The sequence below is a fragment of the Butyrivibrio sp. MC2021 genome (assembly GCF_000621605.1).
Taxonomy (GTDB): domain Bacteria; phylum Bacillota; class Clostridia; order Lachnospirales; family Lachnospiraceae; genus Butyrivibrio.
Window position 1 is genome coordinate 1,268,771 of sequence record NZ_JHXX01000001.1, and the last position, 55,965, is coordinate 1,324,735.

General features: G+C 42.8%; 70 protein-coding genes (2 of these 70 only partly in view). 3 read left to right on the forward strand and 67 right to left on the reverse strand.

Annotated elements, in window-relative coordinates; genetic code table 11:
- Positions 1–737, forward strand: the 3' portion of a protein-coding gene (locus tag T359_RS0105235) for a LacI family DNA-binding transcriptional regulator (protein ID WP_026516563.1). 313 nt of this gene lie to the left of the window's left edge; the window shows 737 of its 1,050 coding nt (coding positions 314–1,050); the start codon falls outside the window, past its left edge; its stop codon occupies positions 735–737.
- 88 nt (positions 738–825) lie between these two features.
- Here T359_RS0105235 and T359_RS0105240 read toward each other — a convergent pair whose 3' ends face one another.
- The 13 genes from T359_RS0105240 to T359_RS21330 form a co-directional block, all read right to left on the reverse strand.
- On the reverse strand, positions 826–2,601 hold the full coding sequence (locus T359_RS0105240) for a methyl-accepting chemotaxis protein (RefSeq protein WP_026516564.1): 1,776 nt from the start codon (positions 2,599–2,601) through the stop codon (positions 826–828).
- Positions 2,602–2,803: 202 nt separating this feature from the next.
- Positions 2,804–3,610, reverse strand: coding sequence for a Cof-type HAD-IIB family hydrolase (locus T359_RS0105245; RefSeq protein ID WP_026516565.1), 807 nt, complete (start codon positions 3,608–3,610; stop codon positions 2,804–2,806).
- An 87-nt stretch (positions 3,611–3,697) separates the two neighbouring features.
- On the reverse strand, positions 3,698–3,940 hold the full coding sequence (locus T359_RS23420) for a winged helix-turn-helix domain-containing protein (protein ID WP_051544961.1): 243 nt from the start codon (positions 3,938–3,940) through the stop codon (positions 3,698–3,700).
- 55 nt (positions 3,941–3,995) lie between these two features.
- Positions 3,996–4,832: a CPBP family intramembrane glutamic endopeptidase gene (locus T359_RS0105255; protein ID WP_026516566.1), complete on the reverse strand. Its 837-nt coding sequence runs from the start codon at positions 4,830–4,832 to the stop codon at positions 3,996–3,998.
- Positions 4,825–5,634 carry a PrsW family glutamic-type intramembrane protease gene (locus T359_RS0105260; RefSeq protein ID WP_026516567.1) on the reverse strand — a complete coding sequence of 270 codons (810 nt, stop codon included), beginning with the start codon at positions 5,632–5,634 and terminating at the stop codon, positions 4,825–4,827. Before T359_RS0105260 ends, T359_RS0105255 begins: the two co-directional genes overlap by 8 nt.
- A gap of 9 nt (positions 5,635–5,643) precedes the next feature.
- Positions 5,644–6,462, reverse strand: a complete 819-nt coding sequence (locus T359_RS0105265) for a CPBP family intramembrane glutamic endopeptidase (protein WP_026516568.1) — start codon at positions 6,460–6,462, stop codon at positions 5,644–5,646.
- A 324-nt stretch (positions 6,463–6,786) separates the two neighbouring features.
- A complete protein-coding gene (gene rpsI, locus T359_RS0105270; RefSeq protein ID WP_026516569.1) occupies positions 6,787–7,185 on the reverse strand; it encodes a 30S ribosomal protein S9 in 399 nt (132 codons plus the stop codon).
- A 24-nt stretch (positions 7,186–7,209) separates the two neighbouring features.
- Positions 7,210–7,638, reverse strand: a complete 429-nt coding sequence (gene rplM / locus T359_RS0105275) for a 50S ribosomal protein L13 (RefSeq protein WP_026516570.1) — start codon at positions 7,636–7,638, stop codon at positions 7,210–7,212.
- Between the two features lie 267 nt (positions 7,639–7,905).
- Entirely contained in the window at positions 7,906–8,673 is a 768-nt protein-coding gene (gene truA, locus T359_RS0105280; protein ID WP_035783568.1) for a tRNA pseudouridine(38-40) synthase TruA, read from the reverse strand.
- A gap of 32 nt (positions 8,674–8,705) precedes the next feature.
- Complete coding sequence (locus T359_RS0105285) at positions 8,706–9,527, reverse strand: energy-coupling factor transporter transmembrane component T family protein (RefSeq protein WP_026516572.1); 822 nt, start codon at positions 9,525–9,527, stop codon at positions 8,706–8,708.
- On the reverse strand, positions 9,521–10,372 hold the full coding sequence (locus T359_RS0105290) for an energy-coupling factor transporter ATPase (RefSeq protein ID WP_026516573.1): 852 nt from the start codon (positions 10,370–10,372) through the stop codon (positions 9,521–9,523). Before T359_RS0105290 ends, T359_RS0105285 begins: the two co-directional genes overlap by 7 nt.
- Positions 10,373–10,397: 25 nt before the next feature.
- The gene (locus tag T359_RS0105295; protein WP_026516574.1) at positions 10,398–11,246 is read right to left on the reverse strand and encodes an energy-coupling factor transporter ATPase; all 849 of its coding nucleotides are present in this window, start codon (positions 11,244–11,246) and stop codon (positions 10,398–10,400) included.
- Positions 11,247–11,365: 119 nt separating this feature from the next.
- Positions 11,366–14,842 (reverse strand): EAL domain-containing protein, encoded by a 3,477-nt coding sequence (locus T359_RS21330; RefSeq protein WP_026516575.1) that lies wholly within the window; start codon positions 14,840–14,842, stop codon positions 11,366–11,368.
- A 173-nt stretch (positions 14,843–15,015) separates the two neighbouring features.
- Here T359_RS21330 and T359_RS22075 point away from each other — a divergent pair, with 173 nt between their 5' ends.
- On the forward strand, positions 15,016–15,933 hold the full coding sequence (locus tag T359_RS22075) for a M15 family metallopeptidase (RefSeq protein ID WP_026516576.1): 918 nt from the start codon (positions 15,016–15,018) through the stop codon (positions 15,931–15,933).
- Between the two features lie 98 nt (positions 15,934–16,031).
- Here the strand turns inward: T359_RS22075 and T359_RS0105310 are convergent, their stop codons facing one another.
- The 33 genes from T359_RS0105310 to rpsJ form a co-directional block, all read right to left on the reverse strand.
- On the reverse strand, positions 16,032–16,568 hold the full coding sequence (locus tag T359_RS0105310; protein WP_026516577.1) for a bL17 family ribosomal protein: 537 nt from the start codon (positions 16,566–16,568) through the stop codon (positions 16,032–16,034).
- Positions 16,569–16,741: 173 nt separating this feature from the next.
- Positions 16,742–17,701, reverse strand: coding sequence for a DNA-directed RNA polymerase subunit alpha (locus T359_RS0105315; protein ID WP_026516578.1), 960 nt, complete (start codon positions 17,699–17,701; stop codon positions 16,742–16,744).
- Between the two features lie 72 nt (positions 17,702–17,773).
- The gene (gene rpsD, locus T359_RS0105320) at positions 17,774–18,367 is read right to left on the reverse strand and encodes a 30S ribosomal protein S4 (protein WP_026516579.1); all 594 of its coding nucleotides are present in this window, start codon (positions 18,365–18,367) and stop codon (positions 17,774–17,776) included.
- A gap of 151 nt (positions 18,368–18,518) precedes the next feature.
- Positions 18,519–18,926 carry a 30S ribosomal protein S11 gene (rpsK, locus tag T359_RS0105325; protein ID WP_026490013.1) on the reverse strand — a complete coding sequence of 136 codons (408 nt, stop codon included), beginning with the start codon at positions 18,924–18,926 and terminating at the stop codon, positions 18,519–18,521.
- Between the two features lie 99 nt (positions 18,927–19,025).
- Positions 19,026–19,394 (reverse strand): 30S ribosomal protein S13, encoded by a 369-nt coding sequence (gene rpsM, locus T359_RS0105330; protein WP_026516580.1) that lies wholly within the window; start codon positions 19,392–19,394, stop codon positions 19,026–19,028.
- 217 nt (positions 19,395–19,611) lie between these two features.
- Positions 19,612–19,725 (reverse strand): 50S ribosomal protein L36, encoded by a 114-nt coding sequence (rpmJ, locus tag T359_RS0105335; protein ID WP_013280022.1) that lies wholly within the window; start codon positions 19,723–19,725, stop codon positions 19,612–19,614.
- A gap of 141 nt (positions 19,726–19,866) precedes the next feature.
- The gene (locus T359_RS0105340; RefSeq protein ID WP_026516581.1) at positions 19,867–21,243 is read right to left on the reverse strand and encodes a uracil-xanthine permease family protein; all 1,377 of its coding nucleotides are present in this window, start codon (positions 21,241–21,243) and stop codon (positions 19,867–19,869) included.
- Positions 21,244–21,316: 73 nt separating this feature from the next.
- Positions 21,317–22,306 (reverse strand): L-glyceraldehyde 3-phosphate reductase, encoded by a 990-nt coding sequence (gene mgrA / locus T359_RS0105345; RefSeq protein ID WP_026516582.1) that lies wholly within the window; start codon positions 22,304–22,306, stop codon positions 21,317–21,319.
- A gap of 66 nt (positions 22,307–22,372) precedes the next feature.
- On the reverse strand, positions 22,373–22,591 hold the full coding sequence (gene infA / locus T359_RS0105350) for a translation initiation factor IF-1 (protein WP_013280019.1): 219 nt from the start codon (positions 22,589–22,591) through the stop codon (positions 22,373–22,375).
- 50 nt (positions 22,592–22,641) lie between these two features.
- Positions 22,642–23,394: a type I methionyl aminopeptidase gene (gene map, locus T359_RS0105355; RefSeq protein WP_026516583.1), complete on the reverse strand. Its 753-nt coding sequence runs from the start codon at positions 23,392–23,394 to the stop codon at positions 22,642–22,644.
- 15 nt (positions 23,395–23,409) lie between these two features.
- Positions 23,410–24,054 (reverse strand): adenylate kinase, encoded by a 645-nt coding sequence (locus tag T359_RS0105360; protein WP_026516584.1) that lies wholly within the window; start codon positions 24,052–24,054, stop codon positions 23,410–23,412.
- Positions 24,055–24,216: 162 nt separating this feature from the next.
- A complete protein-coding gene (gene secY / locus T359_RS0105365; RefSeq protein WP_026516585.1) occupies positions 24,217–25,536 on the reverse strand; it encodes a preprotein translocase subunit SecY in 1,320 nt (439 codons plus the stop codon).
- A 2-nt stretch (positions 25,537–25,538) separates the two neighbouring features.
- Positions 25,539–25,979: a 50S ribosomal protein L15 gene (gene rplO, locus T359_RS0105370; RefSeq protein ID WP_026516586.1), complete on the reverse strand. Its 441-nt coding sequence runs from the start codon at positions 25,977–25,979 to the stop codon at positions 25,539–25,541.
- A 148-nt stretch (positions 25,980–26,127) separates the two neighbouring features.
- Positions 26,128–26,316 carry a 50S ribosomal protein L30 gene (gene rpmD, locus T359_RS0105375; RefSeq protein ID WP_022778101.1) on the reverse strand — a complete coding sequence of 63 codons (189 nt, stop codon included), beginning with the start codon at positions 26,314–26,316 and terminating at the stop codon, positions 26,128–26,130.
- 16 nt (positions 26,317–26,332) lie between these two features.
- Entirely contained in the window at positions 26,333–26,842 is a 510-nt protein-coding gene (gene rpsE / locus T359_RS0105380; RefSeq protein WP_022764367.1) for a 30S ribosomal protein S5, read from the reverse strand.
- Positions 26,843–26,860: 18 nt separating this feature from the next.
- Positions 26,861–27,229, reverse strand: coding sequence for a 50S ribosomal protein L18 (rplR, locus tag T359_RS0105385; protein ID WP_026516587.1), 369 nt, complete (start codon positions 27,227–27,229; stop codon positions 26,861–26,863).
- Positions 27,230–27,250: 21 nt separating this feature from the next.
- Complete coding sequence (gene rplF / locus T359_RS0105390) at positions 27,251–27,790, reverse strand: 50S ribosomal protein L6 (protein WP_026516588.1); 540 nt, start codon at positions 27,788–27,790, stop codon at positions 27,251–27,253.
- 15 nt (positions 27,791–27,805) lie between these two features.
- Entirely contained in the window at positions 27,806–28,207 is a 402-nt protein-coding gene (gene rpsH / locus T359_RS0105395) for a 30S ribosomal protein S8 (protein WP_026516589.1), read from the reverse strand.
- A 222-nt stretch (positions 28,208–28,429) separates the two neighbouring features.
- Complete coding sequence (locus tag T359_RS0105400; protein ID WP_022764364.1) at positions 28,430–28,615, reverse strand: type Z 30S ribosomal protein S14; 186 nt, start codon at positions 28,613–28,615, stop codon at positions 28,430–28,432.
- Between the two features lie 21 nt (positions 28,616–28,636).
- A complete protein-coding gene (gene rplE, locus T359_RS0105405; protein ID WP_022778097.1) occupies positions 28,637–29,176 on the reverse strand; it encodes a 50S ribosomal protein L5 in 540 nt (179 codons plus the stop codon).
- 23 nt (positions 29,177–29,199) lie between these two features.
- Complete coding sequence (gene rplX / locus T359_RS0105410) at positions 29,200–29,529, reverse strand: 50S ribosomal protein L24 (protein WP_026516590.1); 330 nt, start codon at positions 29,527–29,529, stop codon at positions 29,200–29,202.
- A gap of 12 nt (positions 29,530–29,541) precedes the next feature.
- Complete coding sequence (gene rplN / locus T359_RS0105415; RefSeq protein WP_013280006.1) at positions 29,542–29,910, reverse strand: 50S ribosomal protein L14; 369 nt, start codon at positions 29,908–29,910, stop codon at positions 29,542–29,544.
- Between the two features lie 20 nt (positions 29,911–29,930).
- Positions 29,931–30,185 carry a 30S ribosomal protein S17 gene (gene rpsQ / locus T359_RS0105420; protein WP_013280005.1) on the reverse strand — a complete coding sequence of 85 codons (255 nt, stop codon included), beginning with the start codon at positions 30,183–30,185 and terminating at the stop codon, positions 29,931–29,933.
- A 34-nt stretch (positions 30,186–30,219) separates the two neighbouring features.
- Positions 30,220–30,423, reverse strand: coding sequence for a 50S ribosomal protein L29 (rpmC, locus tag T359_RS0105425; RefSeq protein ID WP_026516591.1), 204 nt, complete (start codon positions 30,421–30,423; stop codon positions 30,220–30,222).
- Complete coding sequence (gene rplP / locus T359_RS0105430) at positions 30,413–30,850, reverse strand: 50S ribosomal protein L16 (RefSeq protein WP_026516592.1); 438 nt, start codon at positions 30,848–30,850, stop codon at positions 30,413–30,415. Before rplP ends, rpmC begins: the two co-directional genes overlap by 11 nt.
- The gene (gene rpsC / locus T359_RS0105435) at positions 30,850–31,521 is read right to left on the reverse strand and encodes a 30S ribosomal protein S3 (protein WP_022778093.1); all 672 of its coding nucleotides are present in this window, start codon (positions 31,519–31,521) and stop codon (positions 30,850–30,852) included. Before rpsC ends, rplP begins: the two co-directional genes overlap by 1 nt.
- A 19-nt stretch (positions 31,522–31,540) precedes the next feature.
- The gene (gene rplV, locus T359_RS19430; protein WP_022778092.1) at positions 31,541–31,936 is read right to left on the reverse strand and encodes a 50S ribosomal protein L22; all 396 of its coding nucleotides are present in this window, start codon (positions 31,934–31,936) and stop codon (positions 31,541–31,543) included.
- Between the two features lie 28 nt (positions 31,937–31,964).
- Entirely contained in the window at positions 31,965–32,255 is a 291-nt protein-coding gene (gene rpsS, locus T359_RS0105445) for a 30S ribosomal protein S19 (protein WP_013280000.1), read from the reverse strand.
- A gap of 11 nt (positions 32,256–32,266) precedes the next feature.
- Positions 32,267–33,109 carry a 50S ribosomal protein L2 gene (rplB, locus tag T359_RS0105450; protein WP_022778091.1) on the reverse strand — a complete coding sequence of 281 codons (843 nt, stop codon included), beginning with the start codon at positions 33,107–33,109 and terminating at the stop codon, positions 32,267–32,269.
- Between the two features lie 101 nt (positions 33,110–33,210).
- Positions 33,211–33,510: a 50S ribosomal protein L23 gene (gene rplW / locus T359_RS0105455; protein WP_026516594.1), complete on the reverse strand. Its 300-nt coding sequence runs from the start codon at positions 33,508–33,510 to the stop codon at positions 33,211–33,213.
- Positions 33,510–34,133: a 50S ribosomal protein L4 gene (rplD, locus tag T359_RS0105460; protein WP_026516595.1), complete on the reverse strand. Its 624-nt coding sequence runs from the start codon at positions 34,131–34,133 to the stop codon at positions 33,510–33,512. The genes rplW and rplD overlap by 1 nt, the downstream gene beginning before the upstream one ends.
- A 27-nt stretch (positions 34,134–34,160) precedes the next feature.
- Entirely contained in the window at positions 34,161–34,844 is a 684-nt protein-coding gene (rplC, locus tag T359_RS0105465; protein WP_026516596.1) for a 50S ribosomal protein L3, read from the reverse strand.
- 135 nt (positions 34,845–34,979) lie between these two features.
- Positions 34,980–35,291: a 30S ribosomal protein S10 gene (gene rpsJ, locus T359_RS0105470; RefSeq protein WP_013279995.1), complete on the reverse strand. Its 312-nt coding sequence runs from the start codon at positions 35,289–35,291 to the stop codon at positions 34,980–34,982.
- A gap of 573 nt (positions 35,292–35,864) precedes the next feature.
- Here rpsJ and T359_RS0105475 point away from each other — a divergent pair.
- Positions 35,865–36,734, forward strand: a complete 870-nt coding sequence (locus T359_RS0105475) for a class I SAM-dependent methyltransferase (RefSeq protein ID WP_026516597.1) — start codon at positions 35,865–35,867, stop codon at positions 36,732–36,734.
- 67 nt (positions 36,735–36,801) lie between these two features.
- Here T359_RS0105475 and T359_RS0105480 read toward each other — a convergent pair whose 3' ends face one another.
- The 21 genes from T359_RS0105480 to T359_RS0105575 form a co-directional block, all read right to left on the reverse strand.
- Entirely contained in the window at positions 36,802–37,536 is a 735-nt protein-coding gene (locus tag T359_RS0105480; RefSeq protein WP_081795381.1) for a GTP pyrophosphokinase, read from the reverse strand.
- A gap of 180 nt (positions 37,537–37,716) precedes the next feature.
- Positions 37,717–38,955, reverse strand: a complete 1,239-nt coding sequence (locus T359_RS0105485; RefSeq protein ID WP_051544964.1) for a bacterial transcriptional activator domain-containing protein — start codon at positions 38,953–38,955, stop codon at positions 37,717–37,719.
- Between the two features lie 9 nt (positions 38,956–38,964).
- Positions 38,965–39,168, reverse strand: coding sequence for a hypothetical protein (locus T359_RS0105490; RefSeq protein ID WP_026516600.1), 204 nt, complete (start codon positions 39,166–39,168; stop codon positions 38,965–38,967).
- 179 nt (positions 39,169–39,347) lie between these two features.
- Positions 39,348–40,082: a LytR/AlgR family response regulator transcription factor gene (locus T359_RS0105495; RefSeq protein ID WP_026516601.1), complete on the reverse strand. Its 735-nt coding sequence runs from the start codon at positions 40,080–40,082 to the stop codon at positions 39,348–39,350.
- Positions 40,083–40,098: 16 nt separating this feature from the next.
- Positions 40,099–41,064: a flotillin-like protein FloA gene (gene floA / locus T359_RS0105500; RefSeq protein WP_026516602.1), complete on the reverse strand. Its 966-nt coding sequence runs from the start codon at positions 41,062–41,064 to the stop codon at positions 40,099–40,101.
- Position 41,065: 1 nt separating this feature from the next.
- Complete coding sequence (locus tag T359_RS0105505) at positions 41,066–41,548, reverse strand: NfeD family protein (protein ID WP_026516603.1); 483 nt, start codon at positions 41,546–41,548, stop codon at positions 41,066–41,068.
- Positions 41,549–41,550: 2 nt separating this feature from the next.
- Complete coding sequence (locus tag T359_RS19435) at positions 41,551–42,273, reverse strand: sensor histidine kinase (protein WP_051544968.1); 723 nt, start codon at positions 42,271–42,273, stop codon at positions 41,551–41,553.
- 218 nt (positions 42,274–42,491) lie between these two features.
- The gene (locus T359_RS21340) at positions 42,492–44,432 is read right to left on the reverse strand and encodes a M56 family metallopeptidase (protein ID WP_051544970.1); all 1,941 of its coding nucleotides are present in this window, start codon (positions 44,430–44,432) and stop codon (positions 42,492–42,494) included.
- Between the two features lie 27 nt (positions 44,433–44,459).
- A complete protein-coding gene (locus T359_RS0105520; protein ID WP_026516604.1) occupies positions 44,460–44,810 on the reverse strand; it encodes a BlaI/MecI/CopY family transcriptional regulator in 351 nt (116 codons plus the stop codon).
- Positions 44,811–44,933: 123 nt separating this feature from the next.
- Entirely contained in the window at positions 44,934–46,295 is a 1,362-nt protein-coding gene (locus tag T359_RS19445) for an FtsW/RodA/SpoVE family cell cycle protein (protein ID WP_051544971.1), read from the reverse strand.
- A gap of 2 nt (positions 46,296–46,297) precedes the next feature.
- Positions 46,298–46,627, reverse strand: a complete 330-nt coding sequence (locus tag T359_RS0105530; protein ID WP_026516605.1) for a PadR family transcriptional regulator — start codon at positions 46,625–46,627, stop codon at positions 46,298–46,300.
- Positions 46,628–46,665: 38 nt separating this feature from the next.
- A complete protein-coding gene (locus T359_RS23425; protein WP_081795383.1) occupies positions 46,666–46,863 on the reverse strand; it encodes a GNAT family N-acetyltransferase in 198 nt (65 codons plus the stop codon).
- Entirely contained in the window at positions 46,787–47,530 is a 744-nt protein-coding gene (locus tag T359_RS0105535; RefSeq protein WP_026516606.1) for a hypothetical protein, read from the reverse strand. The genes T359_RS23425 and T359_RS0105535 overlap by 77 nt, the downstream gene beginning before the upstream one ends.
- Positions 47,531–47,640: 110 nt before the next feature.
- Positions 47,641–48,663, reverse strand: a complete 1,023-nt coding sequence (locus T359_RS0105540; RefSeq protein WP_035783848.1) for a S66 family peptidase — start codon at positions 48,661–48,663, stop codon at positions 47,641–47,643.
- Positions 48,664–49,256: 593 nt separating this feature from the next.
- Entirely contained in the window at positions 49,257–49,913 is a 657-nt protein-coding gene (locus T359_RS0105545; protein ID WP_026516608.1) for a hypothetical protein, read from the reverse strand.
- A 102-nt stretch (positions 49,914–50,015) separates the two neighbouring features.
- A complete protein-coding gene (locus tag T359_RS21345) occupies positions 50,016–51,206 on the reverse strand; it encodes an RCC1 domain-containing protein (protein WP_026516609.1) in 1,191 nt (396 codons plus the stop codon).
- A gap of 139 nt (positions 51,207–51,345) precedes the next feature.
- Entirely contained in the window at positions 51,346–52,713 is a 1,368-nt protein-coding gene (locus tag T359_RS0105555; RefSeq protein WP_026516610.1) for a hypothetical protein, read from the reverse strand.
- Positions 52,714–53,027: 314 nt separating this feature from the next.
- Entirely contained in the window at positions 53,028–54,419 is a 1,392-nt protein-coding gene (locus tag T359_RS0105560) for a relaxase/mobilization nuclease domain-containing protein (RefSeq protein ID WP_026516611.1), read from the reverse strand.
- Between the two features lie 9 nt (positions 54,420–54,428).
- Complete coding sequence (locus T359_RS0105565) at positions 54,429–54,773, reverse strand: plasmid mobilization protein (RefSeq protein WP_026516612.1); 345 nt, start codon at positions 54,771–54,773, stop codon at positions 54,429–54,431.
- A complete protein-coding gene (locus tag T359_RS21350) occupies positions 54,757–55,839 on the reverse strand; it encodes a DUF6017 domain-containing protein (protein WP_051192177.1) in 1,083 nt (360 codons plus the stop codon). Before T359_RS21350 ends, T359_RS0105565 begins: the two co-directional genes overlap by 17 nt.
- A gap of 94 nt (positions 55,840–55,933) precedes the next feature.
- On the reverse strand, positions 55,934–55,965 hold the end of the coding sequence (locus T359_RS0105575; protein ID WP_026516613.1) for a site-specific integrase. 1,060 nt of this gene lie beyond the right edge of the window; only the last 32 of its 1,092 coding nucleotides appear in the window; its start codon lies off the right edge, out of view — the gene reads right to left on this strand; it ends in the stop codon at positions 55,934–55,936.

Sequence of the window (55,965 nt, forward strand, 5' to 3'; positions counted from 1 at the left end):
GCCTGACAATGCACCGTGTTGATCATCAGAATATAGAGTCAAGAACTCTTCCTCTCTCATACAGACCGGATAACACCAAGGCTATTGTATGCATCGAAATGTTTGATCACTCCTATTGTGAAATGCTGTGTGACATGGGCCTGCCGGTACTTATGGTGGATGCTCCCGTGGCAAGCTATTGGAAGCCGCTAAATGCAGACACTATTCTCATGGATAATTTTTCCAATATCTACACAGTGATAAATGATATGAAAAAAAGGGGAATTTCCAAGATTGGATACGTTGGGCAGGTTACACACTGCCGTTCTTTTTACGAAAGATTTATGGCCTTCAGAGAAGCCATGTATATCAACGGGCTTACTATTGACGAGAAGTTCTGCTTAACAGAAGTGCATGCTCACGGAGATGATTACAAGGAATACCTTTCTTTGGCACTCTCTAAGCTGGATGAGATGCCACAACTTTTCATCTGTGCCAACGACTTTGTGGCTATAGATGTATTATATGGCTTGAAAAAACTGGGGATTGATTGTCCCAAAGATATAAAACTTTTTGGATTTGATGATTCACCTGAATCCAAGATCATGACACCGTCTCTTTCCACGAGCCATATACACAGCCAGGTAATAGGATATTCTGCTGCCAACCTGATAATTACCAGAATAGAGCAGCCTGATCTGAATTACAGAACTGTCTATACCGAGACGGATCTGATCTATCGAGATTCAACTACATAATCATATCGTGGCTGTCGCATTTAGAAAGATACAGGAGCAAATTGGTTCATTTGATCCTGTATCTTTTTATTGCTACTTTATACTATTGCTATACGTTTATAAACTTCTTTGTACTGTCGCTAAGTTTGTTCGTAACCTGATTGTTATTATCCATGGCCTCTCCGATTTCTTGAATTTCTCCCACAATCTCCGTAGAGTTGGAAGCTGAAAGGCTGATGGCCTGTGTGGACTCTTCAACGGAATCGGTGATTGTAAGAATTGAGTCTGCCATGCTGTGCATTGTGTTATCAAGAGAGTCTGCCTTCTCAGTAAAGCCTTCAAGAATTTCATTCATTATCTCTGCTGTACTCTCGTATTTCTCTCCTGTCTCAACAAAGGCTTCATAATCGGCAATAACAGTATTGTTGATAAAATCTACAACCTCGATGGCATTATTCGAAAGCTCCTGAACAGCCTTTGTCACATTCTCACTTATAGTCTGAATATTTCCGGCTGTCTGTCTGCTGTTATCGGCAAGTGCACTGATCTCCTGCGCAACTACCGCAAAGCCCTTGCCGGCTTCACCTGCTCTTGCAGCCTCAATGCTGGCGTTAAGTGCAAGAAGGTTTGTCTGGGAAGCTATATCGAGGATAACCTTGGTAAGTTCTCCGATCTGATTAACCTGCTCACTTTCCTTTACTGACTCATCAAGGGTCTTGCTGAGCGCCTCAACTCTGGCACCTGTATTCTCCTTCTTCTGCATAGCCTCATTCTTAATGGTATCAGCTTCCTTCTGGATCTCGCCTGCACGCTCTTTTCCTGAAGCAACCTCATCATTGATGCTCTCCACCGCATCTCTTACATCATTGAGCTGCTCCTTAATGTGAGAAGCTGTAGTTGACACATTGTCCATGCTGGCTGAAAGCTCCTCAAGTGCCGCTGATGTGTTGGTGATGTTGTCGTTAGCCAAAGCGATCTGTGAGGTCATCTTGTCTGCGGAATCTGTAAGAATGAGTGTTCCGCTCTTAACATCTTTCATTACGCCCTGCAGGGTTTCAATAAAATCATTTATGCCGTCTCTTATAAATACAAGCTCATTTCCGGTCTTAACATTTACTCTTGCTGTAAGGTCACCCTTTCCGGCGTTGATATCATTTATAATTTCCTGAACAGAGTCGGAAATCTTAACAATAACTTTGGTGATAAGAACAAATGAAACATAGAGGTTCAAAAGAAGGCACACGATAAACACAGCCATTCCTGTTACATTCATGACAGTTATCTTACTTCTTGACTGTTCCATATAATTTACAACATTACCCCGAAGTGCATCCACCGATGCATCAAGGGTTGCCATGCCTTCTTTGACGCCTTCCATGTTAGTCATATAATCTCCGGTAAGTATCTCCGAGGCAACACGTCCATCGCCGGTTGTCATCATGATATTGAACACTTCATCAACGTTCGCAATAAGAGCCTTTGCCGAAGCATCAAGCTGTGTCGTTGCGTTTGGATTGCCATACATAGTAAACTCATCGCCGATTTCTTTTAAAAGAGTGGTCACTTCGCTCTCGTAGGATTTAAGCTCGCTTCCGATCCTCTCTTTATCAGCATCAGTGTAATATGTCCATAGTCCCAGTGCGCTCTGGATCGTTCCGTCAATCCTGGCCAGATCTTCCTTAACTGTTCCCTCTTTATGAACCAGGTCGGTTACTCCGGCAATTATACCCTGAGCACTGTCAGACATGGATGATATTCCATCGTTAACAATGTAGCTTACTATGTTAAATACCAGCAACATCAGAATATTAAAGAACAAAATCTGAACCGGAATAGATTTGAAAAAACTGACCTTATTCTTCTTGTTTTCAGTTGTCCTTGACATAACGACACTCCTTTCAATTTAATAAATATTCACCTATATACATTATACAGATAAACAATGCATTGTTTTACGTTTAATATTTTTTTAATAAAATTAAATAAAAAATGCATAAAAACACAAAAAAACAGGCAGCCTTACCAGCTACCTGTACAATCTTTGCTTTATTCACGGAACCCAGGTGATAAGGACCTCGGCATCTCCCTCACTCCAATAATAGGCCAATACTCCTAAAGGCTTCTGAAATGCTCTCGTCATCATTACTTCCGATCACACACGAGAATTCCTTCTTCAATTCCTCCGGAGCATTTCCCATCAGAAAAGGAAATCCTACAGATCGTAGCATTTCTGCATCATTAAAATGATCACCAAAAGCAACCGCTTTCTCCGGCGGGATGTTCATATACGAGCATACTCGCCTGACTCCATCGGCCTTTGTAATTCCCTTTCCCATGATTTCAAGAAGAACATCTGAGGATTTAACTATCGACAGCTTTGGAAATCTCTTTTTCAATTCATTTTCTATACCACATATTGCTTCAGGCTCACATATGCAAAGGAGCTTTCCTATGATTGCATCTTTTGGAAGAAGCTCTATGCCGCCCTCTGTTGCACAGACCTCAACGATTTCCTCTTCTGCGCGGACCAGTCGGTCATTCCTGTCATTTACAATCCACAATTCTTCTGAATAGATATTCCATGTACAGTCAATCTTCTCCGCCTCTATATAAGAAATAATATCCCTCGCGTCATCGGCATCAAATCCCTCCGAGTACATTATCTTATCGTTTTCATCAATGATAAGCGCCCCACTATAACAGATCATCGGGCAGGAAAACCCGTATCTTTTAAAAATCGGCCGTACTCCGGATGGTCCTCTTGCTGTCGCAATGACGAAAGGGATATTGGCTTTCTTTAGGGCAAATATTGCATCAAGTGTGCCCTTAAGCATTCTATGTTCACTGTTTAGAATTGTTCCGTCTATATCTGAAAAAACTATTTTGAAATCCATTGATGTCTCTTAACATTTCTTTCTAAAATGAAGTTGTCATTTTGTTCTAGCCATATCATAATATTTTAATTATACATTTTAATCCATCTACTTCACCATCCAAGATCCAACTTTTTTGGATCCAACCCTTTCAACAACACCTTCTTCAATGAGTTCTTTCATTATCATCTGAATTGACCTACGTGATTTTCCCATTATCTCTGATAATTCATTCTGTGTAATAGAAGGATTCTCTCTCAATAAAAGCAAAATATACTCTCTATCCGATAAAGCACCACTTTGCGCTTTAACTTGCGCTTTATTTTGCGCTTTATCATAAGCATAATTCAAATTCCATAACGTAAGAAAGAAATTGTAACCATCAGTATAAAACTCAGGTTATTCTCTACCACTCACGCCTGATCTTTTCGAAATCGATAGTCTTTCCAACCTTCTTCCATACCAAAAATGTCAGAACTACATTTATTGCAGCAATTACAAAGTATGTAATAAGGATTTTTGGTCCATCTTCACCGGTATTAATATACGATGAACCTGAGGTTTTCATCGGAACAAACAGTCCTTCTGTATAACCGGCAAAAAAATCAAACAATCCATGAGCCACGCCGCAAGCCCATATATTTCTGGTCTTCCAATACAGTATAAGAAGGGCCAGTCCAAAGATGCCTGATTCCAACGTTTTGGCTACCGCCTGTCCCCATGCAATAGCGGAGGCAGCATCAAATTCGCCCACAATATGTGCTGCACCGAATACTAACGAAGATACTACTGCACTAAGGACAAAAACATATTTCTTTTCCCTGAACTTATAGATAATCGCATCGTTTATAACTGCCCTGAAAGCCAGTTCCTCAAAAAGCCCCACGGAAATAAACATAAGAAATACTATGATAAGCCCCAATACCGGGTTATCATTCAAAGGGACCTGCTCTTCTATATTTGATAAGAGTAATACAGATCCCATGATAAGGGACATCATAAGAAATCCCATGGAATTCAAAATGACATATCCTGTGGAAACATAACAGGATGTCAGGGTCTTATCTCCGGATATCTGGTACAGGAAAAAGCACACTGCTCCGCAAAGCATGGTTCTTACTATAAAGAACTGAAAATTTGTATCTGTATGTACCGTCTTGAAACACACAACTACATATACTATGCAGAGCGCAGCAGTTATCAGCGGAGATTTTTTCATAAATTCAATATACTTTTTAAGCATTTGTATTCTCCTGCTCTGTACTGTTTTCAGAAATGAAGGAAAGCGCTACAAGGTTTGCGGCATTTCTCTTAAGTCGTCTGAATATGTAGAACTGGAAAAAGAATATCGGAACTACTATGATCAATACCATACCAGCACCAATATATGTTGTTCTTTGTATTTCCTCTGTTATAGTCTCTACATTATCCCCGGCATGTATGAGCATGTTTGCTGCAAAAAAATCAAAAACAGTATGACAAAATACAGGGACAAAATATGCAAGGAGGTATTCTTTTACTACAGACTCTCTGCCTGTTACTTTGTTATATCTGGCAAGTCCAAGATGCCTTCCCATGGCAAGCCCGAGCATCATATGCACTGTAATATTGGGCAGCCTCATAAAAAGTCCTGCGAGACCGCTACTATATACAAAATCTTCTATAAGCGTAAATCCGAATCCTACAGCCCCTGCTATCAGCATATATTCGTATACATTTCTCCATTTTTTTCTATAAATGCCTAATACAATAAGTGTAATGATAAGTTTTGCGAGTTCTTCATTCAATGCTGCTGAAAAAAGCGCATGGTTGAAACTGGCAAGTAATGCAGGTCCATCTGTAGGTACAAACCCGGTTACAGCCCTGAAAACAAGACCGATTATTAAGAAAAAGATAAATGAAAGCGGCACAGATAAAAGTCCAAGTAATACCGGTAGCAAAGCCTGTCCTCTTGAGATTCTGTAGTCTCCTTCCCAGGCAATCAAATTTTTATAAAGGATACCAAGAATGATCAAACCTAAAATAAAACTGATAATAGATACCATATTTTTCCCTCACCTTTCAGAAATCCACTTCTTTTCCCATATTTCATTGGCTTTAGCAAATTTGTTTTTACTGATCAAATATAGTGCAATAATTCCTATGGTCACAGCTACAATGAACTCATACAACAGCCGTCCCGTACTATACTGCTGTGTAAGTATGCCATCTCCGGAAACTAACGGGTCCGTTGTAAAACAGATAAAATCATATAACCCGTGTGCAAATATCGGGAATATCACGCTGCCTGTTCCTAAATATAAAGCGGTAAGCAAAAAAGCCTGAAATGTTGAGTGGAGTATCTGCGCCGCGGTCATGACTAAATCTGCACCCTGAGCCAGATTTCCTGCATGAGAAATGCCGAATATTACGGCCAGTATAATTATTGCGACAACTCTCCTCTCTTTCCGGACATATCTCATAACTATGGCTAGTGATAATATTCTGAACATAGTCTCTTCCCCAAATCCGGCTGTAATTCCCATAATAGCCGCCTTAAGAGAAGGACTAAAATAAAACGAATGATAAAAAAATAATGGCTCGATCAGCGTAAAGACTAAGAGAATCGCCAAGGGGATCATTACTAAACCTATGTCCCTGGCTGAAGCTTCAGGCTTTACAAATCCTTTAAATTCCGGTGAGAACCAGTACCAAAAAATCAGCATCGATATTATTGCAAAAACGCATACACCTATGTTCCCTGCATTTTCTGAAATTGCATTACCTATAGAACCTCCTATTCCAGCTAAAAGCGACGGAAATAGTATGCTGAGTATAATGGCGATATAGGGTATCTTTTCGCATATCGAATGCTTTCTTGTTTTTTTATCCATGTGTAACCTCCTGATTAGCTATGATGAAAAAACATGACAAAATATTGCGCTTAGTTGCATAGATACTCTATTTCCATTGTATTAGATTTAGACTGCTAAAGTCTACTTCGCAAGAAGATTTTCGACTTATTTTAGAAAATCTTTGTATTGTATTGCGTCTACTTTTTAAGATATTTCTCTAACCCAGGAATTCTTCCTGTCCAAAGAGATTGGCTGTCATTCCAAAATGAGCTAGGAACCCCGTCCCCCCTGGTCCACTCTCAGCACAAAAAAAAGACCCGGTACAAATGTACCGAGTCTTCTGAAATCTGCAATGCAGATTGATCATCTCTTTGAGAACTGTGGAGCACGACGAGCTTTCTTTAAGCCGTACTTCTTTCTCTCCTTCATACGAGGATCTCTTGTAAGGTATCCAGCCTTCTTAAGTACAGGTCTGTACTCATCTGAGTCAACCTGAAGAAGAGCTCTTGAAATACCATGTCTGATAGCACCAGCCTGACCTGTTGTGCCGCCACCTCTTACAGTTACAACTACGTCAAACTTGTCAGTTGTCTCTGTAGCTACGAGAGGCTGTCTAACGATAACCTTGAGAGTCTCAAGTCCGAAGTACTCATCAATAGGTCTCTTGTTGATTGTGATGTTTCCCTTACCAGAAACAAGATATACTCTTGCGATTGATTTCTTTCTTCTACCGGTTCCGTAGTAATTAGCTGATTTTGCCATTATTTTGATCTCCTTTCAACCCGATTAAAATGTAAGTACTTCAGGCTTCTGAGCTGCATGAGGATGCTCAGCTCCTGCATATACATGGAGTTTTGTGTACATTTCTCTGCCAAGGGATCCCTTAGGAAGCATTCCCTTTACAGCGTGCTCGATAACTCTCTCGGGCTTATCCTGGAGCATCTGACGGAGTGAGAACTCCTTGTGATGACCAACATAATCTGTGTGGTGCCAATACATCTTCTGATCAAGCTTCTTACCAGATACTCTGATCTTCTCTGCATTGATAACGATTACATAATCTCCTGTGTCGATGTTAGGAGTGTAGATTGGCTTGTTCTTTCCTCTAAGTACGTTTGCAACGTTAGCGGCAAGACGTCCAAGTGTCATATCTGTAGCATCAACTACATACCACTTCTTCTCTACTGTAGCTGCACTAGGCATATAAGTTTTCATTGTGTTTCCTCCATTACTGTTATGAGCCGTGGATTAGCTCGGTAAAATAAAAACTATAAATAGGTGTTACCTTGTAAGAACCCTTCACCTGATTCTTACGTATATATGTACATATTGCAGCTTACCGGGACAACAATATGCCATCTGTCTTTTGTACGACTCCTATCAAGTGGCATAATACGACCACTAAACAGTTGTCACACAGTAAGATATTATATGACTCCCAAAATGCTTTGTCAACAAATTTTATACAAATTTTACGTTATTTCAAGGCTCCGGAATTCCGTCCAGAAACTCGTATTTTATCAGGAAAAGACCTTCCGCGGGAGCCGTGGGTCCTGCTGCCGCCCTGTTCTTTTTCTCCAGAATGGTCTTCATCTCAGAGGGGCCGCCGCGACCTCTTCCTATCTGCATAAGGGTTCCGGCGATGATTCTCACCATGTTATAGAGAAAGCCGTTGCCCGTAACGGAAATAATCACCTCATCCCCTCTTCGGGTAACCGTGACATCCTTGATGGTCCTGACATGGGTAAGAGCCTGGGACTGGGCATTGCAGAAACTGGTAAAATCGTGTTCTCCAACGAGGTAAGCTGCTGCCTCGTTCATGACATCTATGTCCAGGGGCATGCTGAAATGGCAGGCATACAGCCTCTTCGTAGGATCACTGATCTGAGTATTCATGATTCTGTATTCATAGGTCTTCTCTGTATTGCAGTGCCTTGGGTGGAACTCCGCCCCCACTTCCCTGGACTGAGTTATCCTGATATCCTGGGGAAGCTCATGATTCAGGGCAAAAATGAATCTGTCTCCCGGAATCGTGGACTCCGTATCAAAGACCGCCACATTGCCATAGGCATGAACTCCGGCGTCGGTGCGGCTTGCGCCTATGACTAAAGTTTTCTCGCCGGTGAGCCTCTCTATGGCCTCGTTGAGCTTGCCCTCGATGGTCTCCGGGGTGCTCTCCTGCAGGGCCCAGCCGCTGTAGGCGGTACCATCATATGAAACTGTCAGCATTATCCTGCGTTTTTGTGGCATATTATCTCCGTGAATATCTGCAGCGCTCTGTATCACATTCCGATAAACTTAAGAAGGTCAAACCTTCCGGCAACTATTATCAGTGCAAAATATACAGCCAGCACAATATAAGCGTTAACATCAATCTTTTTATAAATAAGGGGCTTCATCTTGGTTCTGCCCTCGCCGCCCCGGTAACATCTCGCTTCCATGGCCATGGCCAGGTCGTTGGCTCTTCTGAAGGCTGAAACAAACAGCGGAACCAGCAGGGGCACCAGGCTCTTGGCTCTGTTAATCAGAGATCCGCTCTCGAAATCCGCGCCTCTTGCCATCTGGGCCTTCATGATCTTGTCCGTCTCCTCCATGAGAATAGGAATGAATCTCAGGGCAATGGACATCATCATGGAAATCTCATGCACAGGGATCCTGATCTTTTTCAGAGGATTAAGAAGGCTCTCCAGGCCGTCTGTCAGATGGTTGGGGGTGGTGGTAAGTGTCATGATGGAGGAGCCTGTGATCAGGAAAATAAGCCTTATAGCCATCATAACCGCCATCCTGAGTCCCTCTTTTGTAATGGTGAACTTCCAGAAGCTGACCAGGGGCACGCCCGGTGTCAGGAACAGGTTGAATACCATGGTGATCATCAATAGGAAAAAGATGGTTTTCATACCCCTGAAAATGAATTTAGGGGGCACATTTGACAGTTTTATGCAAAGGGCAAGAAATAGTGCGGCCACAACATATCCCAGCAGATTTCCCGCTACAAACAGCGATATTATGAACACAAAAGTAGCCACAAGCTTAACTCTGGGATCAAGCCTGTGGACAACGGATTCTGTTCTGTAATATTGTCCAAGTGTAATGTCTCTTAACATCTCTTAAGCGCCTTCAGTATCTCATTTTTTGCTTCTGTAATTGTTGTGGCATTGGTGTCCACATTGAGCCCTGCCGCAGACAGTTCCTGCATAACATAGGTCACCTGGGGTGCTGCAAGACCTATCTCCTCAAGCTCCTTATAATGGGCAAAAACGTTCTTGGGCACGTCGTCAAAAAAGACTCTGCCCTTGTTCATTACGATGATCCTGTCCACGTAATCCGCCACATCTTCCATACTGTGGCTCACCAGGATAATGGTGATACCCATCTCCTTGTGAAGCTTGGAAATAAGGCTGAGGATATCATCTCTTCCCTTGGGATCAAGGCCCGCTGTGGGCTCATCCAGGATCAGCACCTCCGGCTTCATGGCAAGAACGCCGGCAATGGCAACTCTCCTCTTCTGTCCACCGGACAAGTCAAAGGGAGACTGGTAAAAATACTCATCATCAAAGCCCACCTGCTTGAGAGCACCATAGGCCCTAAGCTCCACCTCTTTCTGGGAAAGACCCAGGTTCTTGGGGCCAAAGCACACATCCTTGAAGCAGTCCGTCTCAAAGAGCTGATGCTCGGGATACTGGAAGACCAGTCCCACCTTGGCTCTCAGGTTCTTTTTGTTATAGCCCTGCTCGTTGATATCCGCTCCGTCAAAATAGACTGTGCCGCTGGTAGGCTTAGCCAGGCCGTTCATATGCTGTATCAGGGTGGACTTGCCGGAACCGGTGTGTCCTATAAGTCCGATGAACTGACCCTTGGGAATATTCAGGTTGACGTCGATAAGGGCCGCATGGGCCATAGCTGTATCTTCGTCATATATGTAGTTTACATGGTCAAGGATTATTGACATGTCATCTCCATCTGTAAAAAAAATTTTATCGCGCGATCTTTTTCAGCTCAGAAACCAGCTCTTCCCTGGTGAGAACGCCGTCGGGAAGAGGAACTCCGCTCTTTTTAAGTTCATAGGCCAGCTCTGTCACCTGTGGAACGCCGAGGTGCAGCTCCTTGAGTCTCTCCACCTGGGAAAAGATCTCCCTGGGGGTACCCTGCATTACGACCTTGCCCTTATCCATGACAAAGACTCTGTCGGCATGGACCACCTCTTCCATATAGTGGGTGATAAGGATCACAGTGATCTTCTCAACATCATTGAGGGCCCTGGCGGCTCTGATAACATCCTTACGGCCGTTGGGATCCAGCATGGCTGTGGGCTCGTCCATGATAATGCACTTGGGGTGCATGGCAATAACGCCGGCGATGGACACTCTCTGCTTCTGGCCTCCTGACAGGTGATTGGGGGATGACTTGCGGAACTGGATCATATTGACAGCCTTAAGGCTCTCATCAACCCTCTCCCAGATCTCCTCCGTTGGAACTCCCATGTTCTCGGGGCCAAAGCCCACATCCTCCTCCACAACCTGACCGATTATCTGGTTATCGGGATTCTGAAAGATCATTCCGGCTTCCTGCCTGATGTCCCAGAGATGGTCGTCATCCTCGGTGTTGTAGCCGTCCACGTAGACCTCTCCCTCTGTGGGGTAAAGAAGCGCATTGAAGTGCTTGGCAAGGGTTGACTTGCCGGATCCGTTGTGGCCCAGGATAGCTATGAACTGCCCCGGCTTAACCTCCAGGTCAACTCCATCGATGGCTCTTGTGATGCCCTCAACGTTGCCCTCTTCATCGCGCCTTATATATTCAAATACAAGTTTGTCTGTCTTAATCATATCTTTCATAGTAATATCCATTACTCAGTATTTATCAGCAATTGTTAGTGTACTAAAAAAGCGGCATAAATACAAGATTACGCCGCTTTTAAATCTATTTGAATTCTTTATGCATTTATTCAGCCCGCATTTTTAAGAGCCTTTTTGTTCTCATACATAAGCGCATCCGCCTTGGCAAAAACGGTTTTGACCTCTTTATCGTCTGTAAACCTGGCCATTCCCGCTGCGATAACCACGCTGTTATTGTCAATGCTCTCCTGAATGGTCTTTTCCCAGAACTGCATTATCTTATCGATGTGCTTGTAGCTTCTGCCCTGGATAACAACCACAAATTCGTCGCCGCCCACTCTGAAAACAGGGCAGTGTCTGAATACGTCGCAGATAATGCTGCAGCCCTTCTTGATAAATTCGTCGCCGGCCTGATGTCCAAAGGTGTCGTTAACAGCCTTAAGGCCGTTGATATCAAGAACCACCAGTGCAAATTCGGGAGCCGCACCATCTTTTATCATCTTGTTGATCTGCTTCTCCATGTTATCATATGCATGCTTGTTCTTAACGCCGGTGAGTACATCCACATTGGCTTCATTTCTTGCTCGAATGAGCTTCTGCTCAACCTCCTGCTCATGAAGAACCTCATCTGTTATATCACTGATGCCAAAGATAAGCTGCCTGCCACCCTTTTCTTCGGCAAAAGCCGCCTTTATCTTACAGTATCTGATCTCATTATTTATAAAGATCCTGTAATTCACCATAAATACGCCATTATCCTCGATCGACTTAAAGATATTTTCCCTGGTGAGCTGGCTCAGGGCATAATCAAGATCCTCCAGGTATACAAACTTCTTCCTGGATTCTACAAAGCGTTCAAAGAAATTATCACCCTCCATTCCGATGGTGTACTCATCCAATTCATGGTTCGAAGCACATCTGATGTAATGGTCGGTTTCCGGATTTACAACGAAAATAGAGATGAAGTTTTCTGCAAGAACCGAGAGCCTTGAGTATGTCAGGTTCTCTTCCTTAACCCTCTCCATGGCCTCCTGCTCCTTCATCTGAGTGTTTATATTGCTGACACCGATGATGATGCTGTTGCCCTTCATCTTGATACGCACAATCTTCATGTGGACGTAAACAGGCTCTCCGTCCATAAGATACCTGTAGGACAGCGTGTATGTGCCCTCTTCAGCCAATGTTTTTTCAACCTTTTCCTTGGTAAAGCTCTCAAGGAAAAAGTCCCTGTCTTCCTCATAGATGCTGAACATTGCACCCTGTCTTACTTTTTCGAAGAAGTCGGTTCCGTGCTCCTCGATGGCCAGGTCATCATATTCGTCACCGGAGCTGTACTCAATGTACTTTTCCGTATCAAGGTCAACATAGTACAGGTTCATACAGTCAGAGGACAATGCCTGGGCAATATAGGTATAAGTAAGCTCCTCAGCGCCCCTGTCCTCATTTATTCCCAAAATAGCTACAGCAATGGCCCTTACGCCTGTCACCGGATTAATGGCAACTCTTCTGATAAAAATGTGCAAAATGGTGCCATCAATACCTCTTTCATCGATGATAATCCTTCTTCCATCCTTGCCGCACTGGACTATAGCCTTACTAAAGGCGGAGCCACGCATCTTTTTCATAACTTCAAGATTAGCCACTCCATTCATATCGTAGCCTCCGAAGTTTTTAGAAAAAAAGTCCTTATAGGGCTTATTGGCCCGGACAAGCCACATATCTGTGTCGCTGGTCTCCATGATAGCCATGGGCATGGTATCAAAATAGTTGCCTAACATATCCTCATCGCCCTCGGCGGACATATGAAGATCATACAAACTTATTTTACCGATGGTGGTGTAATAATCCGACTCATCGGGATTCTCAAAGCCGATCTGCTTGCCGGTTGCATAGCGGTCAAAAAGTGTTTCAATGGATATGGGCTGGCAGAAGTGATAACCCTGGATCTTGGTACAGCCTATCTCCTTCAGGAACTCCACCTGCTCCACGGTCTCAACGCCTTCCGCCACCGTCTCTATTCCAAGGGCCCCCGCCATCTTAACCAGCTCAGTTACGATGATCTTACAGGAATCCCCCTTGTCAAATTTCCTCATGAAATTCATATCAAGCTTGATGGTATCAAAAGGGATCTCCTGAAGGATCTCAGGCGAAGAATAACCGCTGCCGTAATCATCCATCCATACCTTAAAGCCCAGCTCATGGAAGCGTTCAATCTGCCCCTTTATATAGTCCACATCAGCAGCTACGCCGCTCTCGGTAATTTCAATGGTAAGCTTATCCCTGCCAATCCCGGATTCATCCACCAGCTTGGCTATTTCTTCAACGATATCACAGATATTGAAATCCGCTCTGGAGATATTAACAGATTCAGGCACCACATATATCCCTCTCGCAATCTGCTCTTTCATCTTTTTTATGATCTCTTTTGCCACAAAAAGATCCAGTTTGTATATGATCTTGGCATCCTCAAGGACAGGGATAAATACACCGGGACTGATCATTCCCCTGACCGGATCGTCCCACCTGGCAAGAGCTTCCTCATCGGATACCCTGCCATTGGCTGTACGGATAATTGGCTGATGATATACCTTTATCCATCCATTCTCCAAGGCATTGTCTATATTTGTGATAACATATTCTCTTTCCTCAGCAGCCTTCAGCATCTCCTCATCGAAATAGCTGACGCAGGAAAAATAGCTGCTTCTTACGGCGTCACAGGCTCTTTTTGCCCTGTCACAGGCGATACTTGGGTTCACCAGTTCTCCGATATATTTATATACGCCGATTCTAACCGGCAGATTCTGCCCGCCATTTATCCACTTAGACTCCTCCAGAATTTCATCCAGTGCTTTATCCAGGCCAATTTCACCGGTATATGCACAGAAATGATCTCCGCCGAATCTTCCGCAGTTGTCTGCCCCAAACTTTTTGGCTATCATCCTGGAAAACTCGATAAGAAGCTTATCACCCTCAGCAAATCCAAATTTCTGGTTATAAGTCTTCATTCCGCAAAGGTCAAAGAACAGTACACATGGCTTTTCTCCTGACTTAAGGATCTCTTCACTTCCGTTTTTTGCCAGTTCAAAGAAATAACCCATGTTGGGAAGGCCTGTCAGGTAATCGTAATTGAAGAAATGAAGCTTTGTTCTTTCCCTGACAGCTTTAGAAATAGTGTTTGAATATGTATCTGTGTCATCCCCTTCCACGTAGGTGCCTTCATCAGCAAACCATCCGTTAATCAGGCGTATGCCGCCCTCCTTGTAGATATTCACACCGTGAAAACGGAAAACTCTGTATTCTTCACCCAGCTTATATCTATAGATAGTTTTAACTTCGTCCGTATCTATAGACAGTCTTTTTAGCATATCCTTCAGCCTGGTAAGATCATCAGGATGACAGTTCCTGAATAAATCGTTATTCATCCCTTCATAGGTTTCCTCAAGGCTCTCATATTCAAACAGTGCACTAAGGCCCTTTGTCACAGCAATAGTAACTATCTTCCCCTCACAGAACTGAAAGACAGCAAACGGAATCAGGCTGTTTTCTATTAATTTTTGTTCGATGTCACTATAACTGTATATCGGCATATAACTCTCCACATATTCCTGTACACCTATTGGCGAGCCTACTTCTTCACATTAATCCACAATAATATTTTATCGGTTTATCGTTAATCCTTCAATTTCTTAAATATTAAAAATTTATAACCTGTACTTGTGATAAAATCTTCATATAAAACAATTATTTACTGGGGATAAGTATGAAAAAGAATATATTCAAAGAATTGGCCTTACTACTGGGGCTGATAGTTGTGGTTGCCATTGCAGCCAGAGTTATGGCCCGGGGAGAGACCCTGGAGGAATATGGGAAGAAAAAAGCAACGGAACCGGAAGCTTCTGTGGTTGCAAGTTCAGAAGCCTCATCTGCAGAAATAGCTACTTCTGATATGAGTTCAGCTGACGTCTCATCTTTCGAATCACCCGGAGAATCCGCTATCGAGGCATCTTCGGCAGCCACGGAGGATTCCTCTCTTTCCGCATCGGCTGTGTCAACTGAGCCGGAAGCTCCTGCCAATAGTCCTGAAAGGGTGACATATATGGATAATTTCTACTATGAGCCTCTGTCAGATGAGGTTATAGCCCGAATAACCGGTATATCCTATGTGGAAAACGATAATATCAGTCTTGAGGACCTGAGATATTGTTCGCTTTTGTATAACGATTTTGAGGGAAATACACAGACCGGTGAGATGATCTGCAACAAAAAGATTGCTGAGGATGTGATAGAGATCTTCTGTGAGCTGTATCAGAATGGGTATCAGATAGAAAAAATAAAGCTCATAGATGAGTTTGGTGGCGACGATACCGCTTCAATGGAAGCCAATAACACTTCCTGCTTCAATTACAGAGTTGTGGACGGAACCACAAGGCTTTCCAATCACGCTTACGGTCTTGCCATTGACTTAAATCCATTCTATAACCCCTATATCACCTACAACAATGACGGCACCACCAAGGTATCACCTGAGGGAAGCAGGCAATATGAAGACAGAACAGCTGCTTTTCCTTATAAGATCGATGAGAACGATCTGGCTTACAAGCTCTTTAAGGAACACGGCTTTAGCTGGGGCGGCAATTGGAATAGTGTAAAAGATTACCAGCACTTCGAGAAGAAGTGAGCAACGAGCCGCATCAACTAAAATAAAAAGAGAGAGTTTATAGAATGCAAGCATTCTTAAACTCTCTCTTTGTTATTTTATCTGGCGTGGCTCGTTGCTCACACAAGCTCCAGAACAACCATCATAGCTGCGTCGCCTTTTCTCTGGCCGATCTTGATCATTCTGGTGTAACCACCCTTACGATCAGCGTACTTAGGGCCATACTCATCGAACAGCTTAGCTACAAGGTCAACTTCCTTAGTGTTTCTCTTTCTTCCTGCCTTCTCAGTAGGAACCTCAGTTACAGGGTAAAGAGTCTTAAGAAGCTGTCTTCTTGCGTGCATTCTTGAAGGAAGATCCTTCTTGATTTCCTTCTTAACAGTTGTATACTTTGTAACCTTCTTGCCGTCTACAACTTCCTTTACTCTCTTGCCGTCTTTGTCCTTCTCAGGAACCTTGCAATCAACTGTAAGAGTCTCGAAGTTATCCTTTTCCTTAGCTGCAAGAGTGATCATAGGCTCTACGATCTTCTTGATTTCCTTAGCTCTTGCCTCTGTGGTAACGATCTTTCCGTTGTAAAGAAGTGCTGTTACCTGGTTACGAAGAAGTGCTCTTCTGGGTTTTGTAGCTTTTCCAAGCTTTCTGTACATTGCCATTGTTTTAATTCCTTTCTCATCTGCAGGGTTCCCCCTGCTGTGGTACATCCGAAAATGCTCATTGGCCTTACTTCTCAGATGCTGATTTTAATAGCTTCACCATGAGAATCCGCTTCGGTACGCATCGGATTTACCCTCCGCGGATATATCATAAAGTAAATTATTGATAAGATTTACTGCTCGCCATCCTGTCTAAGTGAAAGTCCAAGCTCGTCAAGCTTTGCAAGAACTTCCTCTAAGGACTTACGTCCAAGATTACGAACCTTCATCATATCGTCAGGAGTCTTGTTAGCAAGTTCCTGAACGGTATTAATACCGGCTCTCTTGAGGCAGTTGAATGAACGAACCGAAAGTTCAAGCTCATCGATAGACATCTCGAGAACCTTGCCCTTCTCATCATCTTCCTTCTCTACCATAACTTCTGCAGTCTTAGCATTCTCGGAAAGATCGATGAAGAGGCTTAAGTGCTCACTAAGAACCTTTGCTGCAAGGCTTACAGCCTCGTCAGGAGCAAGTGTTCCGTCAGTGTGAACATCAAGTGTTAATTTGTCAAAGTCAGTAACCTGACCTACACGAGTATTCTCTACAGTTACATTTACTCTCTCTACAGGAGTGTAGATAGAATCGATAGCGATTACTCCGATTGGAAGATCGCCGGACTTGTTCTTATCAGAGCTTACATAACCTCTTCCCTTAGTGATGGTGAGCTCCATGTAGAGCTTAGCATCCTTGCCGGAAAGTGTAGCGATAACCTGATCAGGATTCATGATCTCTATATCCTGGTCAACCTGAATATCTGATGCCTTTACAACGCCCTCGCCGTTGAACTCAATGTATGCAGTCTTAGGCTCGTTTGTATCAGAAGAATTCTTGATAGAAAGGTTCTTGATATTCATGATGATCTCAGTAACATCCTCTTTAACTCCGGGGATAGAACTGAATTCATGCAGTACGCCTTCGATTTTGACCTGACTTACTGCTGCTCCAGGTAATGAAGAGAGCATAATCCTACGAAGGGAATTGCCCAGTGTAATACCGTAACCTCTCTCAAGAGGCTCAACTACGAATTTACCATATTTCTTATCATCTGAAATTTCAGCAACTTCAATATTTGGTCTTTCAAAATCAAACACTGATATACCCTCCTTAAGTGAATAGTTAACAAGTTAATTTTAACACAAAATTGCAACGCAATTCTATATTTATTACTTAGAATACAACTCGACGATAAGCATTTCGTCTACAGGAACGTCGATAACTTCTCTTGAAGGAAGTTCCTTTACTGTACCCTGAAGGTTTTCCTTGTTAACATCAAGCCACTCAGGAACGAGTCTGCCAGCAGTGATCTCGGAAATATCCTTGAATCTCTGGATGTTCTTAGCTGCTTCCTTAATTTCGATAACGTCGCCAGCCTTGATAAGGTATGAAGGGATGTTGATAACCTTGCCGTTAACAGTTACGAACTTGTGAAGAACTACCTGTCTAGCCTCTCTTCTTGTTCTAGCGAATCCCATTCTGAATACTACGTTGTCAAGTCTTGTCTCAAGAATTGTCATAAGGTTTGTACCTGTCTGACCCTTCATTCTGTCGGCTCTCTCATAGTAGTTTCTGAAAGGCTTCTCAAGAACGCCATAGATGAACTTAGCCTTCTGCTTCTCGCGGAGCTGAAGTCCGTACTCGCTCATCTTCTTACCAGCTCTAGCTGATGTTCTCTTAGACTTCTTGTCATATCCAAGGAAAGTTGGATCAAGATCAAGTGATCTGCATCTTTTTAATACGGGAACTCTGTTTACTGCCATTTTGTTGGCTCCTTTCTTTTTCTCAGATATCCTGTTGATATCTGATGTTGTTTACAATGCTTTAAAAAATTGCACCTTCGTCCAACGAGTTAATATCATAAAATATATATGCACATGTAACTCGATGCTGTGAATAAATCTGAAAACCAGATTATACTCTACGACGCTTAGGTGGGCGGCATCCGTTATGAGGTACAGGTGTTACGTCTGTGATAGATGTAACTGTAAGACCACTTGCAGCAAGAGCTCTGATTGCAGCTTCTCTTCCTGATCCGGGTCCCTTAACGAATACATCAACAGTCTTAAGGCCATGAATAAGAGCAGCCTTAGTTGCTGTCTCTGCAGCTACCTGTGCAGCATAAGGAGTAGATTTCCTTGAACCCTTAAATCCCAGACCGCCGGCACTTGCCCAGCTAAGAGCGTTTCCTGCAGCATCTGTCAATGTAACGATTGTGTTATTGAAAGATGACTGGATGTGTGCCTGTCCGTGTTCAACGTTTTTCTTGACACGCTTCTTTGCAGCTGCCTTCTTAGCAGCTGATGATTTCTGATTTGCCATTTTAAACTAACCTACTTTCTTCCTATAAATACTAGTTATAATGTTACTTCTAAGCCTGCCATGCACAAGCTCATATGATACAAAAGCTTTGGAAAAGAATTACTTCTTCTTGTTAGCGATTGTTCTCTTTGGTCCTTTTCTTGTTCTTGCGTTTGTCTTAGTTCTCTGACCACGGCAAGGAAGTCCTCTTCTGTGACGCATACCTCTGAAGCATCCGATCTCTGTGAGTCTCTTGATGTTCATGGCAACTTCTCTTCTAAGGTCACCTTCTACTTCGTAGTCGTTACCGATGATCTCGGCAATTCTCTTTACTTCTTCGTCTGTAAGATCACGAACACGTGTGTCCGGGCTTACTTTTGCTGCCTCGAGAATCTTGTTTGAGCTTGTTCTACCGATTCCGTAGATGTATGTCAAACCGATTTCTACTCGCTTATCTCTAGGTAAATCTACACCTGCAATACGAGCCATTTAAAATTCCTCCAAATCTAAAAAATGAATAATGAAGTTCTGCTCTCAGGCTAAAGCCTTCGCCAGAACTAAGTTCGATCACGGAAATCAGAGATTTCCTATCTCACTTATGTTACTTGTTTGATTGGGGTCAACGTCCGCGACCCAATCGGACAAAGTATAATCCGATCTTTCCAATACACATTGGTATCAAAAAGTAATCCGAAAACGGCTCGAATTAACCCTGTCTCTGTTTGTGCTTAGGGTTGTCACAGATAACTCTGATAACGCCCTTTCTCTTAATAACCTTGCACTTCTCGCACATAGGCTTAACAGAAGACCTTACTTTCATCGTTACTCCTTTCCTGCATGGTAAACAGCTTTTAATGCCTAAAGAAGGGCATAAAATCCCCTCCTTCTAAAAAGACCATTTAACATCATAGCACAATGTCATTCAATACGCAACCGCTTTTTACATAATTTCGAATATTTTTTATGAAACCTTATTGTTGAAGCTAACGCCTCTGTTGATATCTCCCTGGTGATTAACGCCGAAGTCGTAGTCATTTCCGGGAAGGATCGCATTTAACACAATTCCGAGAAGTGCAGCAATAGCCAGTGATGTAAGGGTTATTGATGTACCTGCGATTGTAAATGTGATGCCATCTGAGAAGCCGAGGCCTGATACCAGGATAACGGCTGCAACGATGAGATTTCTTGACTTTGTGAAGTCTACCTTGTTCTCAACTACGTTTCTTACGCCGATAGCAGAGATCATTCCGTAAAGAACGAAGCTGATACCGCCTATGATGGCTGTAGGCATTGTTCCGATCACATCAGCTATCTTGGGAATGAAGCTTATCACGATTGCGTATACAGCTGCGATACGAACAACCTTTGGATCATAAACCTTTGAAAGCTCAAGAACACCTGTGTTTTCGCCGTATGTAGTATTGGCAGGACCGCCGAACATTCCTGCAAGAGCTGTTGCAAGACCGTCCCCGAGAAGTGTTCTGTGAAGACCGGGCTCCTCAATGAAGTTCTTGTCTGTTGTTGCTGAAATAGCTGAGATATCACCTACATGCTCCATCATTGTAGCGATGGCGATTGGTGCCATAACAAGGATTGCTGTAATGTCGAACTTTGCAATAACAAAGGGTGGAAGTCCAACCCAGCTTGCTGAAGCAATAGGTGCAAAATTGATGATGGCGCTTCCGTCAGCATTGGTGAAGCCTGCAAACTGAAGAACCAGTGCTACTGCATAAGAAATAACCACACCCATAAGAATAGGGATGATTCTGAACATGCCCTTGCCCCAGATGTTGAAGGCAATTACAACTGCCAGTGCCACAAATGCCAGAAACCAGTTAGCTGATGCATTGCTAACAGCTGAAGGTGCCAGCGAAAGACCGATACAGATAATGATAGGTCCGGTTACTACAGGGGGAAGGAAATGCATAACCTTCTTTACTCCAACGAGCTTGATAACAAGCGCAAGCACAAGATAAAGAAGTCCTGCCACCACAATACCGCCACAGGCATAGGGCAGCTTCTCGCCATAGGACATTCCTTCGAATTTACCTGTATTCAGATTAGCAACTGTGGCAAAGCCACCAAGAAAAGCAAATGATGATCCCAGAAAAGCCGGAACCTTGAATTTTGAACAAAGATGAAACAGAAGTGTTCCAATTCCTGCAAATAACAGTGTAACCTGAACTGACAGGCCCTCACCGTTAAAATAACCATTTACCAGGATAGGAACAAGAATTGTTGCTCCAAACATAGCAAACATGTGCTGTAATCCCAACAGCGCCATTTTAGGTTTCCCCAGTGTTGTTGCATCATAAATAGCCTTACTTTTTTCTCCCATACTTTCCTCCAATTAATTAAATAATTTAATAATGTTTATATAGCTCCCCACCTCGTGGGAATTATATCATGATTTAACAGGAAATACTGTCTATGAGACGAATCTCTTCCTCAGTAAATACAATATTTTCTGTTGCCTTTATATTATCCAGAATCTGCACAGGCTTAGATGCGCCTATAAGGACAGAAGTCACATATCCGTCTTTTAATATCCAGGCAAGAGCCATCTCAGCCAGGGTCTGCCCCCTCTTTGCAGCAAGTTCATTAAGAGCTGCCACCTTCTGAATCTTATCATCGGTGATCTGACTCTCCCTAAGGAACTGCCCTGAAGTGCGAACTCTGCTGTCCTCCGGGATGCCCTTCAGATATCTGTCTGTCAGAATCCCCTGTGCAAGCGGTGAAAAACAGATAATTCCCTTTCCAAGCTCCTTTGCCTTCTCCTTCAAACCATTCTTTTCAATAGTTCTGTCAAAAATATTGTATCTGTTCTGATTGATAATAAACGGAACCTTCAGATCTTCAAGGATTGCAGTAGCCTTCTCCAGAGTAGGTCCGTCATAATTGGATAGTCCCACATAAAGCGCCTTGCCGCTTTTTACTATCTGAGAAAGAGCTCCCATGGTCTCCTCAAGAGGTGTATTGGGATCCATCCTGTGGTGGTAGAAAATATCCACATATTCAAGTCCCATCCTCTTTAAGGACTGATCCAGACTGGCAATAAGGTACTTGCGGCTTCCCCAGTTACCGTATGGCCCAGGCCACATATCATATCCTGCCTTGGTGGATATAATAAGCTCATCCCTGTATGCCCCAAGATCATCCTTCAGTATTTTCCCAAAGTTGATCTCAGCGCTCCCCGGTTCCGGTCCATAATTGTTGGCCAGGTCAAAATGTGTGATACCGTTGTCGAAGGCAGTACGGCACATGTCCACCATGTTGTCGTAATTATTTACGCTTCCAAAATTGTGCCATAGCCCCAGTGATACCGCAGGAAGCATAAGTCCGCTTTTGCCGCATCTGTTGTACTGCATCTTGTCATATCTTTTAGCATCTGCTGTATACATATATAACCCCTTTCACAAAAAAAGACTGTATGGGAATTAATATCTCATACAGTCTCTGTAAACAAATTATTTATCTCTCCAAATAATTCTGCCCTTGGTAAGATCATAAGGTGACAGTTCTAGTGTAACTTTATCACCAGGCAGAATTCTGATGAAATTCTGTCTAAGCTTGCCACTGATATGTGCAAGTACAACATGTCCGTTCTCAAGCTCAACCTGGAACATAGTGTTTGGAAGTTTCTCGATTACTTTTCCTTCAATTTCAATTACATCAGCCTTTGACATTTTTTCCTCCTTAATCTAATCAAAAACCCGAATAGCATAATATCCTATGCTCAGATTATTGTCAATATCTCCGGTTCACCATCGGTAATGGCAATTGTATTTTCATAGTGCGCTGCAATGGATCCGTCTACAGTAACCACTGTCCAATCATCATCGAGCCAGCCTACATAACGCTGCCCCATTGTGATCATAGGCTCTACACAGATCGTCATGCCCTTTTGCAACTTGACGCCTCTTCTCCATTGCCTGAAATTCGGCACATTGGGCTCCTCATGAAGGCTTGTTCCAATTCCATGCCCCGTCAGTTCTCTGACTATGCCGTATCCATGTGGTTTGATATAAGCGTCGATAGCATTGGATATCTCATGAAGCCTGTGGCCTGCCTTCGCCTTTTTGATACCTTCAAAAAAGCTCTCTCTGGTCACATCTATAAGCTTCTGAGCCTCATCGCTTATCTTGCCCACGCCCCATGTTCTGGCGGCATCTGAGTGGTATCCCTTGTAAATAAGCCCCGTATCAAAGGTGACGATATCGCCCTCCTGAAGTATACGGTCGGCACTGGGGATTCCATGAACCACTTCATCATTCACCGAGATACAAACGGATGCCGGAAATCCTTCATAATTCTTACAATTGGGAATTCCGCCCAAGGCCCGAATGGTCTTCTCACCGATCTCATCCAGTTCAAGAGTTGAAATGCCGGGTCTGAGTGCAGCATGAAGTTCATCATGAACCTTAGCCAAAAGATGCCCGGACTGTCGCATCAGCTCCAATTCTTCATCAGTTTTAATAGTTATAGCCATATAAAATACCGAAATTTACGCGTTTAAAATATCCACGATTGCATTAAATACATCCTGCATATCCTGAGTACCGTCAACGGTCTTTAAGATGCCCTTTTTCTCATAATACTCGATGAGCGGCTGTGTCTGCTCATGATATACTGATAATCTGTTCTGAACGGTCTCGGGCTTGTCATCTGCTCTCAAAACAAGCTCGCTGCCGCATTTATCACATATTCCCTCAGTCTTTGGAGGAATGTGTTCAATATGATAAGTTGCACCGCACTTAAGGCATGCTCTTCTTCCTGACATTCTGCGAACAATGTTCTCATCGGGAACATCTACGTTGATAGCAAAATCAACCTTGTCTCCAAGCTTGGTAAGCTCGCTGTCAAGAACATCTGCCTGTGGTATAGTTCTTGGGAATCCGTCAAGTACATATCCGTTCTTGCAATCCTCATTGGCTACTCTGTCAAGAAGAAGCTCAACGGTAAGCTCATCGGGAACAAGAAGTCCCTTGTCCATGAACTCCTTCGCCTTCTTGCCAAGTTCTGTTCCGTTCTTGATGTTGGCTCTGAAGATGTCTCCTGTTGAGATGTGGGGAATGCCAAACTTCTCCGCAATCATCTGAGCCTGTGTTCCTTTTCCTGCACCTGGTGCACCCAACATAATAATTTTCATTTTACTTTTTTCCTTCTCCTAAGTGTTTTTGTAAAACCTCTCAACTACTAATGTTATCACAAACATTAGCATTGAAAAAGAGAAAGATTGCTACTTTTACGCAAAAGAAAAAGGTTTCAGGAGCTGCAAATGCAAATCCTGAAACCTATAAAGTCTTAAAGATTAATCTTCAAGGAATCCCTTGTAGTTTCTAACGAGCATCTGAGACTCAATCTGCTTGATTGTCTCAAGAATTACGCTAACTACGATGATAAGGCTGGTGCCACCGAATGAAACCTTAGCTCCGAACACACCATTGAACAAGATAGGAAGAACACCGATAATGGTGAGTCCGCATGCTCCAATGAAAATGATGTAGTTCAGAATGTTGTTAAGGTACTCGCTGGTAGGCTTACCAGGTCTGATACCAGGGATAAATCCGCCCTGCTTCTTCATGTTCTCAGCAATCTCGATCGGATTGAAAGTGATTGATGTATAGAAGTAAGCAAAGAAGATAAGTAACAAAATGTAAACCACTAAGCCAATTGAGTACTCCCAGTGATTTGGATTGCACCAGTTGCTCTGATTCAAATATGCAACGAACTTGCCCCAGAAACCTGTTCCTTTATAACCAACAAGCTGTGTGATTATAATAGGGAACTGGAACAGTGACATTGCAAAGATGATAGGCATAACGCCTGCGGTATTAACCTTCAGAGGAATCTCAGAACGGTTTCCGCCGTAAGTCTTTCTTCCCTGAATCTTCTTAGCATACTGAACAGGAATTCTGCGCTCAGCGCCGTTAAGAAGAACAACCATTACTACCATTGCAACAACTACTGCAATAATAATCAAACCTGATACAACTCCCCTTGCAATAGGCTTGCCGCTTACGAACTGATCGTAAAGCGCTTTGAAATCTGACGGCATTCTTGAAAGAATGTTGATAGTCAGAACAATAGATATACCGTTTCCAACCCCATTTTCTGTGATTCTTTCACCAATCCACATCAGGAATGCACTGCCGGCTGTAAGAGCTACAACAACCTGAATTACCAGGAAGATAGACTGCTCTGACAGGAAGCCCTGGTTTCTGTAGAAACCAATCGCCATTGCAATGGATTCGATCAAAGCGAGAGCTACAGTCACATATCTTGTGAGAGCTGTAAGCTTCTTTCTTCCATCCTCACCATCTCTCTGCCACTCTTCAAACTTGGGAATAGCAATTGTGAGAAGCTGGATAATAATGGATGAAGTAATGTACGGTGTGATATTGAGTGCCAGAATTGACATATTCTCAAATGATCCACCGGTGAATCGATCCATGAAGCCAAAAGAATCGCTGCTAGAAAGGCTCTTAAACCAATTCTGGAACACTGATACATTCATACCAGGTACCGGTACTGCTGATCCAAGTCTTATAACTGCGAGCATCGCAATTGTGAAAAGGATCTTTACTCTTAATTCTTTGACTTTTAATGCATTCATTAGGGACTTAAACATTATTAGATCACCTCTGTTGTTCCACCAAGAGCCTCGATCTTCTCCTTAGCAGATGCGCTGAACGCATTAGCTTTAACCGTAAGCTTCTTAGTAAATTCTCCGTTGCCGAGGATCTTAACACCGTCAAGTTCCTTCTTGATGATACCCTGGTCCTTGAGTGCCTGAACATCGACAACTGCTCCGTTATCAAATACTTCAAGTGCGCTTACATTGATACCTACGATATTCTTATGGTTGATGTTCTTGAAGCCTCTCTTAGGAAGTCTTCTGAACAGTGGCATCTGGCCACCTTCGAAACCAGGTCTTGGTGCTCCTGAACGAGCCTTCTGACCCTTGTGACCCTTACCAGCGGTCTTGCCATTTCCTGAACCATGGCCACGACCTCTTCTAAAATTATCGCTCTGTACAGAACCCTCAGCAGGTCTTAAGTTGGATAATTCCATGATATTCCTCCTTATAGATGCCGGGGCTTGTGATGCTCAACGCAGCACATATATTATTATACACCACTTGCATACACTTCGAACAGCCCCGGATGAAATTTTATTTACAAAAATTTTCTGATACCGTTAATTTTGTACCAAAACGATATTAGATCTCTTCAACCTTTACAAGGTGTCTGATCTGCTGAATCTGACCTCTTGTTGCAGAGTTGTCAGGAAGTTCAACAGAACTGTTAAGTTTCTTGAATCCCATTGATTTTACGGTAGCTACCTGCTTAGGAACAGCTCCAATTGTGGACTTAACCAATGTGATCTTAAGCTTCTTCTCGTTTGCCATTGATTTTCTCCTTTTATTATGCGGTTACTTCTGCTACTGACTTACCGCGCTTTGCTGCTACTTCTTCAGGTGTCTTTAACTGAGCAAGGCCATTGATTGTAGCATAAACAACATTCTGCTTGTTGTTTGAACCAAGTGACTTTGTTCTGATGTTTCTGATTCCTGCAAGCTCACATACTGAACGAGCGGGACCACCGGCGATGATACCAGTTCCTTCAGGTGATCTCTTAAGTAATACTTCAGCAGAACCGAACTTACCGATAAAATCATGTGTGATAGAGTTGTTCTCATCAAGAGGAACAGTGATAAGGTTCTTTGTAGCGTCTTCCTTACCCTTACGGATAGCATCCGGAATTTCAGTAGACTTTCCAAGACCTACACCAACGTGTCCATTGTTGTCACCTACTACTACAAGTGCAGTGAACTTCATGTTACGTCCACCCTTAACAACCTTAGTAACACGCTTGATGGTTACAACTTTATCTGTCAATTCGAGCTGACTTGCATCAACGATATTACGCTTCATTTTGTGTGTTCTCCCTTCTTAGAATTCCAAGCCAGCTTCTCTGGCAGCCTCGGCAACAGCCTTAACCTTGCCGTGGTAAATATAACCGCCTCTGTCGAATACAACAGCCTTGATGCCCTTCTCAAGAGCTCTCTTTGCAACAACGTCTCCTACCTTTGTTGCAGCCTCAATGTCGTCTGTATTCTTAAGCTCAGCCTTGATATCTTTTTCAAGAGTTGAAGCAGATACAAGTGTCTTGCCGGCAACATCATCAATAATCTGTGCATACACGTGATTATTGCTTCTAAATACTGCTAAACGTGGTCTCTCAGCTGTACCGCTGAAACGATTACGAATCTTCATGTGCTTTTTAACACGAATTTTCTGTCTTGATTCCTTACTAACCATTTTGCACTCTCCTTATCTTAATTATTTCTTACCGGTCTTACCAACCTTACGCTTGATAACCTCATCAGCATACTTGATTCCCTTGCCCTTGTAAGGCTCTGGAGCTCTCTTCTCTCTGATGATTGCAGCGTGCTGGCCAACCGCCTCTTTGTCGATACCCTTAACTGTGATTACCTGTCCCTCTACAACTGTCTCGATTCCTTCAGGATCTTCCAATTCTACAGGATGTGAGTAACCAAGTGTAAGAGAGAGTGTCTTGCCATTCTTAGCAGCCCTGTAACCTACACCGTTTACCTCAAGCTTCTTCTCGAAACCATCTGTTACACCAACAACCATGTTGTTGAGAAGGCTTCTTGAAAGGCCGTGTAAAGCTCTTGTCTTCTTCTGATCGTCAGGTCTCTTAACTTCGATCTGACCGTCGCCCTGCTCGAAAAGAATCTCTGCAGGGAAAACTCTTGTAAGGGTACCCTTAGGTCCCTTTACAGTCACCTTATTATTTTCTGCAACTTCTACTGTTACACCAGCAGGAACTGCGATTGGCATTTTTCCAATTCGTGACATGCCCGTACCTCCAATTTACCAAATGAATGCAAGAACTTCGCCACCAACCTGGAGCTCTCTTGCTTTTTTATCAGTTACAACGCCCTGGTTAGTTGAAAGAATTGCAATACCAAGACCACCTAATACTCTGGGAAGCTCATCCTTGCCTGCGTATACACGAAGACCAGGCTTAGAGATTCTCTTAAGGCCTGTAATAACCTTATCGTTTCTGTCTGCACCATACTTAAGAGTGATGTGAAGAGTCTTGAAAGCGCCATCCTCAACAACATCAAGCTTCTTAATATAACCTTCCTCGAGAAGAATGTTTGCGATTGCAAGCTTCATCTTTGAAGAAGGAACATCTACAGTGTCATGTTTTGCAGTGTTTGCGTTACGGATTCTTGTAAGCATATCTGCAATAGGATCGTTCATTGCCATTTTAAAATTGCCTCCTTAATTATTATTGCTTCGCCTTACTACTCCCCGAATTGAGCAGAGACACGAAGCCGCAATGTACCGAGGGCAGATGCCCTCATTGATTGAAACTAATATATCTTGTGACTCCCATCCAAGTCACAAGGATGTTCTGATCTCGGGCAAAGCCCTCGCCAGAACAAACTAGTACGCTAAGCTCGAAAAAACCTCGCTAAGCGATTAGTTTTACCAAGATGCTTTTCTAACACCAGGAATTTCGCCCTTGTATGCAAGCTCACGGAAGCAAATTCTGCAGATTCCGTACTTTCTAAGATAAGCATGAGGACGACCGCAGATCTTACAACGGTTGTATGCACGTGTAGAGAACTTTGGTTTCATCTGCTGTTTTAACTTCATGGATAATTTAGCCATGTGTTTTTTTCCCTCCTATTATTACTTTGCAAAAGGCATATTGAACAGAGTAAGAAGCTCACGAGCCTCCTCGTCTGTCTTAGCTGTTGTTGTGAAAATGATGTCCATACCTCTTGTCTTGTCAATCTTATCGTACTCGATCTCAGGGAAGATGAGCTGCTCCTTGATACCAAGAGCATAGTTTCCTCTGCCATCAAATGCGTTAGGATTGATTCCTCTGAAGTCACGTACACGAGGAAGTGCAAGGTTTACGAGACGATCAAGGAAATCGTACATCTTGTCGCCACGAAGAGTAACCTTACATCCGATAGGCATACCCTCTCTAAGTTTGAAGTTAGCGATTGACTTCTTAGCCTTTGTGATTACAGGCTTCTGACCAGAAATAATAGCCATATCATTAGCGGCATTCTCAAGAAGCTTAGCATTCTCCTTAGCCTCTCCAACGCCCATATTGATAACGATCTTGTCGAGCTTAGGAACTTCCATTACGTTCTTGTAACCGAACTTCTTTGTCATAGCATCAACGATCTCGTTCTTGTATAAATCCTTATATCTACTCAACGTTATTTACCTCCTTCCTGAAATTAGTCGATAACCTCACCGGTCTTCTTTGCGATGCGGTTCTTCTTTACAACCTTACCATTCTCGTCCTTTTCAACTTTGAATCCGACCTTGGTAGGCTGTCCGTTATGAAGTAACATAACGTTTGAGATATCGAGAGCAGCTTCGCGCTCTACAATACCGCCGTTAGGATTCTTTGCAGAAGGCTTCTCGTGATGGATAGCTTTGTTAACTCCCTCAACGACTACCTTTCCGTTCTTTGTATCAACTGAAAGTACTTTGCCTTCCTTGTTGATCTCACCACCGGCGATAACCTTAACCATATCACCCTTCTTGATCTTACTTGTTGACATATGGGCGCCTCCTTATAATACTTCCGGAGCAAGAGAAAGAATCTTCATGAATTTCTTCTCACGAAGCTCTCTGGCTACGGGTCCAAAAATACGTGTTCCCTTTGGCGTACCATCTTCATTGATAACAACAGCAGCGTTCTCATCAAATCTGATGTAGGAACCGTCCTTACGACGTGTCTCTTTTACAGTACGAACGACAACAGCCTTTACAACATCACCCTTCTTTACAACTCCACCGGGTGTTGCTTCTTTAACAGAAGCAACGATTGTGTCGCCGATTCTCGCATATCTTCTTGTAGATCCACCCATAACACGGATTGTAAGAAGCTCTTTAGCACCTGTGTTATCAGCGACCTTCAGTCTACTTTCCTGCTGAATCATGATATTTCTCCTTTTTTGAATTACTTTGCACGTTCAATAATGGATACAAGTCTCCATCTCTTATCTTTGGAGATTGGCTTTGTCTCCATGACCTTAACTGTGTCACCAATACGGCACTCATTGTTCTCGTCATGAGCCTTAAGCTTATATGTTCTCTTTACGATCTTCTTGTAAAGAGGATGCTTAACATGGTCCTCAATGGAAACTGTGATGGTCTTGTCCATCTTATCGCTTGTTACTTTACCAACACGCGTTTTTCTTAAATTTCTTTCCACGGTTAATTCTCCTTTATAAAGTCAAGGTTAAGGCTCAAGCCTTAGCATTCTGTGTCATAACAGTCTGGATTCTTGCAATATTTCTTCTTACTTCTTTGATTCTTGCTGTATTATCCAACTGGTTTGTAGCGTTCTGGAACTTAAGGTTGAAAAGCTCCTTCTTAGCTGAAACAAGCTCTGTCTGAAGCTCCTCGGCTGACTTAGCCATAAGCTCTTCTACATACTTATTAGTTTTCATTAGATACACCGCCTTCCAAATCAGCCTTAGATACGATCTTGCATCTGCAAGGAAGCTTGTGAGTCGCAAGACGAAGAGCTTCTCTCGCATCGGCTTCGGCAACACCACCGATCTCGAACATTACACGACCGGGCTTAACAACAGCTACCCATCTATCAGTTGCACCCTTACCGGAACCCATACGTGTTCCAAGAGGCTTTAAAGTGATAGGCTTGTCAGGGAAGATTTTGATCCAAACCTGACCACCACGCTTGATGAAACGTGTCATAGCTACACGGGCTGCCTCAATCTGGTTTGAATTGATCCAGCAAGGCTCAAGCGCAACAATTCCGTACTCACCATAACTAATTTTGTTACCACGAGTGATTTTATGAGCCATTGAACCGCGGAACTGCTTGCGGTGCTTAACTCTCTTTGGCATTAACATTATTTATCGCTCCCTTCCTTATCTGAATTCTCACCTGCTTTGGTTGGAAGTACTTCACCCTTGTAGATCCATACCTTTACACCAACCTTACCGTAGGTTGTATCTGCTTCTGCAAAACCATAATCGATATCAGCTCTAAGTGTCTGAAGAGGAATAGTTCCCTCACTGTAGAACTCTGAACGAGCGATATCAGCACCACCGAGACGGCCTGAGCAGCATGCCTTGATACCAAGGGCATCTGTCTTCATTGTTCTGCTCATGCAGGACTTCATTGCTCTTCTGAATGATACACGGTTCTCAAGCTGCTGAGCGATGTTCTCTGCAACAAGCTGTGCATCCTTATCGGGCTTCTTGATCTCTTTGATATCAACAAGAACTTTCTTGTCTGTGAGCTTAGAAAGCTCTTTCTTGGTTACTTCGATCTCAGCACCGCCCTTACCGATAACAACACCGGGCTTAGCTGTGTAAACGATAACCTTAACTCTGTCTGATGCTCTCTCGATCTCGATCTTAGAAACACCAGCTGCGTATAATTTCTTCTTCAGAAATTTTCTGATATTGTAATCTTCTACAAGATTATTGGCAAAATCGCCAGATTCAGCATACCACTTGGAATCCCAGTCAGCGATTACACCAACTCTGAGACCATGAGGATTAACTTTCTGTCCCATTTTGTGCTTCTCCTTTCAATTATCTCTCGTCCAAAATAACAGTCAGATGACTCATTCTCTTGTTAATTCTGTAAGCTCTGCCCTGTGCTCTAGGCTGAATTCTCTTCATGATAGGGCCATTGCTTGCAGTGCACTCAGCAATGTAAAGATTTGCTCTGTTCATGCCCTTGTTGTTCTCAGCGTTAGCTACTGCGCTGTTAAGAAGCTTGTAGATTACGCTTGAAGCATATCTTGGATTGTATGCGAGGATTGCAAGTGCAGTCTCAACATCCTTTCCTCTGATAGCATCCATGACAAAGCATGCCTTCTGAACTGGTATTCTTGCATAAGATAACTTAGCAAAAGGTCTTGTTTCTTTATTGTCACGATTTCTGTCTCTTTTAATTTTTGATCTATGCTTGATCTCGTTTTCCATGGATTAACCTCCTTTCGTCGAACAAATATTAGTTTACGCTGCTCTTTCTCTCTGCAGGAGAATTTCCAGCATGTCCTCTGAATGTTCTTGTAGGAACAAACTCACCGAGCTTGTGTCCAACCATATCTTCAGTAACATATACAGGAATATGCTTTCTTCCGTCATGAACAGCGATTGTGTGTCCAACAAAAGACGGGAAAATTGTAGAACGACGTGACCAGGTCTTAACTATCTGCTTCTGGCCCTCTGCGTTCATAGCATCTATCTTCTTAAGCAGGCTTGCGTCTGCAAAAGGTCCCTTTTTAAGTGATCTAGACATTTCATTCCTCCTTATTTGATGGCTTTACCGTTTCTTCTTCTTACGATCAGCTTGTTAGAAGCCTTCTTAGCCTTACGTGTCTTGTAACCAAGAGCAGGCTTGCCCCAAGGTGTGCTAGGGCCAGAACGACCGATAGGTGCTCTACCTTCACCACCACCGTGTGGATGGTCGTTAGGGTTCATAACAGAACCACGAACTGTAGGGCGGATACCCATGTGACGAATTCTTCCGGCTTTACCATAGTTGATAAGGTTGTGATCACCATTTCCTACTACACCGATTGTTGCACGGCACTCGATAGGAACCATTCTCATCTCGCCTGAAGGAAGACGAAGTGTAGCGTACTTACCTTCTTTAGCCATAAGCTGTGCAGCGTTACCAGCTGAACGAACCATCTGGCCACCCTTTCCGGGATAAAGCTCAACATTGTGTACGTTTTCACCGACAGGGATCTGTGAAAGAGGGAGGCAGTTACCAACACGAACTTCTGCGTTAGCACCGTTCATAACTGTCATGCCATCCTTAAGACCGTTAGGTGCAAGGATGTAAGCCTTTGTGCCATCCTCGTACTCGATGAGTGCGATATTTGCTGATCTGTTAGGATCATACTCAATTCCGATAACCTTTGCAGGCATATCGTCCTTGTTTCTCTTGAAATCGATAATTCTGTACTTAACTCTGCCGCCGCATCCACGATGTCTAACAGTGATCTTACCCTGATTGTTACGACCAGCCTTGCTGTTCTTTGAAACAACCAGTGACTTCTCAGGAGTCTTCTTTGTGATCTCAGAGAAATCAGAACCTGTCATGTTTCTTCTGGAAGGGGTATATGGGCCGTATTTCTTAATTCCCATGATTTTATCTCCTTTTTGTTTATCACGTATCTAATGATGTTTATCATTTGGATCCCGGACTTTGTTTGGATCCGTACGTATAGTTATTGGTTATCTATTGATTAAAGTCCCTGGAAGATCTCGATGTCCTTGCTGTCCTCAGTAAGCTGAACGATAGCTTTCTTGGTCTTAGCTGTGAAGCCAACGATCATGCCACGTCTCTTCATCTTACCGTTTGCATTGATTGTATTAACCTTTGCAACCTTTGTTCCTTCGAACATCTTCTCTACAGCTTCCTTGATCTGTGTCTTGTTAGCTTCAGGATTAACAAGGAAAGTGTACTTCTTCTCTGCCATGCCTGCCATGCTCTTCTCAGTAAGAACAGGCTTAAGGATTACGTCATAATACTGTAATGCTGCCATTAGCAATACACCTCCTCAATCTTTGCTACTGCATCCTTTGTAAGGACGAGTGTTCTTGCGTTTACGATATCATACACGTTAAGTGTGTTTGTAAGTGTTGTTGTAGCCTCTGCAAGGTTTCTAGCTGAAAGTACTACGTTCTGATCATTGTCAGCGAGTACTACAAGAGCCTTACGTGTAGCCTTGAGGTTGTTCATAACCTCTGCAAATCTCTTGGTCTTGATCTCATCAAACTTGAGCTCATCAACAACTACTACGTTGTTGTTAAGAACCTTATCTGTAAGAGCAGACTTAAGAGCAGCTCTCTTCTCTTTCTTGTTCATCTTGAAAGAGTAATCTCTTGGAACTGGAGCGAATACAACTCCGCCGCCCTTCCACTGAGGAGCTCTGATTGAACCCTGTCTTGCGTGACCGGTTCCCTTCTGTCTCCAAGGCTTTCTTCCGCCTCCGGAAACTTCAGAACGTGTCTTTGCTTTCTGTGTACCCTGGCGCTTGTCAGCGAGCTGCTGAAGAACTGCCATGTGTACGAGATGTTCATTTACTTCAACTCCGAAGATAGCGTCATTCAATTCGATTGAGCCAACTTCTTTGCCTTCCATATTGTAAACAGATACATTAGCCATCTGTATGGTTCCTCCTTTCGCGTTCTATTAGCCTTCAACCTTAACGGTTTCCTTGATAGCAACAAGTCCCTTCTTAGGTCCAGGAATAGCACCCTTTACAAGAATAAGATTCTTGTCAGCATCTACTCTTACAACCTCAAGATTCTGAACTGTTACTTTTACACTGCCCATGTGACCAGGCATTCCCTTACCCTTGAATACACGGCTGGGATCTGAACTTGAGCCATTAGAACCCTGATGACGGTGGAACTTGGAACCGTGTGCCATAGGTCCTCTGTGCTGACCATTCTTCTTAATAGCACCCTGGAATCCTTTTCCCTTTGAAACAGCTGTAGCATCAATCTTGTCGCCTTCTGCGAAGATATCAGCCTTGATCTCAGCGCCAAGTGCATAATCAGCAGCATTCTCGAACTTGAACTCTCTTACATATCTCTTGCAAGAAACTCCAGCCTTCTTGAAATGTCCCTGCTCAGCCTTAGTTGCGCCGTGACGGTGGTAGATTGTCTTGCTGCCGTTCTTGTCCTTGTTAACAGTCTTCTCTTTCTTGTCAACAAATCCAACCTGAACTGCGCTGTAACCATCGTTCTCAACTGTCTTGATCTGAGTTACTACGCATGGTCCTGCCTGAAGAACAGTTACAGGAACCAGTGAACCATCTTCTTTGAAGATCTGAGTCATTCCGACTTTTGTAGCTAAAATAGCCTTCTTCATGTTTTTACCTCCTTATTACATCTACAGCGGATGCTTACTTCGTTCGCAATGTCGTCAATTGTCATCATTATCCTCAACAATTATCCAGTTATCACGGCATCATGCGTCTCGCATCATACTAGTAGAGGTCTGTTATTATTTCATCTTAATGTTTATGTTAACACCTGCAGGCATCTCGAGTCTCTGAAGAGCCTCAACTGTCTTGGATGTAGGTGTGATGATATCGATAAGTCTCTTGTGTGTTCTCTGCTCGAACTGCTCTCTGGAATCTTTGTACTTGTGAACAGCACGGAGAATTGTAACAACTTCCTTCTTAGTAGGAAGAGGTACAGGTCCGGAAACCTGAGATCCGTTCTTCTTGACTGTCTCGATAATCTTCTTGGCAGATGCATCAACAAGCTGATGATCATAAGCCTTAAGTGTAATTCTCATTACCTGATTTGCCATAAAAAAAGTCGCCTCCTTTTCGCACTTTTTTGAATAAGTACGACAAGCGGTGACTGTACACTCTCCCGTGTGTGTCCAGAACCTCATCGCAAAATAAGATCCCGAACTTATCCTACACGTCGTTTCTGCCTTGGGTTAGTCGGCAGACCTAAATTAACTGTACAGTGACTTGTCGTCAGTTTGTTTGGCCGATCACTCGGTCCTTGACATTCGCTCCACGGAAAACCTGCTTAACTGGATAAAGCAGCAACCTCACGCTTCATAGCTATCATGTCACAGCATGGTTGAGTATAAATCATTTTTATCTGATATGCAACACCTTTTTGTAAATTAATCAGTTTTTTCGCAAAATCAGTGTTTTTGGATTATTTTTCTTGATGTTTTTTAATCTCTTGCCTTTTTATAATATCTATTTTACCGCTACAGTAGTACAATATCTCGTGCATTTTTGGTTTAAAGCCATTTTTATGTAATGCCATAGTACTGATTTTCTGATACTATCATTAATATATAGAAATGACTATTATAGGAAACTAAACATTTATTAAATAATTATATTTCGAGGTATAAACTATGTGGATTGCTGATGGATGGAAGGACTATGAGGTCCTTGACACTTCCTCCGGAGAGAAGCTTGAGAGATGGGGCGACTACCTGTTGGTCCGGCCTGATCCCCAGGTAATATGGAACACTGACAAAAAGCATTACGGCTGGAAAAAGTTCAACGGACATTACCACCGTTCCAACAAGGGCGGCGGTGAATGGGAGTTCAAGAATCTCCCTGAGGAATGGTCCATAAATTATAAGGAACTTACCTTTAATCTGAAGCCCTTCAGCTTCAAGCACACAGGTCTTTTCCCTGAGCAGGCAGCCAACTGGGATTGGTTCTCTTCATTAATAAAAGAAGCAAATCGTCCCATCAAGGTTCTTAATCTGTTTGCCTATACAGGAGGAGCTACCGTGTCCGCAGCCAAGGCCGGCGCTTCCGTAACCCATGTGGACGCCGCCAAGGGAATGGTAGCCTGGGCAAAAGAGAACGCGGCTTCCTCAGGGCTTGGAGATGCCCCTGTCAGATATTTTGTGGACGACTGTGTTAAATTAGTAGAAAGAGAAATAAGACGCGGCAACAAGTACGACGGAATCATCATGGATCCCCCCTCCTACGGAAGAGGTCCCAAGGGTGAGATCTGGAAAATAGAGGACTCGGTATTTCCTTTTATTCAGCTGTCCTCTCAGCTGCTTTCCGACACACCGCTGTTTTTCCTTATCAACTCCTACACCACAGGTCTTCAGCCCGCTGTTCTTTCTTATATGCTTCATACGGTCCTTGATCCCATTCACAGGGGCAAGGTTGAGGCAGATGAGATCGGTCTTCCCGTTAAGGGCAACGGTTTGGTTCTTCCCTGCGGAGCAAGCGGACGCTGGACTGCAATAAACGACTGAGCATAACAAAGAGCCGGTGGACATCCACCGGCTCTTATATTTGACATGATCTTAAAAGCTGTATTATTTACTGGTCTTCACTGGCATCAATGCGTTCTCTTATCTGCTGCATTCTGCGATCCAGCTGATTGATGAGATCTGCACTGAACTTCAGGTCATCAACAATTACATCCTGATTCTCGATATTCTTTTTGTACTTCATCTTGTGCTCAAGACTTGCCCAGAAATCCATGGCTATGGTCCTGAACTGAACCTCAACCTTCATGTATTCCTTTCTGTCCGTAAGGAAAATAGGTATCTGAATGATAAGATGAAGGCTTCTGTATCCGCTCTTCTTAGGTTTCTTGATGTAATCCTTTTTCTGTAATACTGTGATGTCATCCTGATTCTGAAGGCAATCCGCCAACATATAAATGTCATCCACAAAAGAACAAATTACTCTGATTCCTGCAATGTCCGAAAGCTGATCGTTGATATTATCAAGTGTGAAATCCAATCCCTTGTTGCTGAGCTTGTTATAGATGCTGACCGGAGTCTTGATTCTCATTTTGATAGACTCGATGGGATTTCTGTTGGTTATGACCGATAATTCTTTATTTAATACATCGAATTTAGTTCTCACCTCTGATAAAGCACATTCATACTTCATCATCAAAATTCTGAAATCTTTTTCCTGATTCTTCCCCTTCAAAATATTCTCAATATCTGTCTCAGTTATAGAATCGCTTTCAATGATCTTGTCTGCGCCGCCCGCAATAGCTGCGAAGTCGACCTTGGAGTAGTCTAAGTGTTTCACTGCCATAGACCTCACTTCCTTTCTGCCTGATTCTTCTATGTATAGTATAGCAATATTCCTTTAAAATTCTGTGAACGAAATATAAAGCTTTTCTTTAAAGCCCAAAATTCCGCAGAGCGCACGAGGCGCCTGCGGAATTCTCATAAGAAATATCTTTTCCCCCGAAAAGAATCTTGTAAAACAAAGTCATTTTGCTTCGGCAAGTCTGTCAGGAAGATCGGCCAGGGATACAACGCTGTATTCCAGCTCTGTTCTGGGGCCTGCCAGCATCTTAAGTTTGTTCAACACTCTTCGGAAAACTATCTTGCAACTCTCCTTGCTGGTTCCCACAAGAAGAACCAGATACTGTGAGGCGGAGTATTTACAATAGGTATCGCCCTGTCTCAGGGTCTCGGAAATAGCCTGCTGGAGAAGCTTACTTCTGTTTTCCAGCTTCGCCTGATTGGCAATCTTTTTACCCTCATAATCCACAAGAGTAAGAAGCATCATATAAACTGACTGTCCGCTTCTTTCCATATTTCTGCTGAGGATATGGTAGGCATCTATGAAGCTGGGATAGGAAACATCATAGGCGCCGTCATCATCTTTTACCACGCTCTCCCTGTGCTCCAGGATATCATCTCTGATCTGGAGAATCTCATTGGGTGAGTTGGTAATCTGCCTGCTCATCTTGTCGTAACACTCAAGCAGGTCGTTGCTGGGAGTAATGCCCAGCTCATCAGTATAATATCTTACTGTTTCATTATATATAGTATAAGCATCCTTATAGGATTCCATGCCTATCAGCGCGTTGATCTCGCCAACCTGCCACTCGTCATCGGGATACAGCTCCGCGGCCTTTTTGTAGACCCTGTACATGGAGTCATAGTCCTTGCGCTTCTGGTAGTAATTGCCAAGAGATATTACGCACTCGGAATACATCTTCTGATACTGAACGCTCTTCATTATTACCCACTCCTGGGTGGATATTTCCGGAAGAAGCTCAGACACATAGAGGTCAAAAGCCTGCTTGTAAAGAGCGACTTCTTCAGCCTTGTCCTGACAGGTCCTGGCCTTCTCTACGCACTGCACGAAGGTTATGGCATCGGACTCGATCTCTACATTTTCATCAGGGAAAAAGATTCCGTCTCTGTTTACAATATAATCCCCATCCGGAAGTCCTGATTTCTTCAACTGCTTGTGCATCTGATAAATCAGATTGTTAAAGCTGTTGCTGATATTGGACTGTTCTTCCCTGTCGTAGAGAATATTAATAAGAGAATCCTTGGGAATTCCCCTGTCGCCACTTAGCCACACGATCTCAAGCAACTGTATGTATTTTGCTGTTTTGTTCTTGCCGATTGATATGTTCTTCCCCTCATAAGAAATCGCAAGACCTCCAAACAGCTGAATGTGAAGTTTTATTTTCGTCCCCGAATTTTGCATATAAGTTCCTCACCTGCTTACTGCTTCTTTTGCATTACCGACATAGTTACAAACACTAAAGCATTCACTAGAAGAATTCTTAATATCATCACGAAAGTTGGACCATTTACAGCACCAGCACTCCTTCATAGGAACCAAAGCCCCATCATCAGGCTCCCAGTGCTCGCAGCAGTGGTTCTCCTTCACAATCAGCAAACCACTTTCATCATACATGTTCTATTCCATCCCGTTCCCTCATAAAATTACGCAGACAAATCGTCTATCTTACGATTATAATATGCCACGAAATATTATTTCACATTTAATAATTGTCGTGAAATAGTATTTTTTTGTCGCAGATTGCAAAAAAATATGATAAAAAACCCTGCACGTAATGTACAGGGTTTCGGATATCAAAATACCAGTTTCTGTTTCATTTCATTATACTTATCTGATGTCATAAGTGCCGTTTCATTAGTGTCCTTTAGGGTTACGGTGTAAGTCCATCTTCCGTAGACCTCCAGCTTTTTGATGGCGTCGGTCCTTACGATGTAGGACTTGTGACACCTCATGAACTTGTCCGGATCAAGCTTCTCCTGTATGGAAGACAGGGAGGTGGCTGTCAGGAAGATTTCTTCCCTGGTCACTATCCTGCACATGCCGTCGGTCCTTTCCACCATTATGATGTCTTCGGTGTCGATGAGGTTGATCTCCTCCTTGCCTCTGATGACCAATTTGTCAAAAGAAGTATCGGCTTTTGCGGAGGGTATTTCCTGCTCCTGAGGCTCTGACATACTTTTTATTCTTGAAAGAGTTTTGGTTATTCTCTCGAGGTCAAAGGGCTTCACCAGATAATCAAAGGCGTAGATCTCAAAAGCGTTGGCCATGTACTCGCTGTGGGCGGTGGCAAAAACAATCTTTACCTTTGGATCCACTTCAGTAATGGCTTTGGCACAGTCAAGGCCGCTCTCGCCGCCCAGGTCTATATCCATGAACACCACCTGGGGGCGATTCTTGATAAATTCGCTGATGGCAGCTGCAAAATTGCCACAGGAAGCCACCACCTGACATCCCTCACTTTTTTCTATCATCTTGCCGAGGATCATTCGAATCTGCTCATCATCCTCTACAACCATTACCTTTAACATAAAAGAAACTCCTTAATCACTGTTTGTCTTTCTTGCTATCAACATATTTCATAACACCGGTTCCGATGTCGTTTTTCATCTTGGTGTCTGCCTGAACGTTCTTTAAGTTGTAATAATCAAGAACGCCGAGCTTGCCTGTTCTGAGGGCCTCTGCCATAGCTCTTGGGATATCGGCCTCTGCCTTAACTACCTCAGCCTTCATCTCCTGCTCGAGAGCAACCGCCATGGCTCTTCTCTCCTCAGCCTTGGCCTGGGCGATCTTGGTGTTGGCCTCAGCCTGAAGACTCTGGAGGTTAGCACCGATGTTTCTTCCGATGTCGATATCAGCTATATCAATTGACATGATCTCATAGGCTGTGCCTGAATCAAGACCTTTTTCCAGAACTACCTTGGAAATGTCGTCGGGGTTCTCAAGAACGCTGCTGTGGGTCTGAGCAGAACCTACTGTTGTTACGATGCCTTCACCTACTCTTGCAAGAACTGTGGCTTCACCTGCACCACCGATGAGGTGATCGATGTTGGTTCTTACAGTCACACGGGCCTTTACAAGAAGTTCGATACCGTCCTTGGCAACTGCTGAGATCTGAGGTGTCTCGATAACCTTAGGAGTTACGCTCATGGTTACAGCTTCGAAAACGTCGCGGCCTGCAAGGTCGATGGCTGAAGCCTGCTCGAAGGAAAGGTTCATGCTGGCTCTCTCTGCGGCTATAAGGGCATTAACTACGCTGTCCACATCTCCGCCTGCCAGATAATGAGCCTCCAGCTGATTGGTCTTAACATCAAGGCCTGCCTTGGTTGCCTTGATCATGGGGTTAACGATCTTGGCGGGTCTTACACGGCGAAGCTTCATTCCTACCAGTGAAAAGATGCTGATCTTAACGCCGCTGGCTACAGCTGAAATCCACATTCCAACGGGGATCACGGTAAAAAATACCACTACCAGTAATATTATAAGAGCTGCGATTATTATTGTTGTCATCATTTTATTTCTCCTCCTGAACGATTATCCTGTTGTTTTTAACCTCTGTTATCATAAGGGGTGTATCCTTTTTTATGTAATAGTTTGATGAAAGGATATCCAGCTTGACTCCGTCGAATTCCCCTTTTCCCGAGGGGCGAAGGTCTGTGATGGCCACACCCTTTTTTCCTATAAGATATTCCATATCCTCTTCGTCGATAAAAAGGTTCTTGCCCTGAAGGTCCGTATCCAGCTTGATAGGTGATTTGATCTTCTTAGAGCTGAATACCACAATGCTTATGACCAGCATTACCGCGATCACCACAATTGCGATGACCCCCACCAGAATTCTCTCCGGGGCATTTCTTCCTGTTAAAAAAATGCCTGCTGCGGTGCACACTGTTCCCGCGATTCCCGGAAGTCCGAAGCCCGGCATATAGAATTCAACGCCGATAAGCAGGATCCCCAGGATCAGAACTACAATTCCCAATATCTGAACTGCTCCCATTTTTACTCTTCCTTTCCAAAGCTGACTGTAAATACTGTTTCTTCCTCGTCAGATTTAAGTTCTATTTTTCCCTTAGCTTTATTTACTATCTCAGAGACAATTGCAAGTCCCATGCCGTGGCCTTCTTCCTTTTTGGTGGTAAAGCCCTTTTTGAAAATGCTGTCCCTTATTTCTTCAGGAATCTTCGGGCCGTTGTTCTCCACGCTGAAGATGTACTGCTGCTGAGTCTCCGTGATATTTATCCTGATCTTCTTTTCCTGAACATCGCTGTCCTCAAGGGCTTTTATAGCATTGTCTGTGAGGTTGGATAAAACCTTGCACAGCTCCCAGTCCTCGATATTCAGGTTCTTAAGGTCGGATTTCACTTCGATGAGAAACTCGATTTCCTTGGCTTCCGCCTCGGCGAATTTGGCAGCCAGGAGCGCATTTACGGCGGGCTTAGACGTCTTTACAGCTTTTCCCGTTTTCATCAGCTCCTTGTACACCTTCCTGAGGTATGCATTCATCTCATCATATTCCTCAAGCTCCATGAGACCATACACAACCTGCAGCTGGTTCAGGTAATCATGTCTGTCCATTCGCAGCTTGTCATTGAGCTTTGACAGGTTGTCGATGCTTTCGCGAAGAGCATCATCCCTTTTCAAGAGCTGAATGTAGTTCCTGGCCAGAATCACTATGCAGATTGCAAGTATCACTACCAATATGGCAAAAAAGATAAGGTACATTGTCTTTGTCTCTCCTATAATAAAATAATATCATCTCAGCCCGGGACTACAACGTATATTCTCTGAAATATACAAAATCGGGTCTGAAATGACATTATTTTAATTGTAATGACAATTATTCGGTTACATGCCTCTTTTTGAAAGTCCCTTAATATAAGGTGTTCTGTTTCACAAATGATCATATGCAGTTACTGCTATTTTAATTCTTTCTCGAAATATTAAGGCTCAGAGGCAGGATTTAAGTCGATCCACTCGCCTTCATCTCCCATGGCATTGGGAAGGCTGCCAAAGCCGTTATCTCCGGTCTTATATTCCTCAGATTTCACTTCCTTGGGTAATATATATTTCACAGGAACATAGATTCCGTCCTCGCCCCAGGGCTGCACCATATCAATGCTTACATCATAATCCGCATCACTGAAATGAACCGCAACAAAGGAGCCAACCTCCGGAGACTCAATGTTCAAAAGGGTTACCTTATCTTCATCCTCCGATAGATTAAGAAGATATCTTGCTGCTGTAAGAGGGTCAAAAAGCTTCTTGTATTCATCGCCGGTGCTATTCTTGGCGTTGTTATTCAGCATTTCGCCCAGACCGTTTTGGCTGTAATCCAGAGGGTTAAGCAGCATGGAATCTGCATTCCAGGCATTATCATAATCATCGATAGTCTCAATGTCCTCATATCTTATGAACTCTTCCGAAACCACCTTGTAATCGCCGTTCTCATCCTTAGCAATTGTGATGTACTCTTTCCAAAGATAAACATGGGGTTCAGAGTCGGTGGCGCAATAAAAGATCTCCGCCTCTGTGCGCTCCTCATTTAAGTATCCAAAAGCACAGCTGGTATCAGAGTCAGAGTCCAAATTGATTCCGGGCCAGGGACTGGACCAGCCGAATGTGGCATCCTCGCCCTCTCCCGCAAGGAGCCCCTCTTCCATAAGTGTCTTCCTGACTTCATCAGTAGAGGCTTCAATGATCCCCTGAGCATTTCTGTCCTCAAAATCCTCAGCCCACTGCCGTACAAATGAGTCCTTGGTCTGGGTTACCCCCGTCACCTGCGAAGAATCTGACTCCGTTACTACGATTACATCCTCATCAGCTTCATCCTGAGTGACATTCTTCACTTCAGTTGATTTTTGAAAAAAGCCCGATAGGAGCACCACGCAAACGATGACAAGCAGCACTATAAGCCAGAAAGTAGGCTTTCTATAGTTAAAGATCTGCTTCACTCTTGTACCTACCCCCACTTCACCAAAGGCCAAAGGATAAGCCAGCACCAGGCGCTTATGGGTGCTGCAAAGAAGCAGTGAATTGGCGTAGGACTTCTTTTCATCCAAAGACATATGACTGATGACCTTCTCATCACAGGCAAGTTCTATGTCCTTGCAGAAAAGAGCGTATGACACCCACACCAGGGGATTGAACCAGTGCACAGCCAGGATCAGGAATCCCAGCTGCTTCCTAAGATGATCAAGGCGCTTAATATGTGCTTTTTCATGGAAAAGAACGTTCCTTATTGTCTCATCATCAAGACCGGAGGGCAGATATATTGCGGGTTTGAAGATTCCCAAGATAAAAGGTGTATCAATCTCGTCGCAGATAAATACATTCTTTTCATTCTCAAGTCTGATGGATTCTCTGGTCTTTTTCCGAATCGAGATATAACTGAATACCGCATAGCCCAGGATCAAGAAAATACCAAAAAGCCAGATCATCTGAAGCCTTACGAACAGGTCTCGTCGGAAAAGACTGGAACTTAAGCCCTTTCCATTATCCTCTACAACTATTATCTCCTCATTGGGAAGATAGTCAGTAACTATCTCCTGGGATTCTGTAACCTCGTTGCTATCTGCTTCAAAAACATAGGTTGCTTCATCGCCGGTATTTGGCTCGTAGTTATGAGTAGTCACCTCGATACCGCTGTCAGCAGCTGTGACATCATAGAAGAATGACTCTATCCTGTTGCCAACATCAGGCAGAAAGCCAATCTTCGATTCAATCTGAAATGGAAAAAGGAGCCTTAAAGCCACTATTGCCCAAAGCACACCCATGAACCACTTGGGTGCCTTCTTAAGCGGCAGTCTGAATATGATCACAGCCAGCATCAGAAAAGATGCTACTATGCTGATCTCTATCACTTTAATAAACAATGTCCCCATATATATTTCCTCCGTATGCCTCTCTTATCAGTCTTTTGCACTGTCTATTATCTTGCGGATTTCCGCTATCTCTTTTTCCGAAAGCTTCTGTCTGGATGTGAAAGCCGCAAGAAATGCGGGCAGTGAGCCTCCAAAGGTCTCTTCCACGAACTGTTCGCTCTTTCTTCTGTAAAATTCTTCCTTGGAAATAAGCGATGTAACCACGCCCTCATCATTTTTGAACAGCCCTTTATCACAGAGCTTTTTAAGCACCGTGTAGGTGGTTGACTTCTTCCAGCCAAACTGATTAGCGCTAAGCCTCACAAGCATTCCGGAACCGATGGGCTCATTATCCCATATAAGCTCTGCAAACTGCATTTGAACTTCCCCGATTTCCATGACATACCTCCTTTTTGTTATGGTCTATTCTCTATCGACCTCTTTAAGTTTATACCCTATAGACCAACACTGTCAATCAACAATAAAAAAGATGCAATCCGAAGACCACATCTTTTTTCCCTATCAATTCTTCATTATCTCGATATTCCCAAGCTTTGTCCTGCCGCGGATACCTATATCCACGTGCTGGGGGTAAGCATCTTTGTACTTGTAGATGCTGAGGATAATACCCAAAAAGGTATACGATAAAAACAAGTTGCTGGAACCTGCAGAGAAGAATGGCATAAATGAGCCGGTGTAAGGGATGACCGCCATATTCTCAAGTACGTTCGCCAGCATATTTACAAGAAGCACGTCCATGCATCCAACGCCCATTACAAAGCCAAGCTGGTTCTTACACTTGGCTGTTGCGATGCAGCCTGTTATTATCACTGCCGCCACAGCTGCAACCACTGCGGCAACAAAAAGCGCTCCATATCTATTCGCAAGATATGTCAGTAAAAAGTCGCCGTTAGGACTTGGAAGGCTGCCCAGGACATCTTTTCCCGTATTGCCCACAAGATTCACATTACCAAAAGAACGAACCGTCCTTGTCACATAAGCCGCATCATTATCAAGATCCCATATAGCACTGATCCTGCTCATCTGGTAGCCTGCAAGTAAACCATTATGAAAAAGAAATGCCACGATTCCCAACGGAACCACTGTTATGGATGCCCATAATGAGCATATCGTGAGCTTCTTTGGAACCTTAAACCATCCCTTTGCCACGGCTATGGTCAGCTGCACTGCCATTGCCATTATCATCACCAGAGCAGTCAAAAGTCTGATTCTCTTAAATACAAGTATTGCCGGAACAAACATCCACAGCAGAGCGCCAATGAATGCCAGCCCCCCGCCACCACGGTACTTATACACAATCGCTCCGTACAGCGGAACATAAAACAGCAAATACGCCGATGTAAGAATGACTATGGGCCCCAAACGAAGAAACGTATGCACCCCATTGACGCTATAGCCAAGGTAGGAAAGGGGCAACATTGCCATTATCAATAAGGTGATCACTTTTGCATTTTTGGCAATAAAAGTATAATCGATCAGGTATACAGTTATCATGGCCGCAAACCCTATCAGGACTTTTATGTAAAAAACATGGCTCCCAAGGACGCTGGTTGACTGGTCCAAATGCCCGGCATCTATAGCTACAAGCTCATGGATCACGCTGCTGACAATACCTACCAAAACCGCGATGATCACAACGTTCCATGCAATCCTGGGCCTGTGGACTCTGTCCATGGAAACCCCTGCTTCCACCGGATCGCCCATATCTGCCACAGCTGCTTTTTCCGCAGCTTCCCTGTCCATGCCTGCTGCCATATTGGCCTCTATCTGGTCCTCCATATGGGCCCTGAGCTCGTCTTCTATCACCTTGTGAGCCTGGTAAAATCGCACCTGCTCCAGCAGTATCTGAATATATTCCTCCATTGTCACACCCCCATCGCCAGTACATTTGCTATTGCGCAGGAATACTCATTCCATTCTTCCGTCTTGCTTTTGAGAAGTTTTTTCCCCTCTTTGGTAATGCTGTAGTACTTCCTGGTCTTCCCCAAAAACTCCTGCTCGTAGACCCTCAGCATTCCCTTCTCCTCAAGCCCGTGAAGAAGCGGATAAAGAGTTCCCGCCTTAAGCTCAAATACGTTCTGAGACTTCTTCCTGAGGGTATCGATCATTTCATAACCGTACATGTCTTTTTCTGACAGGAGCTTAAGAATAAGCATTGTCATACTTCCTGTTAAAAGAGATTTATCAACAGCCATCATGTCCTCCTTATATAGATTGCCGATATATTGTCTGTCTATATAGTATATCGATTATCTATACATGTCAATACAAACCGCTGATACAATCTGTAGTTCTGTGGTTCATCACTTCCAACGCCGATTGTCACCTTTTGATAGCCCTTCTCTTTTATGTCCTTAAGAACCGCTGTCATCAGTCTGGATCCAATTCCTTGCCTGCATAAACTCTTCAGCCTGCTTTTCCTCTTTTTCATCCAAGGCTTCCTGAATTCTTTCCTGCTCTTGGTCTACCCTTTCCATGAGTTTGTCCCATTCTTTGTCGCTAAATTCCTGGCTTCCTATACGGATCTTGACCTCAGTTTCATTGTTAAGAAGCTTAAGATAAAGTTCTGTTTTATATGAATTAATCTGCTCTATCAAAGAGTTTTCTTGAAGCTCAGGCTCTTTTTCCACATGGGGAGTCTCGTTTTCCTGAGCCGTCTCTTCTATGGGCTTTGACTTTTCTTCCTCAATCTCATGGCGCTTTCTTGTACAGTGATTGTACTCCTGAAGAGCCCTCATAAAGGCCTTAAGATCCTCCGGAGTAAACATGCTTGCTGCCTTGGAAAGCTGATTGATGTTGTCTACGTTTACATGAAGCGCTCCGCCGCTTGGAAGATATATCTTCAGCACTTTCTCTTTCTCATACATATTTCCCAGGGTTATGGCGTTCTGCTGATAATCGCACTCAAAGACTACACCTTTATAGTTAATGATGCCATCCTTCGCCAGGAAGCTATATGGACACTTCTTCTCAGTTGCTTCATTTAGGTGCGCACCGAAGCTTTTAGAAGTCTCCTCTACGCCAACATAATTCTCTTTTCCTGCCACGGTAGCTGTATTGTCTGTATAACGATCAAGTGCCAGTGCTGCTATACTCATAAAGTCTCCTTCATAACAAAAACGTGCCTTCCCATTGGATCTCAATCCATTGAAAAGACACGCATTTCCATTGCTATCTTATTTATCGGCAGTTTTCGTTAATTCTTTACTTAGATAACACCACTTTCTTTGATAGAAAACGTCTTATTATCGCAATCAATCTCAGCCCGGGCTCCATAGGGCATAATGCATATCGGCGCGGAATGACCGAAATTCAGCCCATAGAGTATAGGAATTTCTCTGGAGTACTTAGCTACTATCTGCCGTATTAACTCAGCTCTATTTGAAAAAGCATTATTGTCTATGGTCTTGCCGATAACAATACCATTTATTCTCTGAAGTATTCCCTTTTGCCCCAGATATTCGAAATAGGTCCTCACACCTTCTTCATCGAAGAACTCAGGTATATCCTCCACGAACAGAAGGGCTCCGTCATAATCTTCCGGATCAGGCTCGATATCTGTTCCTTCAAGGTCCATGATGCCTGTATGGCCTCCTATTAGCCTACCTGATACACAGCCACTTCCCTGAATGATCTCATATCCTTCGTTTGGAATAAACTCTCTTATCTTTTTCGGATCATAAAGATCTGAGGATTCAAATGCCCACTCCTTTGCAGCCTCTATCATGCCGATGGGTGCAGGGTCAAAGAGTGTTTTTACAAACCAATTTTTACCATATTCGTGCCATCCGGCCTGATCAGCTATGGTCGTAAGGAGATTGTCACCATAAAATGTGGAAAGCCCACAATGATAACACAGGAAATGCAGATACATCACATCGGAATAACCAATAAATATCTTGGGGTTATCCCTTATCGCCTTGGGGTCTATGTATGGGATGACTTTTAGGCTGTCATTGCCTCCAATGTTGGCGATGATCGCACGAACCTCCTTATTCTCAAAGGCCCACATTATATCTTCAGCTCTGTCCTTTGGATTCTTGGAAAGGTACTTCGAACCTCGCATAGAATTTGGCGCAGCCACTACCCGAAGGCCCAACGCCTCTAGCCTAGACACTCCCAGGTCATATTTCCATCTTACATTTGCATCTCCTGCCCATCCGTTACAGGGACTTATAGTCGCTATAAGATCTCCCTTATTCAGATGTGCCGGTTTAACTAAACTCTTCATTGCTATATCCTTGCCTGATCCAATTTTCACAAGCACTGCATAAATCAACAGCAGCACATAGTATTCCCAACGTTGTTTTCCACTTTTTCATCCCCTGATTAAATCCTCCTTTAATTTCCCCCATGGAGTATTATAACCACAAAGAAAGCAGCACACAATCCGTATAGGCATCGTGTACTGCTTAGTTATTGCTTTTTCCAATTACCCCATTGTAGCTTGATTACTATTTTTAATTCCAATAATGCTATATGTCGCCTCGCTTTAAGCCGCTCCGTAACCAAAAGCTTCGCTTTTGCTTACTAGCGCGGGGCATTCGCCCCATGCACGAATAAAAAAAAGCTTGGAAAAGTGCAAGCACTTTCCAAGCTCTTTATATATTCGTACGCGCGGCTCAAAGCCGAAGGCTTTACTCTACGATTGTAGCAACCTTACCTGATCCAACTGTACGTCCACCCTCACGGCTTAACGGTCTTTATATCTATTTGGAAAGCCTTGATTTTACGTGGTTTCTATTCGCATATATCTCATGTTTCGCTTCATTTTTAGTGGTTTTTGAAATTTTTAGAGCCATTTTAGAGCCAGCGGCACGTTATTCAAAAATCATTATGGTCTTTGACCTTATTAACAGAAGCAGGAAAGTACTTTTCTATAGCTTCCTGAAGGTGTTTAAACTCCATATATTGCTTGTAACGTCCAGTTTCAAAACTCTCTTTTATGAAGTTATCAAGTGCCTTGAGAACATCGTACTTGGCAAAGCTATCCACCTTGCCATCCCAATACCCCTCTTGTTGTTCCTCTTCAGCCAGCTCGTATGGCAACAGTATGTCACCTATATACTGTATCTGTCCCTTTTCTTTCAGATATATGCCACAAGCAAAAGTATCGTAGTAATCCGCATTTGACAAATCTACTTCTTTCACATGGATTTCCCTAACAATGGGATCACTCCCATCCCATGGATACATCCTGGCAATTATGACAGGATCCTCATCGTTATAATCAGCTCTCTTGTAAAAATTGCATGGCAGCTGATTATCATCCCCCTGAAGTCCCGCAATAGCATAACCAAAGTCTATCTCGTCAGCTGCACAATCCTTCATGGAATGAAATTCTGAAACTCCGCAGAACCTGTACGAATCTACTGCCCCCTTTACAGCCTGGGTAATATCACTGCCTTTGGATTTCGGCCTCTGCACCTGCGCCTGTTGGATCTGCATTCTGTTATATACTGCATTCACCGCCATACTCATAGACATCATCCTTCCGATAATAAAAACGTGCCCCTTCAAGGATGGTCAATCCATTGAAAAGACACGCATCTCCATTGCTATCTTTTATATCGGCAGAATTCTTTAATTGTTTATAGTTTCTTTCTCTTTAAACTGTATCCTCTGGAATCTGTCAGAATACACGAGTTCTATCGGTTCATGAAGTCCATCATCCATATATTCTTCAGGAGTTCTTAACGTATCTTCATAAAGTTTGAAATCCCAGATCTTGCTTCCTTCGCCATCAACATATTTGCCACAGGCAAATACTGAGCCGTCTTTTTTCTCTGCAAAGGTAACATATGTATAGTCATACTCATCATCTTCTACGGTATATGGCTTATTGTTTTCAAATCTGACTTCATCCATCCAGACCATTTTCACGTCATCCAAAACTTTAACCGGCTCTTCTATGAAATCTTGATTCTTGCTGTCATATCCACAACTTCCAAAGGTGTTGTTGCCCCAGGTCCACAATGTACCATCATCTTTGATGGCAGCCATGCTGAATGAACCACAGGTAACATAGATTGCATTATCAAGCATCTTTGTAGGCTCTGAATAACTGCATCCAATTGTATCATCAGGATGTTTCGCTGATGTAGTCCTGATTTCGCCCCACCACCAGACTGAACCATCATTTTTGAGGGCAATAATACCACCATGACTCGCTCTGGCATATTTTACATCAGTCATTAAACATACTGGGGATGTAGCAACTATATCATCATAATAAATCCATTCTTTCCCATATGGATTTTCCAATCCCATCAATCCGTTTTGATTTGCCCCGGCTCCGTATAATTCACCGTTTTCTGTGAGATAAATCATGAAGAATGCTGCGTAATCAACATGAACCACATTCTCAGCTATCTTCTGTGGTGCGCTTTCATAAGATGAGCGATTCCCGTTGCCTAGCTGTCCTTCACCGTTATCACCCACACCCCAAAGGACATTATCATCATCTATATAATAGTGATTATCATATTCATACTCATTTCTGAAATAATAGTTTGCTATGTCAAAATCGGTATCATCAAGATGAAGTTCATCCATGTTTTCTACATAGTAAACAGGAAGTTCAACAATATCCTCATCAGGATCCACAGTAACAGCATCATCAGATGGGGTAATGGCAGGAATGAACTTAATAAGCACAGCAGCACCAATAGCAATGCACAGAATAGTAAATACCCAGACCAGCCAATTCTTCTTATCAGGCTCATCAAAATTGCTATCAATAATTTCACTCATATCTTTATCTTCAATATCCATAAGTCACCTTTCACCAGTTAACTTTTAAAAATCAAGTATATACAATGGAGCCACAACAATAATAATGCCCATCAGCAATGTCAAAGCCTTAAGAGCTTTACTTTTTTTCCCACAATAATTGATATGTAAGAAATTGTAATTAAGATGTTCTTATTTTTTCCTCAACTTCATTAAACTCATCATAGCTAATTAGTCCAGAAAAGGTTTCATACGATTTCATTAGCATCTGCGCCATAATATCATCTGGTAGTTCCTGAAATACATTTTCGTATTCATTATATATTACTCCAAAAGAAACCTCTTGTTGGTCATAGCTTTCATATAATTCATCTTCAGCAGTTTCAAATTGCTCTTCGGTAATTGCGTTTCCGAAATTATCGGTATAAGAAAAAACAAGTTCATCACTGTCATCGTCTTTAGGCTGGTATTCTTCAACCGCAATCTCGTCATAATGTATTACTCCATTTTCAAGATAAAGGGCACATTTTATATTACCTCCCCATGAAGCTCCTGATTTCCCATGGTTTGTACCGATATACATGTATGTTTGATCAGCCTCGTTATAGAACACTTTTATTTTTTTATATTCAAATTCAGGAGCATCGCCATTGTAATCAATTAACTCAATTCCATTAAAATCAGAATTCACTTCATATATTTCTGCATGAGTAAATATTCCTGTTCCCTGAGTTTCAGATGCAGTAATTTCCAGTCTGCCATTATGATCATAATCCGTGATATAGTAGAGAGTGTGAGCAGATGTTGTTAAACCATCTTCATATGTGATTTTCCAGACATCTCTGTTTTTTACTATGATTGAAATCTGAGAATCAATTAAGTCATTGGATAAATAAGCACTATCCTTAGTCGTAGAATTGTACATCTTTATCTTGTCATAAACATCATGGATTGTACCATCTTCAGGCATGGAATCATTGATATATTTACTAATATCCTTTGAGTATTCAAATGAATCGCCTTTATCCTCGAAGATTCTGACCTCTGTACGAGGAATCACTCCCTGCGGACCTGCACCGGTTATGTATAACAGACCAATGATCACTTCATCTTTTTCATCTTCATTGATATCTTTAAAAGCCACAAAAGATATCCCCTCGAAGAGGTTATCTCTGATGTCGTTTTCATAAACAGAAGGCATTTTATAAATCACCTGATTCTGGTCCATAAGATAAAATGTTGCATCAGCATGTGGATTTGTATCTTTATCAGGTTGGCAAGATACAAATCTCACATCTCCCCATTCATTTAATTGAATGTCAAAAGACTGATCTTCTATTATTTTTGTTGTATCTATTTCTACAATTTCATCCTCATTCTGAGTTATTTCAGCTGTGCTTTCATCATTTCTTTCTTCGCTAGTGCTTTCAGTAGATACTTCATTGTCTGAAACCACTTCCGTATCATATTCATTTGTATTGGAAAAAGAACATGCAGACAAAACGAGCATGCTTGCAAGAATTCCCGCCAAAACTTTTCTTCTTTTCATACCTATCCTCCAAGATAAAGTATCCCCGGTTTCTAATTATATCAGCATGTTAAAAATCATCAATATTACCTTACAAGCTATTCATTTTTTGCATAGTGCAAATTTGTTATTTCACCAAAATAGAAAAGAGTGCAGCATTTGTCAGCCACACTCAAATCTTATTCTGCTATGCTTTTCATTTTTTATCGGATTGATAATTATCTTCATCGTAGATGCAACAGTCAGATTGAAAATCTGATTCAAGGGGCTTGGGGAATCCCCCAACAAGTCGCATATGTATTACATATGCCCCACTTGCCTTTAACAAATATAAGTTAGCGTGTGCGCTCAGGGGTGCGACGCTGCGCCGGCATTTCTCTGATTCCAAGGATGCAATCAATATCATACTTGGCAATGCGGAACTGCTCCATATCTTTCTTAGCCAGCTTGTACTCGGAGTAGGCTTCATTCTTTTTTGAACGTAACTGTTCAAATTCTTCATTAAGTTCTTTAACAGATGGAATCTTTCCTTGGATCTTATTAAATGAATCCTTCGCACTTTTGTGAATCATGATTTCAGCTCTGTGCTCTTCAAAAAACTTTCTGTCAAAACCGGTTGCTTTGTACTTCTGATAAATATCTCTGGTCTTGGAGTAGTCGATTATATTTTTACGGAGCTTTGAGATTTCATCCATCCGTGATTCGCAAATCTTGATTTCATCTCTAAGTTCGCCAAATCTTTTCGCTGACTCTTCAGTTCTTTTCTCCAATTCATCATAAGAACCGATACCATTTTCTTGTATGAACAAAAGAGCTTTCGATACCTGCTTTATATTAAACTTCTTCGCCCAGTTTTCATAACCTTTTCCTTTCGAAGCTATATCCTGAACGTTAATAAGCAGATCAAAGTCTTTCTGGCGATAAAACGGAGTAGATTCTTTCTTGGGTGCAATGATTTTTGAATCACTCTCAATCTTTTTCTTGATATCGATCTCAGTATAGCCATCACCAAGCGATTTAAATCTGACAAAGCGTTTTTGATTATTTCCTTTGACCGAAGTATGCTTACCATGTTTGATTTCATAGCCTTGAGCTTTCATCTCCAAGAGAAAATCGTCAAACGTCTTTGGACTATTAGAGAGAGCTTTGTCAATCGCTTGCCTGATCCCATCACGGATTGTTCTATCGCTATGGAAATTGTTGTACACCTTATCACTGTGATATGGCTCATCTGCAATCACTGAATATCCATTTTCAAGACAGATAAGATTGGACAGGCGCCCCAACGCAATCCCTGATTTATGAAAGTCTCTAAACTTCCTGTCACAATCAAGATTAACCGCATTGAATATAACATGATTATGAATATGTGCTCTGTTCGTATGTGTTGCGACAACAAATGCATGCTCACCTTTTGTAAACCTCATAGCTGTTTCATAACCAATACGGTTTGCTTCTTCAGGTGTTATCTCTCCAGGCTTAAAGGACTGTCGTATCTGATAAGCTATAACATTGTCAGATGCCTTATCCCCAACCTTCTGAATATATTCCCTCATGGATAAGTCGAATTCCTCTGCTGCAGTTATTGGATCACATTCATAGGCTGTTATCCACTTGCCTTCTTCAGTCTTCTCATCATCCTCAACATAATCAATGCTGCCTTTTGCTCCGCCTCCTTTTCCTCCACCCTTACTTCCATGAATTGCAATAAGTCTTGTAGCTGCCATAATTTCCCCCTATGCTATCTTTGCTAGACTTCTGAGTAGCTCTTTAATAGAACTCCATATTAGCTCCTGCTGGTCCTTTAACTCCTTTATGTCCTTAATGAAAATGCTGCCGGTCTCGTTTGCCTTTTTGGCATATTGATTGAGATTATTACTGCAGATCCTCATAAGTCTGACTATCTCTTTTGTATCTGACAGATCAAGACAGATAATATATCCCTGCATAATCAACTTCCTTAGAAACGCACTCCTGTTTCTAACACCGGCATCCTCCATTCTCTGTTGTATAAGTTCCTTTTCCTTTTGCGAAACACGGAACTGCAATATGCAGTCCCTCTCATCAATCATCTTCCCCATTTGCCCCTCCTAACTCATGATCTCTTGTAGCATATTCATGCATACCATGATTAACCTTCTGATTGTTGTAATTCTCTGCGGTCTGTATGGACCTATACAAAGCAGTGATAAGGTATGATCTGATATTGCCGATATCTGTGTAAGTTTTATCGAGGCACTCGGTTACATACTCGATATGCTCACTTGTAAGTTTCAAAAAGACAGACTTCACAACCTCAAGCGGTTTATCTTCCCCACCGACTCTGATAGTGTCCTTCTTGGAACAAACAACATCGCAGATGATCTCATAGATTTCATCAATGCGCTTTTGTTCAGCTTCACTACTTTGCCTGGCCATGAGATTCTCAAAATCAATGTTCTCCTTGATAACTTCTCTATAGGCAGCTATCTCATCTATCTCATCAATCTGCTTTACAGGCTTTCCTCTACATCCGGAAGGCCCATGAACATAGAAACTACCATCTGTCTTTAGATTGATTGGATTGTTGTACTCTTTAGTAGTAATCTCTGTAGTAATCTCTGTACTTGTAGTACCCTGAAGGTAATTACCCTCTGCCCTAACTGAAACCACCGTATTATCATCAAAGACACACGGTGGTTCCTTCAAAGACACACCCTCAGAAGATCTATGGATATAAGTGATCTCCTTTAATTTTTCCGGCACAAGCTCAAGATACATATTGTTGTGTAATTTCATTCCATCTTTGGTTGTTTCATCAACCAAATGCTTCTTAATTACACCCTTTCTACATAGAAAGTCCAGCGCCAACCTTGCCTGCTTCTTTGATACACCAAACTGGTCCTCAATCTGCCTGTAACTCCTTTGAAGGAAGTCCTTCTTAAACTTCTTTTTATACCCCACTAAGGCTCCGGTCCTCTCGTCCCTGATCTCAGTAGGACGGTACCAATACAGAATGTCACTGAGGATATCTATCGCCAGAAGCATTGGCTTTCCGTTAGGACCTCTAAGTGTCTTAAACCATTCTGCCGGAATAATATTTCCGGTAAAATTCATTTCTGAAATCTGATCTACTATCGTATTACCAGTAGATAATGCAAGTTCCAAGTATCATTCCCCCTTCAACAAAAACTCTGTTAAAAAGCAGGGAGCTTTGCTATACTAAATTTGCGAGATTGAGTATAGATAAGCTCCGGCTTTTCTACTCGATTGTGCCCTGGTCCCTGGCCGGGG

Excerpts from the sequence above, each read along its gene's own strand:
- T359_RS0105240 (WP_026516564.1), bottom strand. The coding sequence starts at position 2,601 with ATGTCAAGGACAACTGAAAACAAGAAGAATAAGGTCAGTTTTTTCAAA.
- T359_RS0105245 (WP_026516565.1), bottom strand. The coding sequence starts at position 3,610 with ATGGATTTCAAAATAGTTTTTTCAGATATAGACGGAACAATTCTAAAC.
- T359_RS0105255 (WP_026516566.1), bottom strand. The coding sequence starts at position 4,832 with ATGCTTAAAAAGTATATTGAATTTATGAAAAAATCTCCGCTGATAACT.
- T359_RS0105260 (WP_026516567.1), bottom strand. The coding sequence starts at position 5,634 with ATGGTATCTATTATCAGTTTTATTTTAGGTTTGATCATTCTTGGTATC.
- T359_RS0105265 (WP_026516568.1), bottom strand. The coding sequence starts at position 6,462 with ATGGATAAAAAAACAAGAAAGCATTCGATATGCGAAAAGATACCCTAT.
- rpsI (WP_026516569.1), bottom strand. The coding sequence starts at position 7,185 with ATGGCAAAATCAGCTAATTACTACGGAACCGGTAGAAGAAAGAAATCA.
- rplM (WP_026516570.1), bottom strand. The coding sequence starts at position 7,638 with ATGAAAACTTATATGCCTAGTGCAGCTACAGTAGAGAAGAAGTGGTAT.
- truA (WP_035783568.1), bottom strand. The coding sequence starts at position 8,673 with ATGCCACAAAAACGCAGGATAATGCTGACAGTTTCATATGATGGTACC.
- T359_RS0105285 (WP_026516572.1), bottom strand. The coding sequence starts at position 9,527 with ATGTTAAGAGACATTACACTTGGACAATATTACAGAACAGAATCCGTT.
- T359_RS0105290 (WP_026516573.1), bottom strand. The coding sequence starts at position 10,372 with ATGTCAATAATCCTTGACCATGTAAACTACATATATGACGAAGATACA.
- T359_RS0105295 (WP_026516574.1), bottom strand. The coding sequence starts at position 11,246 with ATGATTAAGACAGACAAACTTGTATTTGAATATATAAGGCGCGATGAA.
- T359_RS21330 (WP_026516575.1), bottom strand. The coding sequence starts at position 14,842 with ATGCCGATATACAGTTATAGTGACATCGAACAAAAATTAATAGAAAAC.
- T359_RS22075 (WP_026516576.1), top strand. The coding sequence starts at position 15,016 with ATGAAAAAGAATATATTCAAAGAATTGGCCTTACTACTGGGGCTGATA.
- T359_RS0105310 (WP_026516577.1), bottom strand. The coding sequence starts at position 16,568 with ATGGCAATGTACAGAAAGCTTGGAAAAGCTACAAAACCCAGAAGAGCA.
- rpsD (WP_026516579.1), bottom strand. The coding sequence starts at position 18,367 with ATGGCAGTAAACAGAGTTCCCGTATTAAAAAGATGCAGATCACTTGAT.
- rpsK (WP_026490013.1), bottom strand. The coding sequence starts at position 18,926 with ATGGCAAATCAGAAATCATCAGCTGCTAAGAAGGCAGCTGCAAAGAAG.
- rpsM (WP_026516580.1), bottom strand. The coding sequence starts at position 19,394 with ATGGCTCGTATTGCAGGTGTAGATTTACCTAGAGATAAGCGAGTAGAA.
- rpmJ (WP_013280022.1), bottom strand. The coding sequence starts at position 19,725 with ATGAAAGTAAGGTCTTCTGTTAAGCCTATGTGCGAGAAGTGCAAGGTT.
- T359_RS0105340 (WP_026516581.1), bottom strand. The coding sequence starts at position 21,243 with ATGGGAGAAAAAAGTAAGGCTATTTATGATGCAACAACACTGGGGAAA.
- mgrA (WP_026516582.1), bottom strand. The coding sequence starts at position 22,306 with ATGTATACAGCAGATGCTAAAAGATATGACAAGATGCAGTACAACAGA.
- infA (WP_013280019.1), bottom strand. The coding sequence starts at position 22,591 with ATGTCAAAGGCTGATGTAATTGAAATTGAAGGAAAAGTAATCGAGAAA.
- map (WP_026516583.1), bottom strand. The coding sequence starts at position 23,394 with ATGGCTATAACTATTAAAACTGATGAAGAATTGGAGCTGATGCGACAG.
- T359_RS0105360 (WP_026516584.1), bottom strand. The coding sequence starts at position 24,054 with ATGAAAATTATTATGTTGGGTGCACCAGGTGCAGGAAAAGGAACACAG.
- secY (WP_026516585.1), bottom strand. The coding sequence starts at position 25,536 with ATGTTTAAGTCCCTAATGAATGCATTAAAAGTCAAAGAATTAAGAGTA.
- rplO (WP_026516586.1), bottom strand. The coding sequence starts at position 25,979 with ATGGAATTATCCAACTTAAGACCTGCTGAGGGTTCTGTACAGAGCGAT.
- rpmD (WP_022778101.1), bottom strand. The coding sequence starts at position 26,316 with ATGGCAAACGAGAAGAAGCTTAAGATCACATTGGTTAAGTCCACAATT.
- rpsE (WP_022764367.1), bottom strand. The coding sequence starts at position 26,842 with ATGAAGCGTAATATCGTTGATGCAAGTCAGCTCGAATTGACAGATAAA.
- rplR (WP_026516587.1), bottom strand. The coding sequence starts at position 27,229 with ATGGTTAGTAAGGAATCAAGACAGAAAATTCGTGTTAAAAAGCACATG.
- rplF (WP_026516588.1), bottom strand. The coding sequence starts at position 27,790 with ATGTCACGAATTGGAAAAATGCCAATCGCAGTTCCTGCTGGTGTAACA.
- rpsH (WP_026516589.1), bottom strand. The coding sequence starts at position 28,207 with ATGGCAATGAACGATCCTATTGCAGATATGCTTACAAGAATCCGTAAC.
- T359_RS0105400 (WP_022764364.1), bottom strand. The coding sequence starts at position 28,615 with ATGGCTAAATTATCCATGAAGTTAAAACAGCAGATGAAACCAAAGTTC.
- rplX (WP_026516590.1), bottom strand. The coding sequence starts at position 29,529 with ATGTCAACAAGTAAGATCAAGAAGGGTGATATGGTTAAGGTTATCGCC.
- rplN (WP_013280006.1), bottom strand. The coding sequence starts at position 29,910 with ATGATTCAGCAGGAAAGTAGACTGAAGGTCGCTGATAACACAGGTGCT.
- rpmC (WP_026516591.1), bottom strand. The coding sequence starts at position 30,423 with ATGAAAACTAATAAGTATGTAGAAGAGCTTATGGCTAAGTCAGCCGAG.
- rplP (WP_026516592.1), bottom strand. The coding sequence starts at position 30,850 with ATGTTAATGCCAAAGAGAGTTAAGCACCGCAAGCAGTTCCGCGGTTCA.
- rpsC (WP_022778093.1), bottom strand. The coding sequence starts at position 31,521 with ATGGGACAGAAAGTTAATCCTCATGGTCTCAGAGTTGGTGTAATCGCT.
- rplV (WP_022778092.1), bottom strand. The coding sequence starts at position 31,936 with ATGGAAAACGAGATCAAGCATAGATCAAAAATTAAAAGAGACAGAAAT.
- rpsS (WP_013280000.1), bottom strand. The coding sequence starts at position 32,255 with ATGTCTAGATCACTTAAAAAGGGACCTTTTGCAGACGCAAGCCTGCTT.
- rplB (WP_022778091.1), bottom strand. The coding sequence starts at position 33,109 with ATGGGAATTAAGAAATACGGCCCATATACCCCTTCCAGAAGAAACATG.
- rplW (WP_026516594.1), bottom strand. The coding sequence starts at position 33,510 with ATGGCAGCATTACAGTATTATGACGTAATCCTTAAGCCTGTTCTTACT.
- rplD (WP_026516595.1), bottom strand. The coding sequence starts at position 34,133 with ATGGCTAATGTATCTGTTTACAATATGGAAGGCAAAGAAGTTGGCTCA.
- rplC (WP_026516596.1), bottom strand. The coding sequence starts at position 34,844 with ATGAAGAAGGCTATTTTAGCTACAAAAGTCGGAATGACTCAGATCTTC.
- rpsJ (WP_013279995.1), bottom strand. The coding sequence starts at position 35,291 with ATGGCAAATCAGGTAATGAGAATTACACTTAAGGCTTATGATCATCAG.
- T359_RS0105475 (WP_026516597.1), top strand. The coding sequence starts at position 35,865 with ATGTGGATTGCTGATGGATGGAAGGACTATGAGGTCCTTGACACTTCC.
- T359_RS0105480 (WP_081795381.1), bottom strand. The coding sequence starts at position 37,536 with ATGGCAGTGAAACACTTAGACTACTCCAAGGTCGACTTCGCAGCTATT.
- T359_RS0105485 (WP_051544964.1), bottom strand. The coding sequence starts at position 38,955 with ATGCAAAATTCGGGGACGAAAATAAAACTTCACATTCAGCTGTTTGGA.
- T359_RS0105490 (WP_026516600.1), bottom strand. The coding sequence starts at position 39,168 with ATGTATGATGAAAGTGGTTTGCTGATTGTGAAGGAGAACCACTGCTGC.
- T359_RS0105495 (WP_026516601.1), bottom strand. The coding sequence starts at position 40,082 with ATGTTAAAGGTAATGGTTGTAGAGGATGATGAGCAGATTCGAATGATC.
- floA (WP_026516602.1), bottom strand. The coding sequence starts at position 41,064 with ATGATGACAACAATAATAATCGCAGCTCTTATAATATTACTGGTAGTG.
- T359_RS0105505 (WP_026516603.1), bottom strand. The coding sequence starts at position 41,548 with ATGGGAGCAGTTCAGATATTGGGAATTGTAGTTCTGATCCTGGGGATC.
- T359_RS19435 (WP_051544968.1), bottom strand. The coding sequence starts at position 42,273 with ATGTACCTTATCTTTTTTGCCATATTGGTAGTGATACTTGCAATCTGC.
- T359_RS21340 (WP_051544970.1), bottom strand. The coding sequence starts at position 44,432 with ATGGGGACATTGTTTATTAAAGTGATAGAGATCAGCATAGTAGCATCT.
- T359_RS0105520 (WP_026516604.1), bottom strand. The coding sequence starts at position 44,810 with ATGGAAATCGGGGAAGTTCAAATGCAGTTTGCAGAGCTTATATGGGAT.
- T359_RS19445 (WP_051544971.1), bottom strand. The coding sequence starts at position 46,295 with ATGGAGGAATATATTCAGATACTGCTGGAGCAGGTGCGATTTTACCAG.
- T359_RS0105530 (WP_026516605.1), bottom strand. The coding sequence starts at position 46,627 with ATGGCTGTTGATAAATCTCTTTTAACAGGAAGTATGACAATGCTTATT.
- T359_RS23425 (WP_081795383.1), bottom strand. The coding sequence starts at position 46,863 with ATGAAAAAGAGGAAAAGCAGGCTGAAGAGTTTATGCAGGCAAGGAATT.
- T359_RS0105535 (WP_026516606.1), bottom strand. The coding sequence starts at position 47,530 with ATGAGTATAGCAGCACTGGCACTTGATCGTTATACAGACAATACAGCT.
- T359_RS0105540 (WP_035783848.1), bottom strand. The coding sequence starts at position 48,663 with ATGAAGAGTTTAGTTAAACCGGCACATCTGAATAAGGGAGATCTTATA.
- T359_RS0105545 (WP_026516608.1), bottom strand. The coding sequence starts at position 49,913 with ATGAGTATGGCGGTGAATGCAGTATATAACAGAATGCAGATCCAACAG.
- T359_RS21345 (WP_026516609.1), bottom strand. The coding sequence starts at position 51,206 with ATGGATATTGAAGATAAAGATATGAGTGAAATTATTGATAGCAATTTT.
- T359_RS0105555 (WP_026516610.1), bottom strand. The coding sequence starts at position 52,713 with ATGAAAAGAAGAAAAGTTTTGGCGGGAATTCTTGCAAGCATGCTCGTT.
- T359_RS0105560 (WP_026516611.1), bottom strand. The coding sequence starts at position 54,419 with ATGGCAGCTACAAGACTTATTGCAATTCATGGAAGTAAGGGTGGAGGA.
- T359_RS0105565 (WP_026516612.1), bottom strand. The coding sequence starts at position 54,773 with ATGGGGAAGATGATTGATGAGAGGGACTGCATATTGCAGTTCCGTGTT.